The sequence below is a fragment of the Enterobacter sp. R-25 genome, assembly GCF_049913205.1.
In the GTDB taxonomy this organism is placed as follows: Bacteria; Pseudomonadota; Gammaproteobacteria; order Enterobacterales; family Enterobacteriaceae; genus Enterobacter; species Enterobacter ludwigii.
This window is the reverse complement of record NZ_CP183982.1, coordinates 3,559,514-3,616,226: the sequence shown is the minus strand read 5'-3', so window position 1 is coordinate 3,616,226 and position 56,713 is coordinate 3,559,514. Positions and strand designations below refer to the sequence as shown.

Sequence of the window (56,713 nt, the reverse complement as noted above, 5' to 3'; positions counted from 1 at the left end):
CCATTACGCCAGCCCAGGGAAGCAGGCACACCATACTGTTCGCCACCGGTGACGAGCGTAATAGCGGTACCGTCATCCTGTGAACTGAGGGTGCGTCCATCCGGCAGGGTGACCAGTACGCTGTGCTGGAGCACCTGGTTCTCATCGGGATTACTGGTACAACTGATGTTGAGTCCGGTATGCTGCGGGCTGGTGATGATGTATTCGGACATGCCCATGCCGAAGCCTGAATGCCAGATATTGGGAACGGCAAACGCTGTGGGTACAGCACTCAGTATCACAGCGGTGAGTGTAACAGCTAATAATATTTTCATGGTTTCTCCTTAATGATTACCGATGATTTAAATTCGTAATCACAGCATTTAAACCCGGTTTGTTACGCCTTTCTTATCGTGTGCGAAACATGGACATTATATCGACAGAATAAAAATCATTTAATGCCAGCTCTCCCCCCTGAGCAGCATAAACTCTTGCCACCGGGCGTAATAACTTATCGCCAATATCCTTAATTGTCTGACTGTTCTCTGGCGTATTACCGACTTCAGTGACAGGATGTCCCTTTGACTGATAGAGGTTATATTCTATTGTGCCTGTGACCTGTCTGGTTCTTGCCATATCCATTGCTGCTTTATTCACATTTGCAATAAATCCTTTATTACTCTCGTAGCCGGGCTCGCTCTCCGCCCTGTGGGTAATGTCATCAATCCTCTGTTTTAAACGGCTAGTTTCATCATCAGATAACATAGCGGTCAAGCGAACCTTACAGGTTAACGATTTAGCATTCGGATTGCTGTCAATAGTCAGGGGGGTATCCCAGTCTACCGTCACTGCCTTGCCAGTCAGGCCTGACTGACTGTATGGGCGAAATGTTCTGAAGTCGCGTTCATTTACAGCGCTACTGACTATAGCCTCATTAACTGATTTTAATACCTCCTCGTTTTCACACGAGAAATTATCCCCACACCCTGTCAGGGTGAAAACGATAATAATAAATATCGCTGATTTGTACGTTTTCATTTCAGGTTCCTTCGTATTGGTTAATAGATTTTTTAATGTGGTCGGGTGAGCAGACATTTTTCACCTTGTTTTTTAATGCAACGTCAGAGAAATAAACTTATTTATGAATAATTCCGCTGATGTAATTAAAATGAGGAAGCGCACGCATAAACCTCGGATCCTGCATGATGTGGTCGATATGTCTGTTCCGTACAAAACTGCTGACAGTCATCACCACATCGGTAATTGTTGAGAGGGTAAAAACCTGAATGCGATCCTTCGAGACAGCCACCAGATACCACTCTCCGTCGTGGCAAATGAGCCTGTAAGGTGCGACTGATGGCTGTTGGCGTTCCTGATGCAGGAAGTGGATAAGGCGATGACGGATGATGGCCTGAACGATGATCTGAAAACCGCCAAATAATGCAGGGGCCTGTTGCGGAGGATCATTCCAGATGATGCAGGGAGAGTCCTGACCACTATCAAGGAGTACTGAAAGCAGCTTAGGATCAAGAGCCGGAAAATAATGTGCAACGCTGGTTATTCGGGCAAAACGCAGAATATCATTGTTGGTGCGAAAAGGTCCTCGTGCATCACGGAGGCTGACGTTTCCGTCGATATATTCTGTGTCGATATAGCGCAGACGTTCACGCAGGTCTCGCTGTACAGTGCGTTCAGATACGCCAAATTCCTGCGCGAGTTGCCTGACACTGAGCGTTTCGCCCATAAAGAGGCGGCTGACCAGTATGGCGAGACGACTGGCTAACCGGTCATAACGGTGTTCCTGTTCAGGCATGGTAACTGCTCCCTGCAGAAAATAGCCGGACCCGCCATCGGTCGGCCAAAGTGGATTAACGGGAAATATGTTGCTGACGGAGCCAGGCCACGATCATGCATGCGGGTATGGTTACCCGGTAGGCCGGACCGGTAATGTCGGAAATCATCCATGCTGAACTGAGTGCAATGGCAACGGGACCGGCAATGACAGACATAGCCCTTGACGCCACGACCACAGTGCCCCAGGTAGCAATGCCACCCAGTGAGGTAATGATGCCTGCAGACATCACAGTAGCAAGCTCCAGTGCCGCCAGAGAGGAAGTCCGTATCGCTGCCTGTACCGCCATGATGATGAGCTGAGGCGTCGGGTTGGTCAGGTCAAGCTGCATTGTGCGGGAAAAAGCAGACAGCTCTTCCTGCGTCATCTGAGACAGGCTTTTCTCCAGAACCTTCATTAACAGGGCGAGCTCAATGGTTTCAGTAGCGCTTTTCGTGTTGTAGTTAACATCGAGTTTTTTGCAGACATCTTCGAGAATTTCCCGGTAAACCACGCCCTGCCCAAAACGGGCCATACTCATTAAGGTATTCGCGCCATAGCGCTGAAGCTCAGCGGCTATCAGTTGCCAGTAGCGGCGATGGTCCGGTGCCAGCAGACGGTATTCCGGAGAACTGGTCAGGCTTTCTGTCCAGCGGGTGTCGCCGTCGCGTGGGTCAGTGGTCAGGATGGAAATCAGCAATTGCAGCTCTTCATTGCTGCACTGGCCCAGCAAATGTAAATCTGCATCGTTACGGTAGACAGCCATTATCCGCCCTCAGTCAGTGTGATATGAAGTCACACTGTAAAAGGGACTGCTGCACGGATGTGTCACCGGGAATGGTTAATATATGCTCCATGCTAATGAATTCGGACAGCGTGTGTCTTGAAATATACAGTATTACCCCGACTATAATAATTTTGTTGTATCTGGGTATTGTCAGTATAATGAGGGGGGCTTTTGATTTCGGTTATTTTCCTGCTTTGTACTGGTTCATGGTAATTATATATTTATAAAATCTTAATGAGTCCCCCTTGAGTTTTATTGTGTGTTTTTTGGAGAGGTCTGGTAACCCATATCCTTTAGCCTGGTCGTTAACGTAGATTTACATTTCATTGCGATAGTCTATTTGTGATTTTATAAAGGAAATATAAATGCCAGATCTTGCAAAGTAAGATACCAGGCAAGTACCCATCTGGTTTAGGTGGTAAAGCACGTGACGATGTTGCCGTCCGAATTTGTTAAATCTGACTTCTTTATGTTAACAACAGGTCGGTTTTGTCCACTATTTTGCAGAAATAAGGCCGGTCTTAGCTATCTGCATCGGGAGACCCACTCCTGATCCCCGCTTAGCGTCAGAAATGAGGAGATATAACCAAAACCCCATCTTTATCAAGTGGTGGTGCTGTGAAATATGTATTGTAAAATAAAACGCAGGCTTCCTGATTATTCAAGTCAAGACCAAAATAGCGAGCCATATAATCCTCAAGTACGTTTTGGTAATATGCATGAATCAATCTTTCTTTTCGCCTGGCTCGCTCCGTTACGTCTTCGTGCAGCCCGGAAAATATCTCAAGTAAGTTATCTTTATCCCCATTTAACATGGCATGAAAAGCTGCGACTGCAAATAACTCATTTGCAGGGCCAGCTGACAGCCAGTGACTACTTTCAATATGATTAATAGATTCCCTTAAATCCCAGAGCTCCAGGCGCGATGATTCCTCCTTTAAAAGTTTCAATAAAGGTGGATAAGCATAAATATCTGTGCCAAACAGTCTGCGTGGTATACCAGGATCAGCAAATGTCACATTCTTTACAGGAGATAATGCTTCCTGTATTTCAAATGCTCCATATTTCTCTGTGAGTGCTTTCAATAGCGTTGATTCAACAGACAGGGATAAGCCTGCCGCTTTTATGCCGCTGAATGTTCCTCTTGTGTTACAAACAGGCACTGAGTCTTTCATCATTCTGTTAATCAGTGACGGAGCGATAATAATGTTACGTGTGATATTAGCTCCTCCTTTAGAATTAGGATAAATATGGCACAGTTCTAACTCCAGCCAGGGCGTTAAGCGTTTTATTGCCAGCCCCTTTGAGTCAGTCACCCTGCGGCCATTGATCGTGTTATATGCTTTCTGGTGAGCTGCTTTACGCTCGTATAACCTGATAAGTTCAGCGATGTCATCAGGGCAGTTGATACTCCCCAGCCCGAGGGGATTATTCTTCAGCATTGATTCTACGTTAATCCAGTAAGAATGTTTTACCAGACTGACAATGGCATCGTCATCTATAAGTCTTCTGTCTTTGTTACGATGCTCAATACAACAATACCGTTGATTGCGGGTACCAGACAGACTTATACCACAGGGCGGGTACTGGCACGTCAGACCCCACCTTTGGGCTCTTTTAGCTGCATTAGATAGCTTACCCTGATAATGTTTTGGGCATAAGCGCAATTTACGCTCATCTGGTAAATCACCTATTGAGAGATTACAATTATTTCTTTTACAAATAGCCATAATAAGACTCTTATTACATTCAATATTTTTGGATGATAAATAATCAATTGCTCACTAATCATGAGCATAATTGATAGTGTTTCTTAATATATCGTTAGTAATTAAGATGTATTTGTCTCAAATGAGACTGAAATACACTAGCAATTTAATGCATTAATCTAATGCATTGTTAATGCTCTTATTTATGGATGCTAGGCAATATCTGTCGATGATGCCTGATGACGTTTTAACAACCACTCATCCAGTTCCGATTCAAACCAGCCGACAGATTGCATGCCCAGTCTGCGTTGCTTTGGAAAGGTTGCGTCGTAGCGTGGTGACTTCGGATTGATCCAGTCGTAAATGGTTGAACGAGCTATGCCGAGTTTGTTCACAACGGCACGGATGCGTAGTACCTTGAGATTTTGTGCAGCCATGTATGTTTGTCTCTCTTTGTCTCAGTATGGATGCGATCTTACAAGGCAGGAAAAGGGGAGAGTATGTCCGTAGTGAAGGTATTGGAAAAAATCTTTTATTACAATGTGGTAGAGATTTATTTTGGGCGATTTTCACCGTTTTTTGTTGATGTCAGACCTGATTATTTGTGAAAGTTGTAAATACTGGACCAAAAGCTGCCTTGTATCTGGTTCGATGAGTTCAGGGCCGGGGTTTTGGCCCTGAGATATCTACCATGTCAGAGAAGACAATCTGTTTCCGCATGAAAGCTATCATTCAGAATCTGGGAGTTATGAATGGCTGATGTTAAAGAAAACCTTTTATTTGAAGAATTATTAAGCAGATACCGGAAGAAAAAAAAAGCACTATGCTTTCATCTAGGGATCAAACAGAAACATATTGCAAGAACAAGGGTGACAGAAGATGTTGAACTTATTGTGGTGATAAACACAGGGAGGCAAACCAGCTCTAAAGATTTAGCACAGGCACTGGCCTGCCAGCAGGGAGAGAAAAACTGGCGGCGCTACCTTAAAGTATTCAGTCGTTCTGCATGGGTAGAAAAAGGCATCAGGGGCAATCTGGCTGATGCTCAACAAACCTGGGCGCAAGGGAAGGCGATTCTGAAATCGGATCCCGATCATGCGGTGCAATTGATGCAGAATGCCATTGCTCTTCTGGAGTGTGGTCTGAACCGCTGTGCAACTGCAGCAGCTAAAAATCTCAAGGAGCAACATAAACTCAATTCTGCTTTTGGCGGGAAAAGGAAAGCGGCACGTTTTAACGGTATTAAAGAGGAGGTGATAAAATTACTGGGAGCGCGACCCGGGGGATGGAAAACGAAGACGGATGCTATAAGTGACCTCATTAAAGATTTACGTCCCTATATTGAGGATCATGGGTGGCCTTCTGTTAAGGATGAAGACGACTCGCTCGATGAGGCAGAAATCGAGGGGAGGTTGGGTGATTTGTTGCGGGAATGGTCTGTCCCCAGTGGAGATAAGTGTGTCAGTGCAGCGTTTGCAAAAGCAGTAAGAAAACGCTGAGGCAATCAGGGCACCAGTAAGCTATTTTGAATAACAGCTCACCTGTTATAGTTAGTTGTATTAGCTCAAACTTGATCTGGCACTGTTACTGCACAGGGCTTAACCTAAGCTGACAGGCCGCATTGTGCCAGAAGCTGACGTTTGCAATTCGCCATTGAACTCGATAAGCCAGTTTAAGAACAAAGCCTTCAATGTCGTTAGCGACAGGCTATGCCACTTTTCATTCGTCAGAAGTGACCACTTCGTCAACGACGGGGATAAACTGATTGAAGCTGCCGTACAAAATCACTTATTCTTTTCTATTAATAAGGTGCAGGGGATAAGTCATGACCGGTGAAATTCGCGGAAGGGGAAGACCACGAAAAACAGAAAGTACCTATGCAGATACTCGTAATGACCTGATCCGCAGCGGACTTGAACTGCTAACGCAGAATGGTTTTCTTTCGACGGGAGTCGATGCCATTGTCAAAAATGCCAGTGTTCCTAAAGGCTCATTTTATTATTATTTTAAGAGTAAAGAGGAATATGCTCAGACAGTTCTGAATGCCTATGACAGTTTCTTTCAACATAAACTCAAGAAACATCTTTATGAATCATCCTGCTCACCGATGGTACGTCTGGAAAATTTCATAGATGATGCCTGTGATGGGATTAATAAGTATAACTTCACTCGTGGCTGTCTGGTTGGCAATATGATGCAGGAGAGCCCGGGGCTTCCGCCATCCTTTATTAACCAACTACAGAGTATTCTTGAGCGCTGGCAAGCACTTGTTGCGGCCTGTTTGTCCGATGCGTTATCTTCAGGCGAAATATGTTCCGATATGAATGATACGCAACTGGCGGCCATTTTCTGGAGTGGCTGGGAAGGCGCAGTCATGCGCGCCAAACTTTATTGTTCAATCCAACCTGTGTACGATTTCTGGAACTATTTCAAAACTTCTGTACGCTATCAACCATCGCCGGAAGTGGCGGCTGAATAGTAAAAAGAGGGGCCTAAACCGGCCCCTTAATAAGTCAGCATCAATCTCAGGCAGGACCTTCTATCCATCTAATTAGCTACATTGAATCACTGCCCGGCCACGAATTTTGCCATTGAGAAGTTTTTCGGCCACATTGATGGCCTCACTGAGTGGATAAACGGTAGTCAGGCTATCCAGTCTGGACTCTGGTAAATAATTTACCGCCTGCTGCCAGATCGCCGCTCTTTTTTCTTTCGAAAACATAACACTGTCAATCCCTTTAAGCGTGACACCACGCAGGATAAACGGAGCCACGTTCCCCATCAGTTCCATGCCCTGTGCCATGCCGCAGGCTGCAACAATGCTGCCATATCGCACCCCGGCGCAGGCGTTGCAGAGCGTGTGGCTGCCGATTGTATCAATGGCGGCAGCCCAGCGTTCTTTCTGTAACGGTTTTCCTGGTGAGGAAAGCTCGGAGCGATTAATAATCTCTTCTACACCGACCGTTTTATAAAGCCAGGCGGCTTCTTCCGGGCGACCAGTAGACGCGGTGACGCGGTAACCCATTGATGCCAGGATCATGGCTGCAATACTTCCGACACCTCCGCTGGCACCGGTAACAAGTACCGGACCATCTTCAGGCTTAACACCATGATTTAACAGCGCGTCGACACACAGCATCGCGGTAAAACCAGCGGTTCCGATAGCCATTACGTGCTTGCTGTTTGCGCCAGTCGGGAGCAGGGTCAGCCAGTCTCCTTTTACCCGTGCTTTTTCGGACAATCCACCCCAATGTTTTTCCCCTACACCCCAGCCGGTAAGAAGAACCTTATCCCCGGCCTGATATTCCGGATGTGAACTGGCGGACACCGTACCGGCAAAATCAATGCCTGGCACCATTGGAAAGTGCCGGACGATGGGGCCACGGCCCGTAATGGCCAGGGCATCTTTGTAGTTGATGGATGAATAGTCAATAATGACCTCCACATCACCCTGCGGAAGCTCACTTTCAGCAATTTCAGCAAGTTGCGCACTGTAGCGATCATCTGTTTTGTTGATTAATAAAGATTTAAACACTTTCACCTCGTCTGTCTGGTCGTTTACCGTTCAGTTATTAAGTCGTTCATAAATAATATTGACCGATCGTCTAATAATCAACGCAACTATCCCATTGTTTTGTCAGCATTCAAGAATTATTATTCTTTTCATTAGCTTAAAGCTGTTTTTTTTGATCTGTATCAAGCTGGGTTCGTGTTTATCTGGTGAAGAGAGGAAAAGTCAGCGGCCATGGACGATGCACAGTTAAGGCTTCAGGACTCGGCTAATGATGCAATAAAACAGACAGGCTTTGATGAGTTGACCTGCTATTCGCTAATAGCAGGCCTTTGAATCAGTTAGCTTCAGCTATGTGTCAGAAGCGGACATAACCAGTTAGGAATAAGTGACTAGTCGAAGCAACTCCGTAATTCATGTCCAAGAAAGCGGTGATTTAGTCCTTATTGACTGGAAAAGGTTTGGCAAAGCGAGTCCTGCTATCTACAGCTCCGTAGAATTGAAACCTCTTTAACTATATCATCCCGGACGAATCCGGTGAGATCGACGTTATTCCTGGACAATTAAAGTTAACATTCATTACGAATGACTTATCCATGTAAATACTAATATTTGTGACGAATCATAATAAGTGATGTTTTTTTACTCAGAATTAATTACGTCATTGGGTTGCTGTTATTTTTGTCATATTTCAACCTGTCTTCACGAAAGCGATCCGCATTTTCGACAATCCAGGTCCATAGCGGGATCATACGAATAAGCAGTTCCATACCAGTATCAGACAGCTCGTATTCGACTCGTGGCGGAACTTCACTGAAATCATGGCGGATAACAAGACCGTCCCGCTCAAGTTGTCGTAATGTGCGCGTCAGCATGCGCTGAGTCACTCCGTGCATACGTCTGCCAATCTCAGCATGACGTAGTCTTCCATAAACGCCAAGCGTGTTGACAACGCCTAATGACCAGCGACTTCCCGCATGGGCCAACACTTCCCGACGCAAACCATCATCATCATCCCGCAGACCTTTACATACCTCCTGCGAATACTGAAGAATTTCATCCCGCCCCATCCTGCTTCCCCCCGGTATCATGCGTGTACCTTCTTTTTTTGCCTTATATGACTTGTTAGAGTGATGTAGTACATTCTTTTACAGGCCAGATTATGAACAAAATGGATCTTAACACCACTTCTAAAAATATCCTCGTATTGGGTGCCGGTGAACTGGGCCTTCCCGTTTTGCGCAACCTTACCCGTCGGGCAAAAGATGTTGAGGGTGCAAAAATCAGCGTGCTTCTACGTGAGAATACCGTAATGTCTGGCGAACCAGCCAAACAGAATCTTATCGCTGAGATCAGAAATCTTGGGGTTGAGATAGTTACGGGTGATCTGGTGAAAAGCACCATTGAGGAGCTCGCAGTCGTATTTTCTCAGTATGACACGGTAGTCGGTTGTGCAGGTTACGCCGCGGGCATTAATACGCCCATGAAACTGGCACAGGCTGCTCTTCAGGCAGGTATCCCCAGATATTTCCCCTGGCAGTTTGGCGCAGATTTCGACGCCATTGGCCGGGGCAGTCCTCAGGACATTTTCGATGCACAGATTGATGTACGTGATTTACTTCGCAGCCAGCATCAGACTGAGTGGGTCATCATTTCGACAGGCATCTTCATGAGTTACCTCTTCGAACCTGACTTCGGGGTTGTTGATCTCCAAAACAATGTTGTACATGCTCTGGGCAGTCTGGATAACAAGATGACGCTGACGACGCCGGATGATATCGGAATGCTCACTGCCGAGATTGTATTTTACACGCCCCGTATCCGCGATGAGATTGTGTATATTGCCGGTGATACACTCACTTATTCAGAAGTGGCCGACAGACTTCAGTTTGCTCTTGGCCGGCCTTTCAGCCGTTCAGAATGGACTGAACAATTTTTAATGGACAAACTGGCTCGTGACCCTCAGGACATGATGGGTAAATATCGTGCTGTTTTTGCTCAGGGGCGTGGAGTCGCATGGAACAAGAAAGGTACGTTTAACGAGCAACACAACATCCCGGTCACCGACGTGGCAAGCTGGATAAAAGCAAATCTTCTCCCAGGCAACAGAGAATAATATTGATTGAGCTATCGTAGACAGGTTTAGCCTTTCTTTCCCCATTTTACGGATTTCTGAGTTGGGTGAACCATCATCTTTACTCCGCGCCTTATGTTTCGCCAGACTGGTAAAAGAAGTCGAATTCGCTAACTCAGCTATGGGGAAGCTCAAAGTTGAAACAGAGTTTAATCTTGAGGGTTTTCTTTAGCCAACAGTGATAGTTAATGCAAGAGAAGACAGTGAGCATTACGCGAGAGGGTTTTGGAAAAAGTATTTTAATTAAAAAAATTAAAGCACCCTGTTTTTAATGCCGATTAAATTCATTTAACGGAGGAAATTATCTATGTCAATCACGATTCAAACCAACTCAAATTTAACAGCGCTCAGCAATCACCAGCCAAAAGAGAGTTCGCGTACAGCGCAGATCATGGCACAAATCCAGCAGCTAACCGAGAGGCTCGGCAAGATTTCTTCTGAAAAAGGGATGACAACAGAGCAGAAGAAAGAGATGGCTGAACTGATCCAAAAGCAAATTGAAAGCCTGGAAGCCGAACTGGAACAGTTACTAAGGAAGCAGACTGATAATAAGTCGGAGAAAAAAGGAAATGAACATATGGTACAGGCAGATGAAAATCAGACAAAAGATAATAACAACAATATGATTGACATCTATGTCTAATTTTTGGTTTTGCATGGCCCTTTAAGGGCCATTCTTCCTTTTCCTCATTTCAACACTTTCATTGGAAAAAACTTCCACTTCAGACAGGACACTTTCCCGGAAAATTTCTTACATCAGCAGATACTGTAAACAAGTTAGTTCTTCAGGGGATAAATATAAATGCGAGGCATACATTAACGATAAGGACGTCTGCACCAGTACAAACGTCCGCCATGAGATGGATCACTCATTCATTAAGTTAATGCTAAAAACGCTCAGAAAGCCGATCACCGAAAAGCATGATGGCAAGCCCGACGAGCATGACCAGCATTCCGCCCAGCTTGAGTAGCGAAACCGGTCGCCTTATGGCACCCAGCAGGCCAAAATGATCAATCATCTGAGATGAGAGTAACTGTCCGACAATCGCCAGCCCGAGCAGAGCTGAGAAACCGATTTTTGGTGCCAGCACCACATAGCTAAACAATGCACCGGCTCCGATCAGTCCGCCTGCCAGGCTCCACAGTGGCTGGGAAGGAATTGCCGCAAGCGAGGTGAATAATCCCCCGCGCAGCAGCGAGTAGATCCCCAGCGTAAATGCCCCGGCAGAGAAGGAAAACAACGCGGCGGTGACCGAATCGCCTCCCAGGCCTCGTGCAAGCTGACTGTTCAGGGTTGTCTGCAGGGTGATCCCGAGGCCCGCGGCAAAAGCGATTAGGTAATAAATCATGCTCATGCGTTTTATCCCTGTCAGTGCGCCTGTTCCAGAGGCAGGAAGGTTTCTGCAAACATGTCAGGTTTATACCCGGCGGCTGCAAACAGATGTTCACGCGATTCATCAATCGCTGCATGGAGGCGTGCTCTGTCGACGCCCACGACCATGCCGTTCTGTTTAACAATGCGCCCGCCAATCATGACGGTATCAATATTGCTGCGTTCTGTCGCATGTACCACCGTGCCAAAGGCATTCCCGTTAGGATAGAGGTTAATGTCGCCGGCATTGATCAGGATCAGGTCAGCCTGTTTACCTGGCGTCAGGCTGCCGACTTTATCCTGCAGCCCGGCACAGTAAGCGCCATCGACGGTTGCAGCCTTGAGAAGCTGCGCTGCCGGAAGCATTGTCAGCGAATACTCTGTGCCGCGGCAGTGCTGTCGCTTATGCATGCCCATCACACGCTGCAGGTAAAATGCCACGCGCATCTCCATGAACATGTCGGTGCTGTAGGACGTTTCATTATCGACGCTCAGACCCGGCGTGATACCGTGACGTTGTGCTGCCTCAATAGCAAACATGCCGTCTTCAATACCATAGTGCGCATCAGATCGCGGACAGACGTTCACCCGAACACCGGCTTCGCGCAGGATTTTCCATCCTTCGTCAGGGAGCGCAGTGCAATGATTAAAGATATTGTCCGGTCCCAGCAGCCCCTGTTGATGCAGTGACCGAAGTTCAGCCCCCATTTCCGCACCGAAGAATTCAGTGACGATAGGCAGCCCAAGCCGGCGGGCCTCGGCCCACAATTCGGGCTCGAGCTGAGCCATTACCGCAAGAGACACGAGACTTTCAGGGTTATTCCGGAAATACTTCTCCTGCAGCCGCTGCCAGTTACCCGGCCAGTGCGCTCTGTCCCAGTCACCTGACACCGGCGCACCTGAAGCGTGGATGGCGCGAATACCAGCGTCGAGCAATGCCTCCACTGCTGCGTCTGAATGTGCAGCAGTGCGGCTGTTATGGGAGTTATCAATGATTGTCGTGATACCTGCGTCGATAGCACCCAGCGCGGTCAGCAGGTTACCCACATAGATATCGGAGGGGCGATAGTATTTTGCAAACGAGAAGTGCGTGGCGTTGCTGTAGTCGTCCAGACAGGTGGCGTTCGGGTTGATGCGGCGCAGTTGCCCTTCCCATGAGTGGCGATGAGAATCTACCATCCCAGGCATAGCAATCATGTTCGTGGCATCGATGACATGGGCACCCTCTGCGTTCAGGTACTGACCCACGGCGGTAATGGTTGCGCCCGTGATAAGAATATCACCTCGCTCAAAGTTGCCGACATTCTCATCCATGCTCAGTATGGTCGCGCCACGGATCAGCGTCGCCGATGGGGTTACGGTCTGATTATTCATAATGTTTCTGGCGTAATTCGTCATTTAAACAGTCTCTTTCCTGGTCAATAGGAAAACGATACGTCACTCAATTAATACGAAAAAGATGCTTAACGTGTTTTCATAATTCAATATTTACGAATAATAGTAACTACAACAGACAGACCAGAGATGCTCAGGAGCAGTAAAATGGATCGTATTCAGGCAATGCAGATCTTTATGCGGGTGGCTGAGGGCGGCAGTTTTGTGCGGGCGGCGGAAACGCTGTTACTGCCGTCCTCAACGGTAACAAGTTCGATCAAGAGCCTCGAGAACTACCTGCAGGTACGCCTACTCAACCGTACGACCAGACGGGTAAGCCTAACGCCAGAAGGACTCCACTATCTTGCACAATGCCGGGAAATACTCTCATTAATCGAGCATACGGAATCCAGTCTGACGGATTCCGTCAAACGGCCGCAGGGACGGTTACGCGTCGATATGCCCGGTGGTATCGCCAATTTCATCGTCATGCCCAGGCTGAAAGACTTTTACCAACGTTATCCGGATATCTATCTGATGATTGGGGTGAGCGACCGTCAGGTCGATCTTGTTCAGGAGGGGGTTGACTGTGTGATAAGAACGGGTGAGCTGATTAATTCCACGCTTGTTGCTCGCCCGCTGGGACGGTTACGCTGGGTGACATGTGCCTCTCCGGACTATCTGAAGGAATACGGCATTCCCCGGTCTCCTGAAGACTTATCTCAGCATCGTGCAATTCACTATTTTTCTGGACAGCCCCGTCGTAACGACGAATTGCGTTTGATGAAGGGGTCCGAGACGATTTCCGTATCTGTCAGCGGACAAGGGGCCGTTAACGAAACAGGACTGTATATTAAAATGTGTCTTGAGGGGTTCGGGCTGGCTCAGCTTGCCGAGAATATTGTTTCTGAGCATCTGCAGCAAGGCACGCTGGTCGAAGTGATGTCCGACTGGCAACCACCGTCAGTTCCGGTCGCTTTGCTTTATCCTCATCAGCGCTTTCTTTCTCCTGCAGTACGCGCGTTTGCTGACTGGGTATCCGGGCTTTTCCCGAAGTGATGGCAGGAGGACAGGCACGCCGTATCTGAAAGAAGCATTTTGCTGAATGAGATTAGGTACGAACTGTCGGATAACGTTAACATGCGCCTGACCCCGAACGACTATAGCCCGGCCCTGAAAAACGCCGGGCTATATCATTGTTCAGGAAAAGGTTGCTATCAGATGATCGCTGAAGCGGCGGATTTCATTTTCCACATCCGGCGATTTGACCACGTCATTTGTGATAAAGGTTGGGAGTGATCTCATACCGAGGAACTGATTGGCCTTATGAAGATGCAGGTATAATCCGTCCACGCCGACACCCTCAAAAAACTGCTCCGGATCGTTAAAAGCTTCCAGTGGGGCATTCCAGGTCAGGGATAGCATGTATTTTTTGTTCTGAAGAAGACCACCCGAACCGTATTTTTTTGAGCCATCAGAACGCGTACGACCATCACTTTCATACAAAGAACCATGACCTTCGGTAAAGACTTCATCGATCCATTTTTTTACCGTCCATGGCTCACCCATCCACCATCCCGGCATCTGATATATCAGAATATCACTGTTAAGAATCTTAGAGATTTCGTTCTGTGGATCAAAATTACTGTCTGCCCTGGTAACGGATATCGTGTGTCCGAGATGGCTCAGCACCTCATTTGCGGTGTTGACATAAAGTTCGTTTAGCTCACCTCTGGCAAAGTTAAAACTTTTAGCGCCATTGATAATAAGGATGTTACTCATAGAAATACTGCCTTTTAATGATGTTAGATTCTTGATTTAAAGATTTTTCCAACTGAAGCCTGCTCTCAGAGTCAGCCTGCTGAAGTGGCAGGTTTCAGGTAGACGTTTCGACCTGCAGCCAGCCCGGTTAAGGCGCCGGCTACCGTAATTACAGCCGTCATCAGCAGGGGAATGGTCCAGCCACCGGACCAGTCATGGACCTTACCCAGCAAAAGGGGACCCATTGCAGCCATAAGATAGCCCACGCACTGCGCCATGCCTGACAGTGCTGCAGCATCGCTTGCATTTGTTGTACGTAACCCGACAAAGGTCAGACCCAGCATCATGCTGGCACCGCAGCCGAATCCCAGAATGGCAGCCCACAACATCGACAGGCCCGGTGCGTACAGTATTCCTATAAGAGATATTCCCGAAAGCAAACTGACAACAACAGCCGCCATTTTCTGGTCCTTCAGACGACGCAGCGTAGCCGCCAGCATGAGTCCAGGAATTGCGGTAGTGAACTGCAGCATCCCGTGTACGGCTCCGGCTTTTTCAGGTGAAATCCCATTATCCGTCAGAATGGCTGGCAGCCAGCCCACCGCAACATAAAACGGCATTGCATTCAGTCCCATAAACAGCGTGACCTGCCATGCCAGAGCTGATGTCCAGACGGATACCCCCGTGGTTTGAGTTGGACCTGAGAGCGTATGCTTATGGTGATTGCTCAGTTGTGGGAACCAAAAAGCCAGGGCAAGCACAGGCGCTATCACTAGCAGGGCAAGCGCACTGTCCCAGCCCCATTGCTGGGAAAGTGGAATGATAATGGCGGAGCCTACGGCACCTGCGGCTCCCATTGTGATGGAATATGCGCCCGTCAATGATGCGACGTTTCCGGCAAAGTCACGCTTGATAAGGCCAGGCAACAGGACATTCCCCAGCGCGATACCGGTGCCTATGAGCATCGTTCCGATGTATAGCGCCCACATACTGCCTGCTGAACGTAGCAGAATACCTGCAGAAATCACTATCAGCGCGCCGAACAGTGTACGTTCCAGACCAAATTTTCGGGCAATAATCGCACTCACCGGTGAAAACACTGCAAAGGCAAATAACGGTAATGAGTTAAGCCATCCTACGGACGTTACACTCAGTTGAAAGTGTTCCTGAATGATCTTTAACACCGGTGCTATTGAAGTAAAGGGAGCTCGCAGGTTAACGGCGATAAAAAGAATTCCCGTCACAAGGGCGGCAGTGCGCCACTTGTTTGTGATACATGACATATTTCTGACTTTCTCTGAAAAAAGAGAGACTTTAAGATACAGACCGTTTACAAGATATAGATAATCAGACAACATATTTCTAAAATATGCCAAAACATAAAAAAGTAGTTTCGTCGCCCGATGAATTTGACGCTGACATCTTTCTGCAGCCAGCGGTTGCCCTTCACGCTGCACCGGCGCAAGAGTATTCCGGCATAATGCCGCATGCGCACCGGAAGGGTCAGCTTATCCTGTCCTTGCATGGTGCAGTGAGTTGTGAAGTTCAAAATGCTCTGTGGCTTGTCCCTCCCCGACATGCCGTCTGGATACCCGGAAATACGCCTCACCGGTGCCGTGTAACAAATAATGCCCGAACCTGTTTTCTGTTTATAGAACCCGGGGCGGCCGTCATGCCCGAAACATGTTGTACGATTGCCATGACGTCTCTTGTTCGGGAACTTATTCTTTATCTTGCCGAGCAGGAACCCACTTATTCCGCTGGCAGTAAGACGGCCAGGCTGGCTGCTGTGCTCCTTGAACAATTGCCGGACGCACCGGTTGAAGCACTCCACCTTGCAATATCCGACCATCCTAAAATCAGGCAAATGGCTGAAATGCTTTTTGCGGATCCGGGGGACAGGACGACTTTACAGCAGTGGGCTTCCCGCCTTGCAACCAGTGAACGGTCGTTGGCCAGAATGGTGCAGTCAGAGACGGGAATGAGCTTCGGACGCTGGCGGCAACAGTTACATTTGATGATTGCCCTGAATGAGTTGGCTGAAGGCAAATCGGTGCAGAACGTCGCTGGCGCTCTGGGCTATGACTCGGTGAGTGCCTTCATTACCATGTTCAGAAAAGCCTTAGGTAAATCGCCTACACAGTATTTTGCTTCGCTGAATTAAGTTTTACCGTCAGGCTTAAGTTTGACGGTTACGCAATAACTTCGACAAATGAGAAATGATCGTAACTTAATCCATAAGCAGTGAAATTAACCGGAATGTCCGCTCCTCGCTCAAAGCAGACTGTCAGATTTGATTGTGTGCTGCCAGTGAAAATCGTCAGGTCAAGTCTGAGCTAGCACACATAAGGAAACTCTACAGGATCATAGGGTTGCGCTGCAAGATCCGTGATGGCTTGTTCTATTTCTACGGGGTTCATTTGCTAACAACTCTCCATTGGCATGTGACCGTCCTGCTGCTATCGATGTGCAGTGAACTTATGTCATGTCCTAAGTTTTCTTGGAAATTTTTGACAATAAGTTTATCAGAATAGAACTTGGCGCTATAGCGGATTCTGCCCAGTCATCCCACTAAACGTATTCCTTTCATCCCGCCATCAATGATACTTCCACAATCTGCAGCCATTACAAAATCAGCCCACCATTGCATCATTGGGCGACGCTGTTCCAGGTAATCGCTGCGGTTATAAGCACGTCGAACCTCATTCTTATCCACATGAGCAAGTGCTGCCTCAATAACATCAGGCGGAAAGCCTTGTTCATTAAGTGCAGTACTGGCAATTGATCGCAGACCGTGCGATACGAGCACTCCACCAAAACCTGCACGTTTTAGTGATGCGTTAACGGTTTGGCTATTCATGGGCTGGTTGGGCTTGATACGGCTAGGGAATATAAATTCTCGATTTCCACTTAACGGCTTCATCATCTCCAGTATCGCAATTGCTTCATCTGACAATGGAACAGTATGGTCACGGTTCATCTTCATACGTGATGCAGGGATCTTCCATTCTCGCGCTTCCATGTCTACCTCTTCCCAACGGGCTTCGGCCGCTTCGGCAGGGCGGGTTATGGTAAGAAGCTGCCACATGAACAGGCATCGGGTTGAAAGACTAATGCTGGCCGTACGCATCGTCTGCATCAGTTGAGGTAGCTGATCCGGCCGAATACTGGGCATATTTTTCTTCTGTGGTTTCTCAAATGCCTTGCCAATGTTGACACTGGGCACAGCATCTATCAGGCCTGTGTTCTGGGCATATATCATGACCTCATTAATGCGTTGGCACAGGCGACGAACGGTTTCCAGTGCTCCTCTGGCCTGAACCGGTTGGACGGCCTGAACCAGTGTGTGAGCTTTAATCTCTGTAACGCTAACGTCGCCAATTGCAGGAAAGATATCTCTTTCAAGAGAGCGCCAGATATCGTCGGCATAGTCCTTGGTTACGCTGGCTTTCTTCACATTCCACCAACGTTCAGCCACGAGTTGGAAAGTATTGGTTTTGGCTTCCAGCGAACTGCGCAATTGTTCTTGCTGATGTTCCTGCGGATCGATTTGTTTTACCAAGAGAGAGCGAGACTCTGCCCGGTAGTTTCTAGCATCGGCAAGGGTAACTGACGGGTAGGGGCCGATGCTCTTCTTCGCTCGTTTCTTAGTAACAGGGCGAATGTAGCGAAACTGCCAAATTTTACTCCCGCTGGGTTTGATGAGTAGCTCAAGGCCATCACCATCATAGAGAACGTAGTCCGCTTCTTTGGGTTTGGCTGATTCGATCTCTTTAACGGATAGAGGTTTGGTTTGTCTTGCCATTGCCGGGTTTCCATAGTTTTAGGCACCTCAAAAACAATAAAGCTTTATGAGGTGCCTAACAAGGTGCCTAAAAGGTTCGGATTTAATTAGTTGGCATCAGACTTCGCTGGACAAATTCAAGGCACAAAAAAACCCGCAGGGCTTGTGCCATGCGGGCTTTCAGGACTTCATCGGATGACTCTGGTAATCACCGATGGAGAATTTTGGTGGAGCTGGCGGGAGTTGAACCCGCGTCCGAAATTTCTACATCCTCGGTACTACATGCTTAGTTTGTCTTTACATTCGCACGCCAGCTGCGAACAAACACGCCACTAACGTACTAGCCTGATTAGTTTTAACGCTTCAACCCCAGGCAGGGCTTCCACGCGATCTCTTTTGGGTTTGACCTCTCTTGAATCCCCGTCTTAAGAGCGGAAGCTAGGGAGAGAGGGCTCAGAGCAGGTTATTAAGCTGCTAAAGCGTAGTTTTCGTCGTTTGCGACTATTTTTTTGCGGCTTTTTACGAGGCAAACCGCCCCTCGGCATGCACCTTGGGTTTCGCAAATCCCGTCGAATCCAGAATCAGCCCCAATAGTGTTGAACTGAGTATACCAGATTTTAGATCCTGGATACCAGCCCGGAACGCTAACTTATTGAATAGTACAATAAGTGCGCAGAATCAACGTCCTGCGTTTTTCATAATACGTGCTTTGTCGAGCTGCCATTCGCGCTCTTTCAGATCGGTACGTTTGTCGTGCTGTTTTTTACCCTTCGCGACGCCAACTTTCACTTTGCACCAGGCATTTTTCCAGTACAGCGACAGGGCAACCACGGTGAAGCCTTCACGGTTAATGCGCCCATAAAGGGACTCCAGTTCACGCTTGTTCAGCAGCAGCTTACGGGTACGCGTTGGGTCACACACGTAGTGTGACGAGGCGACGGTCAGCGGCGTGAAGTTGGCACCGAACAGGAAGGCTTCGCCATCTTTCAGGATCACATAGCTATCACCGATATTGGCTTTCCCGGCGCGCAGCGATTTTACTTCCCAGCCCTGCAATGCAAGGCCAGCTTCGAATTCTTCTTCAATAAAATACTCGTGGCGAGCACGCTTGTTGAGCGCAATGGTCGCCGAGCCTGGTTTATGTGCTTTTTTCTTCGTCATAAGTATCGTAAAGCCATCGGTAATCTGATTTCAAAAAGTCACCTCATTGCGTCCTGTGAGGTCTAACGCGCTATATTAGCACGAGATGAGGCTTAGCGTTTTTTTAACAGGTGATAAATGTTATTATTTGTCGGTTGTGTGACCATGGGAAATGCTATGCCTCAGATTAGCCGTACTGCGCTTGTTCCATACAGCGCGGAACAAATGTATCAGTTAGTGAACGACGTTCAGTCTTATCCAGAGTTTATTCCGGGATGTACCGGGAGCCGCGTGCTGGAGTCTGGCCCGACGCAGATGACGGCGGCGGTCGATGTCTCCAAAGCGGGGATCAGCAAGACGTTCACCACCCGCAATACGCTGACGAGCAATCAGAGTATTTTGATGCATCTGGTAGATGGTCCGTTTAAAACCCTGATGGGTGGCTGGAAGTTTACCCCCCTCAGCGCTGATGCCTGTCGCATCGAGTTCCAGCTGGACTTTGAGTTTACCAATAAACTGATTGAGCTGGCGTTTGGCCGCATCTTTAAAGAGCTGGCCTCGAATATGGTTCAGGCGTTCACGACCCGCGCCAAAGAGGTTTACAGTGTCGCATAAGATAGCTGTCGAGGTGGTGTATGCGCTGCCGGAGAAGCAATATCTGCAGCGTGTGATGCTGGAAGAAGGTGCGACCGTTGAGTCGGCTATTCGCGCTTCTGGCATCCTTGAGCTTCGTCGTGACATCGACCTGGCGAAAAATAAAGTCGGCATTTACAGCCGTCCGGTCAAACTGGCTGATGTGGTGAATGAGGGTGACAGGGTCGAAATTTATCGCCCGCTGATTGCCGACCCGAAAGAGCTGCGTCGCCAGCGTGCGGAGAAATCGGGTAAGTAGTTCGCTCCTCACCTTAAGCCTGTTCTCAAAGGGGCGAGGGGGATGAAGGAAAACAAAAAAGGTGCTCATTGAGCACCTTTTTGCATCTCTGACACCTGATTATTTGGTCAGGGCAGGCTTGTTGTCGATGTTGGTCAACACACCGGCGCTGCTGAAGGTCAGCGTCAGGGTCTGCTGGGACGCGTCTTCATGGCCCGGCTGCTGACGGAATACATAGAACCAGGTGTTTGTGCCGAACGGATCGGACATCATTGGGGTTCCAAGTGCATAAGCGACCTGCTGTTGTGTCATCCCCACACGGATTTTGGACACATCGTTAGGGGTAAGGTAGTTCCCCTGGTTGATGTCAGGACGGTAAACCACTTTCTCCAGAGTGGAACAGCCTGCGGTCAACATCAGAAGAACCGCTGCGGCAGCGGTCAGCATTTTACAACGCATAGTGATTTGATTCCTTTTCGGGCCCGAGCAGAACGCGGCTCATATGTTATATGCCGATGATAATAGACCTTGCCCCACTTTGAAACCGGTCTGGCGGCGTTTTTGTTGTTCTCTATGACCCTGAGATCCCGAAAAAGTTTATGCCGCCAGCAGTTCTTTCGCGTTCGCGAGCGTATTTCGCGTGACTTCACTGCCGCCCAGCAGGCGTGCCAGCTCCTGCAGACGTGCGCGTTTATCCAGTGGCTTCATGTGCGTTTCCGTCATTTCACCGTCAGTTTCTTTGCTGACGATAAAGTGATGATGACCACACCCGGCCACCTGCGGCAGGTGGGTAACACACATGACCTGCGTTGATTCACCCAACTGGCGCAACAGTTTGCCGACGACCGCCGCCGTAGGGCCGCTGATCCCCACGTCTACTTCATCGAAAATCAGCGCCGGGGTTTCCATTTTACGTGCGGTAATCACCTGAATCGCCAGCGCGATACGCGACAGTTCACCGCCGGAAGCCACTTTAGAGATGGGCTGCAACGGCTGCCCCGGGTTGGTGGTGACGCGGAATTCAATACGGTCCGCACCTTCCGCCGTCAGATGGTTCTCTTCGAAACGGACATCGATGGTGAACACGCCGTGCGGCATCGCCAGCGTGTGCATGCTGTCGGTGATGTGCTGGCTCAGTTCCTGGGCGTAATGTTGACGGATCTCATGCAGCTGTTTCGCCGTCGTCAGCGCCTGTTCATGGTGCAGGTTCACCGCCAGTGACAGGGTTTCCAGCGAGTCAGCCTGATCGTCAAGCTGCTGTTGTTCATCAAGCAGGGACTGATAGTAGCCAGGCAGCTCTTCTGGCGTAACGTGGTGCTTACGCGCCAGCGAGATCTGACGGGAGATGCGTTGCTCCAGCTCAAACAGACGGTTCGGGTCGAGATCCAGACGTTCACAGTAGTGGCGCAGTTCGTCACTGGCTTCTGAAATCTGAATCGCGGCCTCTTCCAGCATATCCAGTACGCCAGAGAGTTTGCTGTCCATGCCGGCCAGCTCGGTGATGAGCTGACGAACATTATACAGCTGGCTCTGCAGGTTCACGTCTTCACCGTCAGCCAGCATGTTAAGGGCATTCTGGCTGGTTGAGAGCAGGTGACCGCTGTTAGCCAGGCGCTTGTACTCTTCGTCGATAAGCTCAAATTCACCCGCCTGCGGGCTAAATTCGTTGAGTTCTTTAAGCTGGTATTCCAGAAGCTCAGCACGGGCGGCACGCTCCTGGCTTTGCTGCTGGTGCTGGGCAAGCTCACGGCAGCTTTGATGCCACTGGCGATAGTGCTCCGCCATTCGCTGAGTAAGTGCGTACTCACCTGCATAGCCATCAAGCAGCGCTTTCTGCTGCTCCGGTTTAATGAGTTGCTGGTGCGCGTGCTGGCCGTGGATCTGAATGAGTAACTGGCCGAGCTCGCGAAGCTGGGAAAGCGGGACTGCAGTGCCGTTGATAAAGCCGCGGGAACGACCATCGCTGCTGATAACGCGACGAAGTAAACACTCACGTCCGTCTTCCAGCTGGTTCTCTTCGAGCCAGCGCAGGGCGGCAGGGGTATCTTTCAGGGAGAAGCGAGCGCAGAGATCGGCACGGTTTGCGCCCCTGCGCACCATGTCACCTTCTGCACGGCCGCCGAGGCACAAGCCGAGGGCATCTATGGCAATGGATTTACCCGCACCGGTTTCCCCGGTGATCGCCGTCATGCCGCTATGGAAATCGATCTCAAGCTCACGAACTATGGCAAAGTTGCTGATGGTCAGTTGTGCCAGCATAATTGTTTTCCTGTATGAAAAACCATGACTGTGTTTTCATACAGTATAAACTGGTTTTATATACAGTAAAGTACTGGATGCAAAATCAGAACAATTTTTTTGACCAGCCAAGCTTCGAGCTTAATGTATTGAAATAGCTGTAATCTTTCGGGTGAATAAGGTTCAGGTGGTAATCACACCGACGAATGAGAACATCTTCACCTTCCTGAATAGGCAGCGCAATCTGGCTGTCGCAGCTGATCTCCAGATCGTTACGGCGGTGCGAGAAACGCAGACGAATGGTGCTGCTGCTGTTGATCACCAGCGGACGCGCCGAGAGCGTGTGCGGGAACATCGGTACCAGGGTGATGGCATCCAGTGAAGGGGTGAGGATCGGGCCACCCGCAGAGAGCGAGTAGGCAGTCGACCCTGTCGGCGTGGAGATAATCAGCCCGTCAGAACGCTGCGAGAAGGCGAAGATTTCGTCGATATAGACTTCGAACTCAATCATGTGCGCCACTTTGCCGGGGTGGAGCACCACTTCATTAATCGCGGTGCTGATGCGCTTCTGGCAGTCCTGCTGACACACCTGCGCTTCCAGCAAAAAGCGTTTTTCGCTGATATAATGACCTTCCAGCACGTCGGCCAGCTGCTGCTGGGCGTTGTCCGGATCGAGGTCGGTCAGAAAGCCGAGATTGCCGCGGTTGATACCGATGACCTTGATGTCATAACGCGCGAGCGTTCGGGCCGCGCCGAGCATATTGCCGTCGCCACCGACCACCACGGCGAGATCCGCCTGCTGGCCAATTTCCGCCAGCGTGCCGGTTTTGACGCTCTTCAGCTGCAGCTCCTGGGCAATCTGCTGTTCGACCATCACTTCATAGCCTTTGCTACACAGCCAGCGATACAACATTTCATGTGTCGTCAATGCGGTAGGGTGACGCGGATGCCCGACGATCCCAATACACCTGAAATGATTATTCATTTTCTGGAGGTCCTTGTGCCTGATGAATGATGACAATCTGTCTTGTTCCCTTGAATCCCGGAAACTGATCCCCATAATAAGCGAAGTTAGCGATATGAATGCAGAAAAACGCGGAGAAATTCATGAGTAGTAAAGAACAGAAAACGCCTGAGGGGCAAGCCCCTGAAGAAATTATCACGGAACAGCACGATGATGTTGAGGCTGTAGAGCCGGACGCATCTGCTGAGCAGGTGGACCCGCGCGATGAAAAAATTGCGAATCTGGAAGCTCAGCTGGTAGAAGCACAGAATCGCGAACGCGACAGTGTTCTGCGCATCAAGGCGGAAATGGAAAACCTGCGCCGTCGTACCGAGCAGGACGTTGAGAAGGCGCATAAATTTGCGCTGGAGAAATTCATCAACGAACTGCTGCCGGTGATTGATAGCCTGGATCGCGCACTGGAAGTGGCTGATAAAGCTAACCCGGACAACACCGCGATGATCGAAGGTATCGAACTGACGCTGAAATCCATGCTGGATGTGGTACGTAAGTTTGGCGTGGAAGTGGTTGGCGATACCAACGTTCCGCTGGATCCAAACGTGCACCAGGCGATTGCGATGGTGGAATCAGAAGACGTTGAAGCCGGTAAAGTGCTTGGCGTGATGCAGAAAGGTTATACCCTGAACGGTCGTACCATTCGTGCTGCAATGGTTACCGTGGCGAAAGCGAAAGCGTAATTTGCCATCTGTAGTGCCGGGTGGCGGCTTGCGCCGTACCCGGCCTACTCTCTACTCAGCAATACTTTCCCGAATCGGTTTTACCGGCAGGACTTTTACCTGCTTAATCATATTGTCCTGCACGTCCAGGATATCTATATCGTACTGCTCAATACGCACCCGCGTGCCCGCCGCCGGGATCTCTTCCAGTGCTTCCAGAATCATCCCGTTTATGGTGCGCGCTTCATCTTCCGGTAAATGCCAGTTAAAGGCTTTATTGAGTTCGCGAATGTTCGCGCTACCGTCGATCAGCACCGAGCCGTCGTTTTGCGGGGTGACTTCTTCCGCAAGGGAAGGGGACATTGAGGTGGTAAAGTCGCCAACAATCTCTTCCAGAATATCTTCAACCGTCACCAGGCCCTGAATATCCCCGTACTCATTGACCACCAGGCCGACCTTCTTCTTGTTACGCTGGAACTTCACCAGTTGGGTGCTGAGCGGCGTTCCTTCCGGCACGTAATAAATTTCGTCGGCGGCGCGGAGCATGACTTCTTTGGTGAACTCTTTTTTCTCGGTCATCAGACGATAAGCTTCGCGCACGCGCAGCATGCTGATGGCATCGTCCAGAGAGTCGCGGTACAGCACGATACGGCCGTGCGGGGAGTGGGTCAGCTGGCGGACGATGGCTTTCCAGTCGTCATTGATATCAATGCCGACGATCTCGTTACGCGGCACCATGATGTCGTTAACGCTGACCTTTTCCAGATCCAGTACCGACAGCAGCATGTCCTGATTACGCCGGGAGATCTGCGAGCGTGATTCATGCACGATGGTGCGCAGCTCTTCTTTGCTGAGCGCGCTGCTGATGGTGACATCTGCTTTGATACCGATCATCCGCATCAGGACACGCGTCACCATGTTCAGTAACCAGACCAGCGGCATCATCAGGATCAGCAGCGGTGCCAGCAGGAAGCTGCTGGGGTAGGCCACTTTTTCCGGGTAGAGCGCGGCGATGGTTTTAGGCAGCACTTCTGCAAACACCAGCACCACAAAGGTCAGCACACCGGTGGCAATGGCGACGCCAGCGTTGCCGTACAGGCGCATCCCAACGATGGTACCGAGCGCAGAGGCAAGAATGTTGACGAGGTTGTTACCGATGAGCACCAGACTGATCAGACGATCCGGTTGACGCAGCAGTTTTTCGACGCGACGGGCGGCACGGTTACCCTGCTTAGCACGATGACGTAACCGGTAGCGGTTTAAGGTCATCATGCCGGTTTCCGAGCCGGAGAAATAGGCGGAGATGACCACCATGACGATCAGCGTAATGATCAGCGTGGTGGTAGAGATGTGTTCCAGGGGGAACTCCTTTGTTACTTAGCCAGCAAATTGCTGTATGAAGCGGCTGCCAAAATAGGCAAGGGTGAGAATGCCCGCGCCCGCGACGTTGAACCAGACCACGCGACGACCGCGCCAGCCTTCATGATAATGGCCCCATAACAGGACAATATAGACAAACCACGCGATGATGGAGAGGACCGCTTTATCGATATTCTCCACGCTGAACAGGTTTTTCATATAAAACAGGCCCGTGCACAGCGTTAACGTCAGCAGCACGACACCGACCTGCGTGATGTGGAACATCTTACGCTCAATCACCATCAGCGGTGGCATCTCATGGTTAAAGGCCAGCTTTTTGTTTTTCAGCTGGTAGTCAATCCAGGCGAGCTGCATGGCATAGAGCGCGGCGATAATCAGCGTTGCGTAAGCGAAGAGTGACAGGCCGATATGCACCAGCATTCCCGGCGTCGCTTCCAGATGCGTAATAAACTCATTGGGCATAAACGTGGCTAAGGCCAGGTTGATTAGCGCGAAGGCATACACAATCGGCAGTAGCAGCCAGCCGCGGTTTTTAGAGGCGACAATGGTCATCACCGTACAGATCATCAGGCTGACCAGCGAGCCGACGTTGAGCACGCTCAGGTTCTGTACGCTGCCATCGCCGGGGATAATGCGCGATTCCAGCGCGAACGCATGGCTTATCAGTGCGATCACCGCCGAAAGAATAGCCATGCGTCGCCAGCCGCTGTTTTTTTGCAGCAGTCCAGGAATGATCAGCGCGAGGCTGACAGAGTAGGCAACAAGGGCGATCAGTGCGAAAACAGGCATATAGGCATCGACAGTTGTCTTAATAAGAAAGAGAAGCAGTATAACGTTACGTGACGCCTGCTCCAACCGTTGCATAACAACAAAGCCGCCTTCATGTTATACTCCGGCAAAATTCTGTGTATGTGTCGCTGCCAGCGACCCAACGTTTCTACTCAGGCGAGAGACAATGTTTGATAATTTAACCGATCGTTTGTCGCGCACGCTGCGCAACATCAGCGGCCGCGGACGCCTTACCGAAGACAACATCAAGGAAACGCTGCGCGAAGTGCGCATGGCGCTGCTGGAAGCAGACGTCGCGTTGCCGGTTGTTCGTGATTTTATCAACCGCGTTAAAGAGAAGGCGGTTGGTCATGAAGTTAACAAGAGCCTGACCCCGGGTCAGGAGTTCGTCAAAATCGTCCGTAACGAACTGGTTTCGGCGATGGGCGAAGAGAACCAGGTGCTTAACCTGGCGGCACAGCCACCGGCCGTCGTGCTGATGGCGGGCCTGCAGGGTGCGGGTAAAACCACCAGCGTGGGTAAGCTGGGTAAATTCCTGCGTGAAAAGCACAAGAAAAAAGTGCTGGTCGTTTCTGCGGACGTCTATCGCCCGGCGGCGATTAAACAGCTGGAAACCCTGGCGCAGCAGGTCAGCGTGGATTTCTTCCCGTCTGACGTTGCCCAGAAGCCTGTCGACATCGTTAACGCGGCGCTGAAAGAGGCGAAGCTGAAATTCTACGACGTGCTGCTGGTGGATACCGCCGGTCGTCTGCACGTTGACGAAGCGATGATGGATGAGATCAAACAGGTGCATGCCGCTATCAATCCGGTAGAGACCCTGTTTGTTGTTGACGCCATGACCGGTCAGGATGCGGCGAACACCGCGAAAGCGTTTAACGAAGCGCTGCCGTTAACCGGCGTAGTGCTGACCAAAGTGGACGGTGACGCCCGCGGCGGTGCGGCGCTTTCGATTCGTCATATCACCGGCAAGCCGATTAAATTCCTCGGTGTGGGTGAGAAAACCGAAGCGCTGGAGCCGTTCCACCCGGACCGTATCGCCTCCCGTATCCTCGGCATGGGCGACGTGCTGTCGCTTATCGAAGATATCGAGAGCAAGGTTGACCGCGCCCAGGCTGAGAAGCTGGCCAGCAAGCTGAAAAAAGGCGACGGCTTTGACCTGACCGATTTCCTTGAGCAGCTGCGTCAGATGAAAAACATGGGCGGCATGGCAAGCCTGATGGGCAAACTGCCGGGCATGGGCCAGATCCCTGACAACGTAAAAGCGCAGATGGATGACAAGGTGCTGGTGCGTATGGAGGCGATCATCAACTCGATGACCCTCAAGGAACGTGCTAACCCGGACATCATCAAAGGGTCCCGCAAACGCCGTATCGCAGCGGGTTGCGGCATGCAGGTGCAGGACGTAAACCGCCTTCTGAAACAGTTCGACGACATGCAGCGCATGATGAAGAAAATGAAGAAAGGCGGCATGGCGAAGATGATGCGTGGCATGAAGGGCATGATGCCGCCAGGATTCCCTGGCCGTTAATCGCCTGGCAGCTGGCTATTTTGATGCCGGGGTGTGCCCGAAAAGCACACCCTGGCCGTGTTTTGCAGCAGAGTTTTAACTGCTGATTGCATTTTCCCCAGAAATCAGTAAAATTTTCGGGCTTTTAATATGACACCCGGGCTCCGTTCCTCGATGGGGCCCGGTTGTTTTATTCACACAAGAGGATGTTATGGTAACTATTCGTTTAGCACGTCACGGCGCTAAAAAGCGTCCGTTCTACCAGGTTGTTGTTACTGACAGCCGTAATGCACGCAACGGTCGCTTCATTGAGCGCGTTGGTTTCTTCAACCCGATCGCTTCTGGTTCTGAAGAAGAAACCCGTCTGGATCTGGATCGTATCGCTCACTGGGTTGGCCAGGGCGCTACTGTTTCCGATCGCGTTGCTACGCTGATCAAAGCAGCAAACAAAGCAGCTTAATCTGTCACGGTGGTCATGATGAGCAATAAAGCACCTGTTGAACCGATTGTATTGGGCAAAATGGGTTCTTGCTACGGTATTCGTGGTTGGCTCAGAGTGTTTTCCTCCACTGAAGACGCTGATAGCATTTTTAATTACCAGCCCTGGTTTATCCAGAAAGCCGGTAAGTGGGAAGAGGTCGAGCTGGAAAGCTGGCGTCACCACAATCAGGACATCATCATCAAGCTGAAAGGCATTGACGATCGTGATGCCGCGAATGCACTGACTAATTGTGAAATTATCGTGGATTCGTCGCAGTTGCCGCAGCTGGAAGAGGGCGACTACTACTGGAAAGACCTTATGGGTTGCCAGGTGGTCACCACTGAAGGTTATAGCCTGGGGAAAGTCATCGACATGATGGAAACCGGGTCAAATGACGTTCTCGTCATTAGGGCAAACCTGAAAGATGCATTTGGCATCAAGGAGCGGTTGGTTCCGTTCCTCGATGGACAGGTTATCAAGAAAGTCGATCTCGCTACTCAAACGATTGAAGTAGATTGGGATCCTGGTTTTTAAATTCTCCGGATAAACGGTAAAAGACGGCGCTATGTGGATTGGCATAATTAGCCTGTTTCCTGAAATGTTCCGCGCGATTACCGATTACGGGGTAACTGGCCGGGCAGTAAAGAATGGCCTGCTGAACATCCAGAGCTGGAGTCCTCGTGACTTTACGCATGACCGGCACCGTACCGTGGACGATCGTCCTTACGGCGGCGGACCGGGGATGTTAATGATGGTGCAACCCTTACGGGACGCCATTCACACAGCAAAAGCCGCGGCAGGTGAAGGCGCGAAGGTGATTTATCTGTCACCTCAGGGACGCAAGCTTGATCAAGCGGGCGTCAGCGAACTGGCGACGAATCAAAAATTGATTCTGGTCTGTGGTCGCTACGAAGGGATAGATGAGCGCGTAATTCAAACCGAGATTGACGAAGAATGGTCTATCGGCGATTACGTACTCAGCGGTGGTGAGTTACCAGCGATGACGCTGATTGACTCCGTTGCCCGGTTCATTCCGGGTGTACTGGGCCATGAAGCTTCGGCAACGGAAGATTCCTTTGCTGATGGATTGCTGGACTGTCCACACTATACTCGTCCTGAAGTGTTAGAAGGGATGGAAGTACCGGCGGTGTTACTGTCAGGAAACCATGCTGAGATACGTCGCTGGCGTTTGAAGCAGTCGCTGGGCCGAACCTGGCTTAGAAGACCTGAACTTCTGGAAAACCTGGCTCTGACTGAAGAGCAAGCAAAGTTGCTGGCCGAGTTCAAAAAAGAACACGCGCAACAGCAGCATGAACATGATGGGAATGCGTAATACGCTCCCGAATATCAGTTTACCCAGGATAAGAGATTAAATTATGAGCAACATTATTAAGCAACTTGAACAAGAGCAGATGAAGCAGGACGTACCTTCCTTCCGTCCAGGTGATACCGTGGAAGTGAAAGTATGGGTTGTTGAAGGTTCCAAAAAACGTCTGCAGGCATTCGAGGGCGTGGTTATCGCTATTCGTAACCGCGGTCTGCACTCTGCATTCACTGTTCGTAAAATTTCCAACGGCGAAGGCGTTGAGCGTGTCTTCCAGACTCACTCTCCGGTAGTTGACAGCATTGCTGTTAAACGTCGTGGTGCTGTACGTAAAGCTAAACTGTACTACCTGCGTGAGCGTACTGGTAAGTCTGCTCGTATTAAAGAGCGTCTGAACTAAGATTCGCTTAAGCGACATCCTGTTAAAAAGGGCTGGCCGAAAGGCTGGCCCTTTTTTATTCCATCGCGCCTCTCGCATTAACCCTTTCGTCATAAATCATTTACAATGCTGGCCTCTTAACGGGAGGGAAAGTGGATAACGTACTGCATCGGCATAACTGGAAACGCGCAGCGGCTTTGACCGCGCTGTTTGCGATCCTGCTGATCGTGGTTGCGCCGCTTATCTCCATCTCGCTGCAAAAAGATCCCATGAGCGCCATGCCGGGAATGCATCATGACATGAGCATGATGTCGATGGATGAGCACCATGGCGATATGCCGCACTCGATGCCCGTCGACCATGCGGAAGCGTGTGGCTACTGTGTACTGTTAGCGCATGTGCCGGGCGTGATGCTGGCGCTGATTGTACTGCTCAGTGTGGTACTGCAAAGGAGTCGCGTTACACCGCCGCAACCGCCGGTCAGCCACTGGCACTTTTTCCCCTGGCTCTTTCCTGATACCCGCGCGCCGCCGCGGCAGTCTGCTTTTTCCCTTTAAAAAAAATCGATAACTTTTTGCCTTAAAAAGGAAAAGTATGACTACCTGCACTCCGCGCGCGGCATGGGGAAACCTGCTGCGTCGACTCCATTTCTATGTCGGGCTGTTTGTTGGCCCGTTTATCTTCTTCGCCGCGCTGACCGGTACGCTGTATGTGGCGACGCCGCAGCTGGAAAACACGCTCTACCGGCACGCGTTGCACACGGATTCGGTGGGAGAGGCACGGCCTCTGGCCGAGCAGATTGCCGTGGCGGAAAAAGCCGTGGGTTCAGATCTGCACCTGCATGCCGTTCGTCCGGGGCTGGTTGACGGTGATACTACCCGCGTGATGTTCGCTGACCCTGCGCTTGGCCCGTCGGAGAACCGCGCTATCTTTGTGGATCCCGTGAGCCTTGAGGTGCGGGGCGATATGACGGTGTACGGCACGAGTGGCATTCTGCCGTTGCGCCAGACCATCGATTATCTGCACACCTCGTTGATGCTTGGCGATGTCGGGCGTCTGTATAGCGAGCTGGCCGCCTCCTGGATGTGGGTTGCCGCGCTGGGTGGAATCGCCCTGTGGTTTTACACCCGACCAAAACGTCGGATGAACAACCGTTTCCAGAACCGCCGTCGTGTGCATGTGGCACTGGGCTGGGTGTTGCTGGGGGGAATGTTATTGTTCTCAGCGACAGGCCTGACGTGGTCTCAGTGGGCGGGCGGTAACGTGGATACACTGCGTGCCCGGATGAACTGGCTTACGCCGCAGGTCAATACTACGCTCTCCGGTGTGCCTGCCATCATGGACGAGCACGCTGAGCACCGGGGCCATCATAGCGGGATGATGATGCCCGCGATGGTGATGGATCCGACGCTTTTTAATGACGTCCTGCATGCCGCCCGCACGGCGGGTATAGATGCCAGCAAGCTCGAAATCCGCCCGGCGAAAACGGCTGAACAGGCCTGGACCGTGACGGAAATCGATCGCAGCTGGCCGACTCAGGTCGACGCGGTGGCGGTCGATCCGCACTCCCTGCACATTCTGGACAGAACCCGGTTTGAAGATTTCCCGTTAATGGCAAAACTGACCCGCTGGGGTGTGGATTTCCACATGGGGATCTTGTTTGGGCTGGCCAATCAGCTGTTGCTGATCGCGTTCGGTATTGCCCTGTGCGTGCTGATCGTCTGGGGATACCGGATGTGGTGGATGCGTCGTCCGGCGCAATCGGTCGTGAACCCGGTTCAGACGCTCTGTCAGAGCTGGCTGGCGCTATCGGGATGGGGAAGAGCCGTCACGGCGATGGTGAGTGTCCTGCTGGGGCTGGCGATGCCGGTGATGGGTGTGAGTCTGGCCCTGTTTGTGCTGGTCGACTGGCTGCGCTGGCGAGCGGCAACAGGCGTGTCGCTCGCAGAATCATCGGTTAAATAACCTTATGGCGTGCTGATAACCACCGCAACCCGGCGGTTTTCAGCGCGCCCTTTTGCAGTACTGTTGCTCGCAACAGGGTATTTTTTGCCTAACCCCTGCGTGGTGAGGTTGCTGCGCGGGATATTGGCTCCCTTCGCCCAGGCGTCGGCTACCGCATTTGCACGTTTCAATGACAGCGCTTCGTTGTAGCGCTCTTCGCCGTAGTTGTCCGTGTGACCGTCCATACGCGCGTGGTTCAGGCCGGTTGCCGCGAGGCGAGAGGCCATAGTCTTGATCTGCGTTTCACTTTCCGCACGCAGCCTGGCGTCATTTTTATCAAACAGGATGGTATCTGACAGGCCAAGAGACCAGTCGCCGTTCAGTTCGTTAAAACCGTAAGACTTCATCGCCGCAATTTGCTCAGGAGTGAACTTGCCTTGCGGCGGTGACTGGCAACCTGCCAGCACGACTGAGGCTAATAACAACGGCGCGAAGTATCGCTTTAACATATCGTTTCCCTTCTAATTTATCGTTTTTGTACGCTGGTTTTTAACCAGGTACATATTGCGGTCGGCTTTCTCCAGTAATGCTTCCACAGAACCATTTTCCCACGCCAGAGCAAAGCCAATACTGAGTGACATTGATGCTTTTTGCCCGTTATGCAATTCGAACGGGCGGATAAACTGCTGCGATAAGGCAGCACAAAGATATTGAACCTCAGGCTCTGAATGGACGCCGTACAGCACCATGGCAAACTCGTCGCCGCCAAGGCGGTATGACTGATGGCGCTTATCACCGAACTCGACCATTCTTCTGGCGATTTCAATCAGCACACAGTCTCCTGCCGCGTGTCCCCAGGTGTCATTAATAAACTTAAAATTATCACCGTCGAGGAAGAGCAGGGCCGAGTTTGTTTTTGCTGAGGGGTCATTCATTAATGCCGCGATGCTGTTACGAAACGCCGCACGGTTGGCAAGACCCGTCAGCGGGTCGTGCATGGCGGTGCGTAATAGCTGGGCGTTTTTCGCCTGCAGTTTAAGCTGCCACTCCTCCATTTCATCCAGAAGGCTGTTGAAGTCCTCGCCAAACTGGTGAAATTCTTCAATGCGCCCGTCTTTCACCCGTCGGGAGAAGTTACGGTTAGTGCGTACGTCATGAACGACGTCAGTAATGTTTTGCAGCGCTGTAACCATGCCGTGATGCAAGGATTGCGTAATGGTCAGTGCGACCACCGTCGCAAACAGAATACAGCCGGTGAGAACGGCAAACGACATCCAGATGAAGTGGCTTATCAGGCTGTCACGCGCGGTAAGGCGTATTTCGCCAATCGTTGAGCCGTTATGGAATACGGGCTGGGAAATCGGCTCGGGGAAAAGCCAGCGGCTGACCAGTGCGCCCAGAGTGTCGTTGTTATCCGCCGGGTTCCACGACCAGTACGCAAAGCGTTTTTTGTGCACGTTGAGGACTTCAGCCACGGCAAACTGGCCCTGTTTGCCAAGGGCGGCAAGCGTTTCATTGGCTGCCACTGAATCGTTGAACACCAGGGAGGCTTCAAGGCTGTGGCTCATGGTGGCGCCGGTTAATTCGAGATTCTTTTGTGCGTATTGCTTTAATGTCACGACGGAGGCAAAACAGAGGAGCAGCCATATTAATGTCATCGTGATGATGACGCTTATCATGCTGATTCGTCTGAGTGTTCTTTTAAACGTCGGACGTGGCGCTGAAGTGAAATCTTTATCCATGCTGCTTATTCCGTGCGAGCATTAATACATCCGGATTGACTCTCACGCCACTGCGAGTCAGCGCATCCAGATTGACGGAAAACCGGACATGGTTGCGATCAATTATCAGGCAAAAGGCGCTGCCAATAATACATTCCGGATTTTGCTCTGAGATTAATAGCAATGCTCTGCCCTGATACTGACTTATTAATTCACGTTGTTTTACGGGGGATTCCGCCCCGAAATAAATAGCATCACACGTAGCGGACAGGGCTTCCTGATCGTTACGCACAATAACGGGGGTATAAGGTAATTCGCTTTGCCCGTCCTTGCTGGTGAGTGCATGCGTGTAGTGAGAAGAAGCATAAACACAGAGTTTTGGCTGGCCGGAAAGTGACGGCCATCGGGTGTAGCTCACAATACCTGAAACGATCGAACGTACCGATTTATCGGTTTCGGTGAACGTGCCTGCCGCCGCTGCGCCCACCATAAGGAACAGCATTAGCACCAGAGTGAGTCGGAAAAAAGAGATCAAGGATAAATTTCTCACCAGAATCCGCCACTTCGCTCCGGAAATAGATGTCCTTAAGAGTTGTGGGCAGAATACCATTGTTTACCAAAGCCGTCATTATGTCAGAATTTTCCCTGCCTCGACCTAAGCTAAATCCTACACTTTGTTATATTCCGGTGAATAAAAAGAGGCTTAATTAAGTCTGCTGGAGCGCATGCTTTCATCCATGCCTTTTTGCCATGACTCGTGCAGTTTTGCTGCATTTTCAGCAGTATCGCAGCTGGCAGGAAAAGATTTTCCCGCTAATCCCCAGGCGTGGAGAAAACCTTCTTCACACACTTTCTTCTGTCCGTCTGCATATCCCCGGAGATATTCACTACGATCAACTTGTGGATCATTAAAATTATCGGCCAGCGTCTGGTTATCTTTAACCGGCAGACCATTCATGGCGTCTTCTTTACCCGCATCAAACCAGCTGGGGCTGGTCCAGTCCGGGTGGAAGGTATAAGGATTGATTTGGCAACCCGATAAAATGAGCGACAACAGCACCAGAGCAATTGAACGCATAGCCATTCTCCTTTTTTCTTCAGCATAGCCTGGTAACGGAAAGTAAGGTGTGTAATTTAAAGTTTACGGCTATGGCGGCTGATTTTTGCAATAAATTGGCATTCGTAAAGAAAAGTGTACGTATTTTGGATTGAAATCTTTACTTGTTATGGTATCGTTGTTTCACCTCTTCGAGGAAAACAATTATCGCAAACGAGCTTTACAGGATCGCAATCATGCAAAAAGACGCGCTGAACAACGTACATATCACTGACGAACAGATTTTGATTACTCCGGATCAACTGAAAGCGGAATTCCCGCTGAGCGTCGCGCAGGAGGCTCAAATTGAGCACTCGCGTCAGACCATTTCAGACATTATCGCTGGCCGCGATCCGCGCCTGCTGGTGGTATGTGGTCCTTGTTCTATTCACGATCCTGAAGCCGCCATTGAGTACGCTCGTCGATTTAAAACATTAGCGGAGGAGGTCAGCGATAGCCTCTATCTGGTAATGCGCGTCTATTTTGAGAAGCCACGTACCACCGTTGGCTGGAAAGGGTTGATTAACGATCCTCACATGGATGGCTCGTTTGATGTGGAAGCAGGGCTGAAAATTGCGCGTCGCCTGCTGGTGGAGCTGGTCAGCATGGGGCTGCCGCTGGCCACTGAAGCGCTGGATCCGAACAGCCCGCAGTACCTGGGCGACCTGTTTAGCTGGTCTGCCATTGGGGCACGCACCACAGAATCACAAACCCACCGCGAGATGGCGTCTGGTCTGTCGATGCCGGTTGGTTTTAAAAACGGTACTGATGGCAGCCTGGCCACCGCGATTAACGCCATGCGTGCCGCTGCAATGCCACACCGTTTTGTCGGCATTAACCAGGCGGGGCAGGTTTGCCTCCTGCAAACGCAGGGTAACCCGGATGGTCACGTGATCCTGCGCGGTGGTAAAGCACCGAACTACAGCCCGGCAGATGTGGCACAGTGTGAAAAAGAGATGGAGCAGGCGGGACTGCGCCCGGCACTGATGGTAGATTGCAGTCATGGTAATTCGAATAAAGATTACCGTCGTCAGCCTGCGGTTGCGGAATCTGTGGTGGCACAGATAAAAGACGGCAACCGTTCTATTATCGGTCTGATGATTGAGAGCAATATTCATGAAGGCAATCAGTCATCTGAACAACCGCGCAGCGCAATGAAGCACGGCGTATCCGTCACGGATGCCTGCATCAGCTGGGAAACCACCGACGCGCTGCTGCGTGAGATCCATAAAGATGTAAGCGGCCAGCTGGCGACGCGTCTGGCTTAAGAGGGTAGTTATGGTTGCTGAATTGACCGCGTTACGCGATCAAATTGATGAAGTGGATAAGGCGTTGCTGGACCTGCTGGCGCGCCGTATGGCTCTGGTTGCCGAAGTGGGTGAGGTAAAAAGCAAATACGGCCTGCCGATTTACGTCCCGGAGCGTGAGGCATCCATGCTGGCCTCGCGGCGCAAAGAGGCCCAGGCGCTGGGCGTCTCGCCGGATCTGATTGAAGATGTCTTGCGTCGCGTAATGCGGGAATCCTATTCCAGCGAAAACGATAAGGGCTTCAAAACCCTCTGTCCGTCCCTGCGCCCGGTGGTTATTGTGGGTGGTGCGGGCCAGATGGGGCGTCTGTTTGAAAAAATGCTGACGCTTTCTGGTTATCAGGTTCGCATTCTGGAAAAAGAGGACTGGGAACACGCGCCAGCGCTGGTGGCCGATGCGGGGATGGTTATCGTCAGCGTGCCTATCCACGTGACGGAGCAGATCATCGGCAAGCTTCCACCGTTGCCGAAAGATTGCATCCTGGTTGACCTTGCATCGGTCAAAAATGGCCCCCTGCAGGCGATGCTGGCGGCGCATACTGGCCCGGTGCTTGGCCTGCACCCGATGTTTGGTCCGGACAGTGGCAGCCTGGCGAAGCAGGTTGTGGTGTACTGCGATGGTCGTCAGCCGGAGGCCTATCAGTGGTTCCTGGAACAGATCCAGGTATGGGGTGCCAGGTTGCACCGGATCAGCGCGGTAGAGCACGATCAGAACATGGCGTTCATTCAGGCGCTGCGCCACTTTGCGACCTTTGCCTACGGTTTGCATCTGGCGGAAGAGAATGTGCAGCTTGAACAGCTGCTGGCGCTCTCTTCACCGATCTATCGCCTGGAGCTGGCGATGGTCGGGCGTTTGTTCGCTCAGGATCCACAGCTTTACGCCGACATTATTATGTCCTCTGAGAACAACCTGGCGCTTATCAAACGTTATTACCAGCGGTTTGGTGAAGCGATCACCTTGCTGGAGCATGGCGATAAGCAGGCGTTTATCGACAGCTTCCGTAAAGTCGAGCACTGGTTTGGCGATTATGCGCAACGTTTTCAGAGTGAGAGCCGCACGCTTTTGCGTCAGGCAAATGACAGTCGCCAGTAATGCGATGATGTATATACTAAAAGCCAGCAATGCTGGCTTTTTTCATTTTGGGGAACTGTTATGGCCGAACCGCAGCCGCTGTTGAATTACACCGGGCATCTGCCCGAATGTCCGACGTGGAGTGCCGAAGAGCATGCGCTCTACTGGGCAGATATTCTGGAGGGGGAGATCCACCGTTATCATCTGCCCACCGCGGAACACACGGTACTCTCTTTCCATGAAGAAGTAGGCTGTTTCGCTCTGCGTGAGCGTGGCGGCTTTATCGTCGCGATGCGCAATGGCATCTGGCTTGCTGACAAGCACGGCCTGCTTCAGCGCAAGGTGTGTGATAATCCCTCTAACCCGCAACTGGCGCGTTTTAATGATGGCGGTACCGATCATCATGGACGGTTCTATGCGGGAACCTTCTGGGGGCCGGGGGATTACAACGGCGCCATGCTGATGCGTATCGATAATGACCTGACGCCGAAAGTGATCCAGTGTGATATTCACGGGCACAACGGTCTGGCATTCAGCCCGGACAAACAGTGGATGTTCACCTCTGACACGCCAAATGGCGTTATCTACCGCACGCCGCTTGATGAGCAAGGTGAGCCGGGGAAACGCGAGATATTCCGCCGCTTTAAAGAGGGGGAGGGCATACCCGACGGTGCTGCGATGGATGAAGAAGGCTGCTACTGGAGCGCAATGTTTGATGGCTGGCGTATCGCGCGCTTTTCACCGCAGGGGGAACAACTGGAAGAGCATCGCATGCCGGTTCGTTGTCCGACGATGGTCTGCTTTGGCGGCGAGGATATGAAAACCCTGTTTATCACGACCACGCGGGAAAATATGGATGCGGATGAAGTGGCACAGTATCCGCTCTCCGGCGCCATCTTCACCCTGCCCGTCAGCGTGGCAGGGATGAAGAAAAGCCGCTTTATCGAACGTTAAGCCGGGTCAACCGGCACGACGTTTTCGCTCGGATAGCAGCCCAGCACTTTCATTGAGCGGGTGATTTCTCCCAGTTCACGCAGGGCTTTCTGCATGGATGCAGATTCCAGGTTGGCCTGGATATCCAGATAAAACATCTCTTCCCACGGATTACCATGAATCGGGCGAGATTCCAGCTTCGTCATGATAAGGTTGTGGTTACGCAGTACCAGCAGGGCCTCAACCAGCGCACCCGCCTGCTGCCCGGTCGCCATCAGCAGCGTCGTTTTAGCCGGAACCTGCTCAGAGACATTGATGGCTTTACGGGCCAGTACCACGAAGCGGGTGATATTTTGCGTCTGGTTCGCCAGGTTGCGTTCCAGTACCTGCAGGCCATACAGCGCTCCGCCCGCCTCGCTGCCAAGCGCGGCCACCGCCGGGGAATTGGCCTGCATCACTTTTTCCATCGCCGCAGAAGTGCTTTCGGTGTACTCAATTTTCCAGTTCGGATAACGGTTGAGGAATTGACTGCACTGCTGGAACGGTTGTGGGTGACTGTACACCGTCTCGATTTGGCTCAGGTCGGTTGAGCCAGAGACCAGTACGCAGTGATCGATAGGGATGGTCATCTCGCCAACCAGCGACAGCGTAGTGTGCTGCAGAAGATCGTACACGTCGTTAATGGCGCCTGAGCTGGTGTTTTCAATCGGTACGACGGCGTAATCCGCCTGTCCGGTTTCGACCTGATTGAAAATATCAGCAAATTTTGCGCAGCCGCTTTCAATAAACTCTTCGAAATGACGTGCTGCGTACTGGCGCGCGGCAAGGTGAGAATAAGAGCCTTTAGGGCCGAGGAAGGCGACACGTGCAGAGTGCGGGTTCGTTTTATTCAGATGCTGCTGGAGTAGCGCTTGCTGGGTCAGAACGGAGTCTTCGATGATGAGCTGGAACAAACGGGTGATGTAATGGGCGTCGAGGTGGTGCGCTTTGCCAAGCTGAATCAGGTGTTCCAGCAGGTCGCGTTCACGGTCGATATCACGCACCGGCCGATGGGAGTCCAGCTTGGCTTTTCCCACTTCGATGGCGAGTGTGCGACGTTCTGCTAGCAGGGCCAGTAATTTTTCGTCCAGTGCGCTGATTTTCACTCGCAGGTCCAGTAACGGGTTTTCCGGTGTCATAGTGTTGCCTGTCTCGTTTATCGTTATTAATAAAAAAGGCCTCCCGGTGTGGGAGGCCTTGTTGTTCGTCTTCGCATTCTTTATCACACGACGAAACGCCTCCCAATCAGGGGAAGGTAAAAAAGAATGCGAAGAAAAACGGTGTGTGTTTCATGAAATCATCCTGTCGTTGATACCGTTAAAGTACCCGTACTGTTTTCACGCTGTCAATAAAAAACGCGCCCGAAGGCGCGTTGGCGGTAAACTCAATTTAAAGGATTACTCTTCTTCAACTTCTTCCGCGAAGCTGGCGTCTTTCACCGACGTTGCGGCGCGACGGGCTTCACCTTTGTGTTGCACTTTATTGAGCTGCCGTTCCAGCTTGTTGATCAAATCGTTAATAGCGGTGTACATATCCTCATGTTTTGCGCTGGCGACCAGATGGCCGTTTGGAGTATTGATAGTTGCGTCAGCGATGAAACCTTGCGGCTCCTTGGACAGGATGATATGTGGGTTAATCAAATGTGTTTGCCATTTATCCAGTTTGGCGAGACGGTCTGCGACGTGTTGGCGGATTGCCGGAGTAATTTCCATTTGTTTACTGGTAATGTTCATTGTCATAAATTTTACCTCTTGTCTTTCCGTCTTGGTGATTCCAGCATACCTGTCCTAATGTCAAAATGTGTGATTTAGATCACGTTATTTTGTCGGTTTTTGTCAGGGAATGTTTTTTGTGAGGCAGGGCAGGAAGAGGTGATATTTACCTTGTGGAAGGCCCGATTTGCGGTCATAGTTGATAGGATGTGTTGAGGCTAAACCGCTTCAGCTGATCTCTGAACGCATAAAAAAAACGGCAGCCCGAAGGCTGCCGTTTTGCATTGAGGCAATATCAGGTGTTGCTGCTGTTCGCGGCGATGATTTTCGCCACTTTGTCAGCCTGTGCGGTCATCTGCATCTGACGGTAAGCATTTTCCATCAGCTTCAGGCCATCACGCGTTGCCTGTGTATCCGGGTAATCACGCAGCATACCTTCTACACGATTAACCACGGCAACCCATGCGCCACGGCGGGTATAGTATTCCGCAACGGAGTATTCGTATTTCGCCAGACGATCTTTCAGGAACACCAGACGTTTGGTCGCGTCAGTGACGTACTGGCTGTTCGGGTAGCCGCGCACCAGTTTGGAGAAGTCGTTGAAAGCATCACGCGCATGCTGCGGGTCACGGTCAGAACGATCCACACCGAAGAAACCTTGCAGGGCACTGTCGTCCAGCGCCATGTTGGTAAGACCGCGCATGTACATGACGTAATCGATGTTAGGATGAGTCGGGTTCAGACGCATGAAACGATCGATGGTTGCCTGAGCCAGCGGCAGATCGGCATTTTTATAGTAGGCATAGATGAGATCTAACTGTACCTGCTGCGAATACGGACCAAATGGATAGCGATTATCCAACGCTTCCAGTTGCGTTATCGCCTGTTTCCAGTTACCGTCCTGCAACTTTTGTTGTGCAGTCGCATAGATTTCATTCGGCGGATTGTCAGGGACCTGTTCATTTGAACCGGAGCAGCCCACCAAAGCCAGGCTCAACGTGGCCGCTGCCACCAGATATTTCATGCGCGTCATGACGTTTTGACTTTCCTCAAATGTTTGTCCGGGAGAAACTCTGTTCCTGCTCCCGATTAAGACCAGCTACAATAGCACACTATATTAAACGGCAAAGCCGTAAAACCCAACGTTAAACGAAGAAGCAGTTTATGGCACAACGAGTAGAACTCACCGCAACAGTCTCCGAAAATCAGCTCGGTCAACGCTTAGATCAGGCTTTGGCCGAATTGTTCCCTGATTATTCGCGTTCACGCATAAAAGAATGGATCCTTGACCAGCGCGTGCTGGTAAACGGCAAGATCTGGGACAAACCAAAAGAGAAAGTGTTAGGTGGGGAAGCCGTCGCCATCAATGCTGAAATCGAAGAGGATATCCGCTTCGAGCCGCAGGATATCCCGCTGAACATCGTCTATGAAGATGATGACATCCTGGTGATCAACAAGCCACGTGACCTGGTTGTTCATCCGGGCGCGGGGAACCCTGATGGCACAGTGCTTAACGCACTTCTCCATTATTACCCGCCTATCGTGGATGTTCCGCGCGCCGGCATCGTTCACCGTCTGGATAAAGACACCACGGGTCTGATGGTGGTGGCAAAGACCGTTCCAGCTCAGACACGTCTGGTGGAATCTCTGCAGCTGCGTGAAATCACCCGCGAATATGAAGCGGTGGCCATTGGTCATATGACCGCTGGCGGCACGGTGGAAGAACCTATCAGCCGTCACCCAACCAAACGTACCCATATGTCGGTGCACCCGATGGGTAAGCCAGCGGTGACGCACTACCGCATTATGGAACATTTCCGCATTCATACGCGTCTGCGTCTGCGTCTGGAAACCGGTCGTACTCACCAGATCCGTGTTCATATGGCGCACATTACCCATCCGCTGGTGGGCGATCAGGTCTACGGTGGTCGTCCGCGTCCGCCAAAAGGTGCATCGGATGAGTTCATTAGCGTACTGCGTAAGTTTGATCGCCAGGCGCTGCACGCAACGATGCTGCGTCTTTACCATCCTATCACCGGTATTCAGATGGAATGGCACGCGCCGATCCCACAGGATATGGTCGACCTTATTGACGCCATGCGTGTTGATTTTGAAGAACATAAAGATCAAGTGGACTGGTTATGACCAAACTGATTGTCCCGGAGTGGCCACTGCCTGAGGGCGTGGCTGCCTGCAGTTCAACCCGTATCGGCGGTGTGAGCCAGGGCGCGTGGGAATCTTTGAATCTCGGCGCACACTGTGGTGACAACCTGGAGCACGTTGAAGAAAACCGCAAACGCCTGTTTGCTGCCGGGAATTTACCGTCGAAACCGGTCTGGCTGGAACAGGTTCACGGTAAAACGGTACTGCCGTTAACGGGCGAACCCTATGCGTCTAAACGGGCCGATGCGTCTTACAGTGATACCCCGGGAACGGTATGTGCGGTAATGACTGCCGATTGCCTGCCGGTTCTGTTCTGTAACCGTGCCGGTACCGAGGTGGCAGCAGCGCATGCGGGCTGGCGTGGTCTGTGTGAAGGTGTGCTCGAAGAGACCGTCGCCTGCTTTAAAGATGATCCTGCGAATATCATGGCCTGGCTCGGCCCGGCCATTGGTCCTCGTGCGTTTGAAGTGGGACCCGAGGTCCGAGAAGCCTTTATGGAGAAAGATCTGCAAGCCGCGGATGCTTTCCTTCCTGCCGGTGAAAAATATCTGGCCGATATTTACCTGTTGGCCCGCCAGCGCCTGAATAATGTCGGCGTGACGCAGATCTTCGGCGGCGATCGCTGTACCTTCACCGAAAAGGGTGATTTTTTCTCTTATCGCCGCGACAAGACGACAGGTCGTATGGCAAGTTTTATTTGGCTGATATAACCTAAAGAATCAAGACGATCCGGAACGTGCCGTTTTCTTTTCACATAATTCAGGTCATTAACCTTGAATAATTGAGGGATGACCTCATTTAATCTCCAGTAGCAAATTTGACCTGTTATGGGAGGAGTTATGCGTCTGGATCGTCTTACTAATAAATTCCAGCTTGCTCTCGCCGATGCCCAGTCCCTTGCACTGGGGCACGACAACCAATTCATCGAACCTCTTCATTTAATGAGCGCCTTGTTGAATCAGGAAGGGGGAGCGGTACGTCCGTTATTAACGTCTGCCGGCATTAATGCTGGCCAGTTACGCACCGCCATCGATCAGGCTCTGAGCCGTTTACCCCAGGTAGAAGGTACCGGTGGCGACGTTCAGCCGTCTCAGGATCTGGTGCGTGTGCTGAATCTTTGCGACAAGCTGGCGCAAAAACGTGGGGACAACTTTATTTCGTCAGAACTTTTCGTTCTGGCGGCGCTTGAATCACGCGGTACCTTGACCGACCTGCTGAAATCTGCCGGCGCAACCACCGCCAATGTGACTCAGGCGATTGAGAAAATGCGCGGAGGTGAAAGCGTGAACGATCAGGGAGCCGAAGACCAACGTCAGGCTTTGAAAAAATTTACGGTCGACCTGACCGAGCGTGCCGAGCAGGGCAAGCTTGACCCGGTGATCGGCCGTGATGAAGAGATTCGCCGTACTATCCAGGTACTGCAGCGTCGTACCAAAAACAACCCGGTGCTGATTGGTGAGCCGGGGGTCGGTAAAACCGCCATCGTCGAAGGTCTGGCGCAGCGCATTGTGAACGGTGAAGTGCCGGAAGGGCTGAAAGGTCGTCGTGTACTGGCGCTCGACATGGGTGCGCTGGTGGCCGGGGCGAAATACCGCGGTGAGTTCGAAGAGCGTCTGAAAGGCGTGCTTAACGACCTGGCGAAACAGGAAGGTAACGTCATTCTGTTTATTGACGAACTGCACACCATGGTCGGAGCAGGTAAAGCGGACGGCGCGATGGATGCCGGTAACATGCTGAAACCAGCCCTGGCACGTGGGGAACTTCACTGCGTAGGGGCTACCACGCTGGATGAGTACCGTCAGTACATCGAAAAAGATGCTGCGCTGGAGCGTCGTTTCCAGAAAGTGTTTGTTGCTGAGCCAAGCGTTGAAGATACCATCGCGATTTTGCGTGGGCTGAAAGAACGTTATGAACTGCACCACCATGTGCAGATTACTGACCCGGCGATTGTTGCAGCGGCCACGCTTTCGCATCGTTATATCGCTGACCGTCAATTGCCCGATAAAGCAATCGACCTTATTGATGAAGCGGCCTCGAGCATTCGTATGCAGATTGACTCGAAACCGGAAGAGCTGGACAGGCTCGACCGTCGCATCATCCAGCTTAAACTGGAACAGCAGGCACTGAAGAAAGAGTCTGATGAAGCCAGTAAGAAACGGCTGGATATGCTCAACGAAGAACTGGACGATAAAGAACGTCAGTACTCTGAGCTGGAAGAAGAGTGGAAAGCGGAGAAAGCATCACTCTCGGGTACTCAGACAATTAAAGCTGAACTGGAACAGGCGAAAATTGCCATTGAGCAAGCGCGTCGTGTGGGTGACCTGGCGCGAATGTCTGAACTGCAGTACGGCAAAATTCCTGAGCTTGAAAAACAGCTTGAGATCGCCACGCAGTCGGAAGGCAAAACGATGCGTCTGTTACGAAACAAAGTAACGGATGAGGAGATCGCTGAAGTGCTGGCTCGCTGGACCGGTATTCCGGTTGCGCGCATGATGGAAAGCGAACGCGACAAACTGCTGCGTATGGAGCAGGATCTGCATCAGCGCGTGATTGGTCAGAACGAGGCGGTTGAAGCGGTCTCTAATGCCATTCGCCGTAGCCGTGCAGGGTTGTCTGACCCTAATCGTCCAATCGGTTCGTTCCTGTTCCTGGGGCCTACGGGGGTCGGTAAAACCGAACTGTGTAAGGCGCTGGCTAACTTCATGTTTGACAGCGATGATGCGATGGTGCGTATCGATATGTCCGAGTTTATGGAGAAACACTCCGTTTCGCGACTGGTTGGTGCGCCTCCAGGATATGTGGGTTATGAAGAAGGTGGCTACCTGACAGAAGCGGTGCGCCGTCGTCCTTATTCCGTCATCCTGCTGGATGAAGTGGAAAAAGCGCATCCGGATGTGTTCAACATTCTGCTGCAGGTTCTTGACGATGGACGGCTGACTGACGGACAGGGGAGAACGGTCGACTTCCGTAACACGGTAGTGATCATGACCTCGAACCTGGGTTCCGATTTGATTCAGGAACGTTTCGGTGAACTGGACTACGGCCATATGAAGGATCTGGTGATGGGCGTGGTAAGCCATAGCTTCCGTCCAGAGTTCATTAACCGTATTGATGAAGTGGTAGTGTTCCATCCTCTGGGTGAGAAACATATTGCGTCGATTGCGCAGATTCAGCTGCAGCGTCTGTATAAACGTCTTGAAGAGCGTGGATATGAAATTCACATCTCCGATGATGCGCTGAAGCTCTTGAGCGCAAATGGGTACGATCCGGTTTATGGGGCGCGTCCGCTGAAACGCGCAATCCAGCAACAGATCGAAAACCCACTGGCGCAGCAGATACTCTCCGGGGAGCTGATTCCGGGCAAAGTTATCCGTCTGGAAGCCAACGACGACAAAATTGTGGCAGTGCAGTAAGTCACAAAACGCAAAAACGGGCCGCTTGCGGCTCGTTTTTGTTTAAAAACCAGGCCAGAATTGAGGTCTGGGATGCAAATTGCCTGGAAAGTGAGCAGTTAGTAAATAATTTTCACTTTATCCTTGCAGCTTCAGAATTACCCCCTATAATGCGCCTCCACTGACACGGAACAACGGCACACACGCCGCCGGGTCAGCAGAGATGAGCGAAAATAAATGCTTGACTCTGAAGCGGGAAAGCGTAATATGCACACCCCGCGCCGCAGCGAAAACGAAGCGGCACTGCTCTTTAACAATTTATCAGACAATCTGTGTGGGCACTCAAAGTGACATGGATTCTTAATGTCTTCGGACACTAAATGAATACCAAGTCTCTGAGTGAACATACGTAATTCATTACGAAGTTTAATTCACGAGCATCAAACTTAAATTGAAGAGTTTGATCATGGCTCAGATTGAACGCTGGCGGCAGGCCTAACACATGCAAGTCGAACGGTAGCACAGAGAGCTTGCTCTCGGGTGACGAGTGGCGGACGGGTGAGTAATGTCTGGGAAACTGCCTGATGGAGGGGGATAACTACTGGAAACGGTAGCTAATACCGCATAACGTCGCAAGACCAAAGAGGGGGACCTTCGGGCCTCTTGCCATCAGATGTGCCCAGATGGGATTAGCTAGTAGGTGGGGTAACGGCTCACCTAGGCGACGATCCCTAGCTGGTCTGAGAGGATGACCAGCCACACTGGAACTGAGACACGGTCCAGACTCCTACGGGAGGCAGCAGTGGGGAATATTGCACAATGGGCGCAAGCCTGATGCAGCCATGCCGCGTGTATGAAGAAGGCCTTCGGGTTGTAAAGTACTTTCAGCGGGGAGGAAGGTGTTGTGGTTAATAACCGCAGCAATTGACGTTACCCGCAGAAGAAGCACCGGCTAACTCCGTGCCAGCAGCCGCGGTAATACGGAGGGTGCAAGCGTTAATCGGAATTACTGGGCGTAAAGCGCACGCAGGCGGTCTGTCAAGTCGGATGTGAAATCCCCGGGCTCAACCTGGGAACTGCATTCGAAACTGGCAGGCTAGAGTCTTGTAGAGGGGGGTAGAATTCCAGGTGTAGCGGTGAAATGCGTAGAGATCTGGAGGAATACCGGTGGCGAAGGCGGCCCCCTGGACAAAGACTGACGCTCAGGTGCGAAAGCGTGGGGAGCAAACAGGATTAGATACCCTGGTAGTCCACGCCGTAAACGATGTCGACTTGGAGGTTGTGCCCTTGAGGCGTGGCTTCCGGAGCTAACGCGTTAAGTCGACCGCCTGGGGAGTACGGCCGCAAGGTTAAAACTCAAATGAATTGACGGGGGCCCGCACAAGCGGTGGAGCATGTGGTTTAATTCGATGCAACGCGAAGAACCTTACCTACTCTTGACATCCAGAGAACTTAGCAGAGATGCTTTGGTGCCTTCGGGAACTCTGAGACAGGTGCTGCATGGCTGTCGTCAGCTCGTGTTGTGAAATGTTGGGTTAAGTCCCGCAACGAGCGCAACCCTTATCCTTTGTTGCCAGCGGTCCGGCCGGGAACTCAAAGGAGACTGCCAGTGATAAACTGGAGGAAGGTGGGGATGACGTCAAGTCATCATGGCCCTTACGAGTAGGGCTACACACGTGCTACAATGGCGCATACAAAGAGAAGCGAACTCGCGAGAGCAAGCGGACCTCATAAAGTGCGTCGTAGTCCGGATTGGAGTCTGCAACTCGACTCCATGAAGTCGGAATCGCTAGTAATCGTAGATCAGAATGCTACGGTGAATACGTTCCCGGGCCTTGTACACACCGCCCGTCACACCATGGGAGTGGGTTGCAAAAGAAGTAGGTAGCTTAACCTTCGGGAGGGCGCTTACCACTTTGTGATTCATGACTGGGGTGAAGTCGTAACAAGGTAACCGTAGGGGAACCTGCGGTTGGATCACCTCCTTACCTTAAAGAACCTGCCTTTGTAGTGTCCACACAGATTGTCTGATGAAAAGTAAATAGCAAGGCGTCTTGCGATTGAGACTTCAGTGTCCCCTTCGTCTAGAGGCCCAGGACACCGCCCTTTCACGGCGGTAACAGGGGTTCGAATCCCCTAGGGGACGCCACTTGCTGGTTCGTGAGTGAAAGTCACCTGCCGACATATCTCAAAACTCATCTTCGGGTGACGTTTGAGATATTTGCTCTTTAAAAATCTGGATCAAGCTGAAAATTGAAACGACACACATGTTATGTGTGTTCGAGTCTCTCAAATTTTCGCAAACCGGTGATGAATCGAAAGAAACATCTTCGGGTTGTGAGGTTAAGCGACTAAGCGTACACGGTGGATGCCCTGGCAGTCAGAGGCGATGAAGGACGTGCTAATCTGCGAAAAGCGCCGGCGAGGTGATATGAACCTTTGACCCGGCGATGTCCGAATGGGGAAACCCAGTGTGATTCGTCACACTATCGTTAACTGAATACATAGGTTAACGAGGCGAACCGGGGGAACTGAAACATCTAAGTACCCCGAGGAAAAGAAATCAACCGAGATTCCCCCAGTAGCGGCGAGCGAACGGGGAGCAGCCCAGAGTCTGAATCAGCTTGTGTGTTAGTGGAAGCGTCTGGAAAGTCGCACGGTACAGGGTGACAGTCCCGTACACGAAAGCACACAGGCTGTGAACTCGAAGAGTAGGGCGGGACACGTGGTATCCTGTCTGAATATGGGGGGACCATCCTCCAAGGCTAAATACTCCTGACTGACCGATAGTGAACCAGTACCGTGAGGGAAAGGCGAAAAGAACCCCGGCGAGGGGAGTGAAAAAGAACCTGAAACCGTGTACGTACAAGCAGTGGGAGCCTCTTTTATGGGGTGACTGCGTACCTTTTGTATAATGGGTCAGCGACTTATATTCTGTAGCAAGGTTAACCGTATAGGGGAGCCGAAGGGAAACCGAGTCTTAACTGGGCGTTAAGTTGCAGGGTATAGACCCGAAACCCGGTGATCTAGCCATGGGCAGGTTGAAGGTTGGGTAACACTAACTGGAGGACCGAACCGACTAATGTTGAAAAATTAGCGGATGACTTGTGGCTGGGGGTGAAAGGCCAATCAAACCGGGAGATAGCTGGTTCTCCCCGAAAGCTATTTAGGTAGCGCCTCGTGAACTCATCTTCGGGGGTAGAGCACTGTTTCGGCTAGGGGGCCATCCCGGCTTACCAACCCGATGCAAACTACGAATACCGAAGAATGTTATCACGGGAGACACACGGCGGGTGCTAACGTCCGTCGTGAAGAGGGAAACAACCCAGACCGCCAGCTAAGGTCCCAAAGTCATGGTTAAGTGGGAAACGATGTGGGAAGGCACAGACAGCCAGGATGTTGGCTTAGAAGCAGCCATCATTTAAAGAAAGCGTAATAGCTCACTGGTCGAGTCGGCCTGCGCGGAAGATGTAACGGGGCTAAACCATGCACCGAAGCTGCGGCAGCGACACTATGTGTTGTTGGGTAGGGGAGCGTTCTGTAAGCCGTTGAAGGTGTCCTGTGAGGGGTGCTGGAGGTATCAGAAGTGCGAATGCTGACATAAGTAACGATAAAGCGGGTGAAAAGCCCGCTCGCCGGAAGACCAAGGGTTCCTGTCCAACGTTAATCGGGGCAGGGTGAGTCGACCCCTAAGGCGAGGCCGAAAGGCGTAGTCGATGGGAAACAGGTTAATATTCCTGTACTTGGTGTTACTGCGAAGGGGGGACGGAGAAGGCTATGTTAGCCGGGCGACGGTTGTCCCGGTTTAAGCATGTAGGCGGAGGTTCCAGGTAAATCCGGTTCCTTGTTAACGCTGAGGTGTGATGACGAGGCACTACGGTGCTGAAGTAACAAATGCCCTGCTTCCAGGAAAAGCCTCTAAGCATCAGGTAACATCAAATCGTACCCCAAACCGACACAGGTGGTCAGGTAGAGAATACCAAGGCGCTTGAGAGAACTCGGGTGAAGGAACTAGGCAAAATGGTGCCGTAACTTCGGGAGAAGGCACGCTGATATGTAGGTGAAGCCCCTGCGGGTGGAGCTGAAATCAGTCGAAGATACCAGCTGGCTGCAACTGTTTATTAAAAACACAGCACTGTGCAAACACGAAAGTGGACGTATACGGTGTGACGCCTGCCCGGTGCCGGAAGGTTAATTGATGGGGTTAGCGGCAACGCGAAGCTCTTGATCGAAGCCCCGGTAAACGGCGGCCGTAACTATAACGGTCCTAAGGTAGCGAAATTCCTTGTCGGGTAAGTTCCGACCTGCACGAATGGCGTAATGATGGCCAGGCTGTCTCCACCCGAGACTCAGTGAAATTGAACTCGCTGTGAAGATGCAGTGTACCCGCGGCAAGACGGAAAGACCCCGTGAACCTTTACTATAGCTTGACACTGAACACTGGTCCTTGATGTGTAGGATAGGTGGGAGGCTTTGAAGCGTGGACGCCAGTCTGCGTGGAGCCAACCTTGAAATACCACCCTTTAATGGCTGGTGTTCTAACGTGGACCCGTGATCCGGGTTGCGGACAGTGTCTGGTGGGTAGTTTGACTGGGGCGGTCTCCTCCCAAAGAGTAACGGAGGAGCACGAAGGTTAGCTAATCCTGGTCGGACATCAGGAGGTTAGTGCAATGGCATAAGCTAGCTTGACTGCGAGAGTGACGGCTCGAGCAGGTGCGAAAGCAGGTCATAGTGATCCGGTGGTTCTGAATGGAAGGGCCATCGCTCAACGGATAAAAGGTACTCCGGGGATAACAGGCTGATACCGCCCAAGAGTTCATATCGACGGCGGTGTTTGGCACCTCGATGTCGGCTCATCACATCCTGGGGCTGAAGTAGGTCCCAAGGGTATGGCTGTTCGCCATTTAAAGTGGTACGCGAGCTGGGTTTAGAACGTCGTGAGACAGTTCGGTCCCTATCTGCCGTGGGCGCTGGAGAATTGAGGGGGGCTGCTCCTAGTACGAGAGGACCGGAGTGGACGCATCACTGGTGTTCGGGTTGTCATGCCAATGGCACTGCCCGGTAGCTAAATGCGGAAGAGATAAGTGCTGAAAGCATCTAAGCACGAAACTTGCCCCGAGATGAGTTCTCCCTGAGACTTTAAGTCTCCTGAAGGAACGTTGAAGACTACGACGTTGATAGGTCGGGTGTGTAAGCGCAGCGATGCGTTGAGCTAACCGATACTAATGAACCGTGAGGCTTAACCTTACAACGCCGAAGGTGTTTTGGCGATGAGAGACGATTTTCAGCTGATACAGATTACAGAATTTGCCTGGCGGCTTTAGCGCGGTGGTCCCACCTGACCCCATGCCGAACTCAGAAGTGAAACGCCGTAGCGCCGATGGTAGTGTGGGGTCTCCCCATGCGAGAGTAGGGAACTGCCAGGCATCAATTAAAAGAACCCCGTACCGTATGGTGCGGGGTTTTTTGCTTTGGTTCTTTCCCGCCGCCGGAGACGGCATCAGACTGTACACCGCCACACCAGCCAACGACCCTTAGTCTTTATCCTATAACTTACCTTGCTAATAGAAAATGTGATCTTACTCTCAATGTTATTTATAACAAAATAATAACATTTGCTTTACAAGATCGTGAGTTCTCAGGATTCAGCATGCCGTTTTTATGGCAGGAGCATAATCACAATGACAGAAAGCATAACATCGAACGGGACGCTGGCTGCCAGTGATTCCCGTAGAAGGGTATGGGCAATCGTCAGTGCCTCTTCAGGGAACCTGGTGGAATGGTTCGACTTTTACGTCTACTCATTCTGTTCACTTTACTTCGCACATATCTTCTTCCCGTCCGGCAACACCACCACACAGCTTCTGCAAACGGCTGGCGTATTTGCTGCGGGCTTCTTAATGCGCCCCATTGGTGGATGGTTGTTTGGACGGATCGCAGACCGTCGAGGACGTAAGGCATCCATGCTGATTTCGGTCTGCATGATGTGCTTTGGCTCGCTGGTGATCGCCTGTCTCCCCGGTTATGATGCTATCGGGACATGGGCGCCGGCTCTTTTGCTACTGGCTCGTCTGTTCCAGGGACTTTCTGTTGGAGGAGAATACGGTACCAGCGCCACTTACATGAGTGAAATTGCCCTCGAGGGCCGGAAAGGATTTTACGCCTCTTTCCAGTACGTCACGCTTATTGGTGGCCAGCTTCTGGCCATTCTGGTGGTGGTTATTCTGCAGCAGGTCCTTACCGACAGCCAGCTTCATGAGTGGGGATGGCGAATTCCTTTCGCGATGGGCGCTGTACTGGCGGTCGTCGCACTCTGGTTGCGTCGTCAGTTGGATGAAACCTCGCAAAAAGAGGTCCGGGCGCTGAAGGAGGCGGGATCGTTTAAAGGGCTGTGGCGTAACCGCAAAGCTTTCCTGATGGTTCTCGGGTTCACCGCGGGCGGTTCTCTCAGCTTTTACACCTTCACCACCTACATGCAAAAATATCTGGTGAACACCACGGGCATGCACGCCAACGTCGCCAGCGCTATCATGACCGCCGCGTTGTTCGTCTTTATGCTGATTCAGCCACTTATTGGCGCGCTCTCCGATAAAATAGGGCGTCGCACGTCAATGCTGATTTTTGGCGGCATGTCCGCGTTATGTACTGTTCCTATTTTAACTGCGCTTCAGCACGTTTCCTCACCGTATGCCGCCTTTGGTCTGGTCATGCTGGCGATGGTCATTGTCAGTTTTTACACATCGATCAGTGGGATCCTGAAGGCTGAGATGTTCCCGGCACAGGTACGCGCTTTGGGGGTAGGACTTTCTTATGCGGTCGCCAATGCGCTGTTCGGTGGCTCTGCGGAGTACGTCGCGCTGTCGCTTAAATCATGGGGAACGGAAACAACCTTCTTCTGGTACGTGACGGTGATGGGGGCACTGGCCTTTATTGTCTCCCTGATGCTGCATCGAAAGGGTAAAGGTATTCGTCTCTAATAGCGTGCCATCTGCCATACGGCATAGCCGGTCGTGGCACCGGCTACGTCCCAGGCAAAGTCTTTCCAGCTCCAGCCGCTCCCCGCGGAGCGGCTATCCCACAGTTCTTTTGAAGCCCCAAGGCTTACAGAGAACATCAGGCCGATTGCCGCACTACGATCCCGACTGTACCCCTGATGTTGTGCATACTCATTACCGGCAGCGGACAACATCGCGGAGGCGAGAAAGTGTTGCGCTTTATCCTGCCCGGACCAGCTATCGTTAGCCATGTGGCTACAGCCACTGAGAAAGAGAGCACTCAGCAAGAGAAGAATACGCATTAGCGGACTCCAAAAAAAAGCCCTGTTGCTGACAGGGCCTGGACATCACAGAATACGGCTGATAAGTCTGTCAATACGGATTCGACGCAGGCGACGAATAAGCTTGCGGACTTTCACCGGGTAATCGGCAATGCTCTGCAGTTCGCGGTAATGCTGAACCACAGTGGTATGCGTGCGAATAAGCTCAAGCTCACGTTCACGACTGGTCGCTAACTCATGTTTCGGGTCATGGATCAGGATGGCATTTTCGAGATCCAGACGCCAGGCGCGAGGGTTGAGGTTATTGCCCGTAAGCAGCATCCATTCATCATCGACCCACATCCCTTTCAGATGATAACTGTTGTCTTCATCTTTCCACAGACGCACGACCAGCTGGTCAGTGTTAACGTAATACTGTAAACGGCTCAGGAAACGGCGCAGGTTAATCTCATAGAGATAAGGGAGGGCACCGATAATCTTGAACGGTTGATCTTCAGGAATAAAGAAGTCGTTAGCCGTTTTGTCACCGACGATAATTTCAACTTTTTTACCATCACGCAGCAGCTGAATGATATTACGCACCAGCACGGCGGGAAGGTTGAAGTAAGGGGTGCAGATGATGAGTTTCTGCTCCGCACACGGCATCAGGTGGAAAATCGTTTTGTTCAGCAGGCTTGATTTGCCTAACCCCACCAACGGTGTAACGGATAGCTCTTCGTTATTGGCATCGCCCTGGAAATGGTAGACCGCATCACGCAGTTCCTGGCGGAACGCGCGGATATCATTTTTAATTTCCGGGCTTTTAGGACGGTGTGGATCGTCAAGACGATTTACGCCGCGACCCTGTACTAAGTTCTTATCAACCCAGTTAAACATGATATCCGCCATCTGCGGATTACGAACCAGATGGTAACGGTCATATCGATATTTATCGAGCTGATGGAGGTAAACATCATTCAGGCTCGCGCCGCTGTACAGCACGCTGTCATCAATGATGAACCCTTTGAAATGAAGGACGCCGAGCGCTTCTCGGGTATTTACAGGTACGCCGTAAACGGGCACATCGACGCCAGGATTTTCCTGCGCCGTGCGGCAATACCAGTCAGCATTGGTGTTTGAAGCAGCAGCGCCTATACGGCCACGCTGAGCGCGGTGCCAGTCGACCAGCACGCGAACATCCAGTTCCGGACGTTGACGCTTGGCTTCATAGAGCGCATTTAAGATCGCGCGCCCACCTTCATCTTGTTCAAGATACAGGGCCACAATGCAAATGCGACGCGTAGCGCCGGCAATCTTTTCCAGAAGCGTCTCCCGAAAATGGGCGGGAGCGTAAAAGAACTCTACATCATCAACTGACTGAGAAATCTTCGGTAGTTGAGCAAGGTGTTGTTGATGTTTATTACGCTTAAATTTTGACAACATCACAGTGCGTTTCTTCTCTGTTCATTGAAGGGTTGTCTGTACCATGCAAACAACATAAGCGGACAATGATACCACCAGTCCCGTCCAAAGTGGGTAACATTTCCAGTAGCTTACTCGGCTTTATCCGCTGATATCAGGCTCAGGGATAAGGCCACAATACCTTCGTCCAGCTGAATATCAACGTCAAATCCAAGTTTTCGCGCCAGGGTCACCATACCGCGATTGTTAGGCATAGTAATGCCATTGAGGCGTAACAATCCGTGATCTCGCGTATAACTGATGAGTTTTTCCAGCAGCCGTCGCCCCAGACCCAACCCTTTCAGATCGGAGCGCACCAGCACAGCAAACTCCGCATCAACATTATCCGGGTCGGAAATAGCACGCGTAACGCCGAGGATCTCATCGCCCTTATCGGAACGACGAACGGCGACAAATGCCATTTCTCGATCGTAGTCGATCTGGGTCATATTGGCTAAATCATCGTGGGTAAATTCGTTGATTTCGCTAAAATAGCGATAGTAAAGATCCTCTTTCGTTACCTGAGAGATGAACGTGCGCAGCTGCGGTTCATCTTCCGGCAGGATAGGGCGGAACAACGCGCGCTCTCCGTTTTTCATCTCCACCCACTCCTCCAGCTGCAGAGGATACGGGCGGATCGCAAGGCGGCTCTCTCTGTCACCCTCGAAAGGCGCGATATCCAGCGTGACGTCCAGGGCCGTAAACTCACTGCCGGAGGCGAGCAGCGGGTGGATGTCCAGCCGCTGGATCTCCGCGCAATCAACAATCAGGTTAGACACCTGCACCAGGAACTGACTCAACCCGGCAATATCAAGAGGGCGCAGCGCGCTTCGGCCCCGGATTTTTTTGCTTTTGATGGCCTGGATGATCAGATAGCGTGCCAGGTTCATGTTCAGTGGTGGCAAAGCCACGACCGCCTGCTCCTCAGGACGCCACTCGACGCCGCCTTCCCCCAGCATGATAAGCGGGCCAAAGACAGGATCGTATTCAACCACCACGCGCAGCTCCTGAGCGCCCGCGCGATTAGCCATGCTTTGCACCAGCAACCCGTGGATCCGCGCCTGAGGCCAGGCCATTTTGACCCGGTCGAATATGGCATCAGCGGCTTGCTGTACCTCGGTCGCAGTCCGCAGATATAACATCACCCCCTGGACATCAGACTTATGCGGGATGTCCGGTGAGCGAAGCTTGAGGGCAACGGGATAGCCAATCTGTTCGGCAATATGCACGGCTTCGGCGCTGTCGCCGGCAATCCAGGTGGGCAGGGTTTGCATCCCGTAGCTGCCCAGAATCGGCTGCACTTCGTGCGTATCAAGCGAGGTGGCTCCCTCTTCGATAGCCTGCTGTAAAAGCCGGTGAACATCGGCGGTGTTCGCCGTCAGGTTACCCGGTAAAGCCGGGGTTTCACGGAGCTGCTTCTGGTTGCGGCGATACTCCACCATATGCATAAACGCCGTAATCGTGCCTTCCGGAGTGCGGTAGGTGGGCAGACCGGCTTCACTGAACAGGCGTCGTGCCTCCTGGGAAGAGAACTCACCGCACCAGTTGGTCAGCAGAGTGACATATTTACCACGAGGATGGTTCCGGACGGCGTCAATCAGTGCGCGCGCGCTTTCACTCCCGGGAGCGACTGCGCTGGGGGAGTGAATAATCATCAGCGCGTCGAAATCCTGGCTATCCAGTAAAAGGGAGATCGCCCTGATATAGTGATCGCTACTGGCGTCATCGCGCAAATCGAGGGGATTGCCTGGGCTAACGCTTGCCGGCAGCGCCTCTTTCAGGCGTTGAAGCGTCTCCTCACCCAGGGTGGCCAGCTTGCCATTGCGCAGCCACAGTTCATCCAGTGCAAGTGCGGCAGGAGCCGCGCCATTACTGACAATCATTAACTTCTCACCGCGTAATGGACGCATATGGCTTAACGTCTCGACGGCGGAAAAAAGCTCGTGTGTATCCTGAACCCGCAGCAAACCCGCGCGTTGAATCGCGGCATCCCAGGCGGGATCCATGCCGGAATGCGACTGCAGCAGACGCTGGGCGGCGGGGCTACGCCCGCTTTTAATCACCAGAATCGGCTTGTTACGGGACGCGCTACGGGAAGCCGACACAAAACGACGGGCGTCGCTCAGGTGCTCAAGATAAAGAAGAATAGCGCTGGTTTTGCTGTCGCGAGCCAGAAAATCGAGCAGTTCATCAACGTCGATGTCCAGGCTGTCACCCAGAGCAATGAAGTAGGAAAACCCCATCTCACGCTGTTGCGCCCAGTCGAGGATCGTGTTCGATACCGCAGCCGATTGCGAAATAAATGCGAGTTTGCCTTTGCGGATAGGGACCGGGGAGAAGCTGGCATTCAGCCCTTGCCACGGGGCGAGCAGGCCCAGACTGTTTGGCCCAAGAATGCGCATCTGGTAGCGACTGGCGCATGCCAGAAGCTCCGGCTGCTGTTCGGGCGGAGACGAGAGAATAATGCAGGTTTTACATCCTTTCCTGCCGAGCGACTCCAGCAGGGCTGAATTACGTTTCGCATTTGTACACAGGATGGCAAGGTCCGGTATGAAAGGCAGGCTCTGCACGTCCGGCCATGCCAGCA

At 51.5% G+C, this 56,713-nt stretch carries 53 protein-coding genes, 1 tRNA gene, 3 rRNA genes, 1 other RNA gene and 1 other annotated feature (2 of these 59 cut by a window edge); of the genes, 27 read left to right on the top strand and 31 right to left on the bottom strand.

Annotated elements, in window-relative coordinates:
* The 6 genes from ACN9MQ_RS17180 to ACN9MQ_RS17155 all read right to left on the bottom strand — a co-directional run.
* Positions 1-314, bottom strand: partial view of a hypothetical protein gene (locus ACN9MQ_RS17180; RefSeq protein ID WP_032938022.1) — the 5' portion only. The gene continues 160 nt to the left of window position 1, outside the view; only the first 314 of its 474 coding nucleotides appear in the window; it begins with the start codon at positions 312-314; its stop codon lies off the left edge, out of view.
* Positions 315-387: 73 nt separating this feature from the next.
* A complete protein-coding gene (locus ACN9MQ_RS17175; RefSeq protein WP_032938019.1) occupies positions 388-1,017 on the bottom strand; it encodes a hypothetical protein in 630 nt (209 codons plus the stop codon).
* A 97-nt stretch (positions 1,018-1,114) separates the two neighbouring features.
* The gene (locus ACN9MQ_RS17170; protein ID WP_032938016.1) at positions 1,115-1,792 is read right to left on the bottom strand and encodes a helix-turn-helix transcriptional regulator; all 678 of its coding nucleotides are present in this window, start codon (positions 1,790-1,792) and stop codon (positions 1,115-1,117) included.
* Between the two features lie 55 nt (positions 1,793-1,847).
* Positions 1,848-2,576, bottom strand: a complete 729-nt coding sequence (locus tag ACN9MQ_RS17165; protein WP_032938014.1) for a DUF3944 domain-containing protein — start codon at positions 2,574-2,576, stop codon at positions 1,848-1,850.
* A 587-nt stretch (positions 2,577-3,163) separates the two neighbouring features.
* Positions 3,164-4,327, bottom strand: a complete 1,164-nt coding sequence (locus ACN9MQ_RS17160) for a hypothetical protein (RefSeq protein ID WP_224232184.1) — start codon at positions 4,325-4,327, stop codon at positions 3,164-3,166.
* Between the two features lie 191 nt (positions 4,328-4,518).
* Positions 4,519-4,743 (bottom strand): helix-turn-helix transcriptional regulator, encoded by a 225-nt coding sequence (locus tag ACN9MQ_RS17155; RefSeq protein WP_032938002.1) that lies wholly within the window; start codon positions 4,741-4,743, stop codon positions 4,519-4,521.
* Positions 4,744-5,058: 315 nt separating this feature from the next.
* Between ACN9MQ_RS17155 and ACN9MQ_RS17150 the strand changes: the two genes are divergently transcribed.
* Positions 5,059-5,805 carry a hypothetical protein gene (locus ACN9MQ_RS17150; RefSeq protein ID WP_032938000.1) on the top strand — a complete coding sequence of 249 codons (747 nt, stop codon included), beginning with the start codon at positions 5,059-5,061 and terminating at the stop codon, positions 5,803-5,805.
* Positions 5,806-6,131: 326 nt separating this feature from the next.
* Positions 6,132-6,785 (top strand): TetR/AcrR family transcriptional regulator, encoded by a 654-nt coding sequence (locus ACN9MQ_RS17145; RefSeq protein ID WP_032937998.1) that lies wholly within the window; start codon positions 6,132-6,134, stop codon positions 6,783-6,785.
* A gap of 72 nt (positions 6,786-6,857) precedes the next feature.
* On the opposite strand, the gene ACN9MQ_RS17140 is transcribed toward ACN9MQ_RS17145, so the two are convergent.
* A complete protein-coding gene (locus ACN9MQ_RS17140; RefSeq protein ID WP_426262732.1) occupies positions 6,858-7,841 on the bottom strand; it encodes an MDR family oxidoreductase in 984 nt (327 codons plus the stop codon).
* Between the two features lie 632 nt (positions 7,842-8,473).
* Positions 8,474-8,908, bottom strand: a complete 435-nt coding sequence (locus ACN9MQ_RS17135; RefSeq protein ID WP_200005245.1) for a winged helix-turn-helix transcriptional regulator — start codon at positions 8,906-8,908, stop codon at positions 8,474-8,476.
* A 71-nt stretch (positions 8,909-8,979) separates the two neighbouring features.
* Here ACN9MQ_RS17135 and ACN9MQ_RS17130 point away from each other — a divergent pair, with 71 nt between their 5' ends.
* Positions 8,980-9,933: an aromatic alcohol reductase gene (locus ACN9MQ_RS17130; RefSeq protein WP_048260107.1), complete on the top strand. Its 954-nt coding sequence runs from the start codon at positions 8,980-8,982 to the stop codon at positions 9,931-9,933.
* 325 nt (positions 9,934-10,258) lie between these two features.
* Positions 10,259-10,594: a FlxA-like family protein gene (locus ACN9MQ_RS17125; RefSeq protein ID WP_032937991.1), complete on the top strand. Its 336-nt coding sequence runs from the start codon at positions 10,259-10,261 to the stop codon at positions 10,592-10,594.
* A gap of 244 nt (positions 10,595-10,838) precedes the next feature.
* On the opposite strand, the gene ACN9MQ_RS17120 is transcribed toward ACN9MQ_RS17125, so the two are convergent.
* Positions 10,839-11,306, bottom strand: coding sequence for a DMT family transporter (locus ACN9MQ_RS17120; RefSeq protein ID WP_032937984.1), 468 nt, complete (start codon positions 11,304-11,306; stop codon positions 10,839-10,841).
* A gap of 14 nt (positions 11,307-11,320) precedes the next feature.
* Positions 11,321-12,721, bottom strand: coding sequence for an amidohydrolase family protein (locus tag ACN9MQ_RS17115; protein ID WP_032937983.1), 1,401 nt, complete (start codon positions 12,719-12,721; stop codon positions 11,321-11,323).
* A 144-nt stretch (positions 12,722-12,865) separates the two neighbouring features.
* Between ACN9MQ_RS17115 and ACN9MQ_RS17110 the strand changes: the two genes are divergently transcribed.
* On the top strand, positions 12,866-13,756 hold the full coding sequence (locus ACN9MQ_RS17110; protein ID WP_032937982.1) for a LysR family transcriptional regulator: 891 nt from the start codon (positions 12,866-12,868) through the stop codon (positions 13,754-13,756).
* A gap of 141 nt (positions 13,757-13,897) precedes the next feature.
* Here ACN9MQ_RS17110 and ACN9MQ_RS17105 read toward each other — a convergent pair whose 3' ends face one another.
* Together ACN9MQ_RS17105 and ACN9MQ_RS17100 are read right to left on the bottom strand one after the other, a co-directional pair.
* Entirely contained in the window at positions 13,898-14,479 is a 582-nt protein-coding gene (locus tag ACN9MQ_RS17105) for an NAD(P)H-dependent oxidoreductase (RefSeq protein WP_032937979.1), read from the bottom strand.
* Between the two features lie 71 nt (positions 14,480-14,550).
* The gene (locus tag ACN9MQ_RS17100) at positions 14,551-15,741 is read right to left on the bottom strand and encodes an MFS transporter (protein ID WP_426262660.1); all 1,191 of its coding nucleotides are present in this window, start codon (positions 15,739-15,741) and stop codon (positions 14,551-14,553) included.
* A gap of 86 nt (positions 15,742-15,827) precedes the next feature.
* On the opposite strand from ACN9MQ_RS17100, the gene ACN9MQ_RS17095 reads away from it, so the two are divergent.
* Positions 15,828-16,622 (top strand): AraC family transcriptional regulator, encoded by a 795-nt coding sequence (locus ACN9MQ_RS17095; RefSeq protein ID WP_032937977.1) that lies wholly within the window; start codon positions 15,828-15,830, stop codon positions 16,620-16,622.
* Between the two features lie 399 nt (positions 16,623-17,021).
* On the opposite strand, the gene ACN9MQ_RS17090 is transcribed toward ACN9MQ_RS17095, so the two are convergent.
* The 3 genes from ACN9MQ_RS17090 to smpB form a co-directional block, all read right to left on the bottom strand.
* Entirely contained in the window at positions 17,022-18,263 is a 1,242-nt protein-coding gene (locus tag ACN9MQ_RS17090) for an integrase (RefSeq protein ID WP_426262659.1), read from the bottom strand.
* A gap of 204 nt (positions 18,264-18,467) precedes the next feature.
* Positions 18,468-18,831, bottom strand: a transfer-messenger RNA (tmRNA) gene (ssrA, locus tag ACN9MQ_RS17085).
* Positions 18,832-18,920: 89 nt separating this feature from the next.
* Positions 18,921-19,403 carry an SsrA-binding protein SmpB gene (smpB, locus tag ACN9MQ_RS17080; protein WP_008502505.1) on the bottom strand — a complete coding sequence of 161 codons (483 nt, stop codon included), beginning with the start codon at positions 19,401-19,403 and terminating at the stop codon, positions 18,921-18,923.
* A gap of 156 nt (positions 19,404-19,559) precedes the next feature.
* On the opposite strand from smpB, the gene ACN9MQ_RS17075 reads away from it, so the two are divergent.
* Together ACN9MQ_RS17075 and ACN9MQ_RS17070 are read left to right on the top strand one after the other, a co-directional pair.
* Positions 19,560-19,997: a type II toxin-antitoxin system RatA family toxin gene (locus tag ACN9MQ_RS17075; RefSeq protein WP_024908332.1), complete on the top strand. Its 438-nt coding sequence runs from the start codon at positions 19,560-19,562 to the stop codon at positions 19,995-19,997.
* Positions 19,987-20,274, top strand: a complete 288-nt coding sequence (locus ACN9MQ_RS17070; protein ID WP_032678718.1) for an RnfH family protein — start codon at positions 19,987-19,989, stop codon at positions 20,272-20,274. Before ACN9MQ_RS17075 ends, ACN9MQ_RS17070 begins: the two co-directional genes overlap by 11 nt.
* Positions 20,275-20,373: 99 nt before the next feature.
* Here the strand turns inward: ACN9MQ_RS17070 and bamE are convergent, their stop codons facing one another.
* The 3 genes from bamE to nadK all read right to left on the bottom strand — a co-directional run bounded on the left by bamE (position 20,374) and on the right by nadK (position 23,476).
* Complete coding sequence (gene bamE / locus ACN9MQ_RS17065) at positions 20,374-20,712, bottom strand: outer membrane protein assembly factor BamE (protein WP_014171256.1); 339 nt, start codon at positions 20,710-20,712, stop codon at positions 20,374-20,376.
* Positions 20,713-20,850: 138 nt separating this feature from the next.
* Positions 20,851-22,512 carry a DNA repair protein RecN gene (recN, locus tag ACN9MQ_RS17060; protein WP_020883908.1) on the bottom strand — a complete coding sequence of 554 codons (1,662 nt, stop codon included), beginning with the start codon at positions 22,510-22,512 and terminating at the stop codon, positions 20,851-20,853.
* An 85-nt stretch (positions 22,513-22,597) separates the two neighbouring features.
* Complete coding sequence (nadK, locus tag ACN9MQ_RS17055; RefSeq protein ID WP_020883909.1) at positions 22,598-23,476, bottom strand: NAD(+) kinase; 879 nt, start codon at positions 23,474-23,476, stop codon at positions 22,598-22,600.
* Between the two features lie 122 nt (positions 23,477-23,598).
* Here nadK and grpE point away from each other — a divergent pair, with 122 nt between their 5' ends.
* A complete protein-coding gene (gene grpE, locus ACN9MQ_RS17050; protein ID WP_020883911.1) occupies positions 23,599-24,192 on the top strand; it encodes a nucleotide exchange factor GrpE in 594 nt (197 codons plus the stop codon).
* Positions 24,193-24,243: 51 nt separating this feature from the next.
* Here grpE and ACN9MQ_RS17045 read toward each other — a convergent pair whose 3' ends face one another.
* Positions 24,244-25,530, bottom strand: a complete 1,287-nt coding sequence (locus ACN9MQ_RS17045) for an HlyC/CorC family transporter (protein WP_032670206.1) — start codon at positions 25,528-25,530, stop codon at positions 24,244-24,246.
* Between the two features lie 18 nt (positions 25,531-25,548).
* Positions 25,549-26,340 carry a cytochrome C assembly family protein gene (locus tag ACN9MQ_RS17040; protein ID WP_003863130.1) on the bottom strand — a complete coding sequence of 264 codons (792 nt, stop codon included), beginning with the start codon at positions 26,338-26,340 and terminating at the stop codon, positions 25,549-25,551.
* Positions 26,341-26,506: 166 nt separating this feature from the next.
* Between ACN9MQ_RS17040 and ffh the strand changes: the two genes are divergently transcribed.
* From ffh to ACN9MQ_RS17005, 7 genes are all read left to right on the top strand, one after another.
* Positions 26,507-27,868 (top strand): signal recognition particle protein, encoded by a 1,362-nt coding sequence (gene ffh / locus ACN9MQ_RS17035; RefSeq protein ID WP_014171250.1) that lies wholly within the window; start codon positions 26,507-26,509, stop codon positions 27,866-27,868.
* Positions 27,869-28,058: 190 nt separating this feature from the next.
* Positions 28,059-28,307: a 30S ribosomal protein S16 gene (gene rpsP, locus ACN9MQ_RS17030; protein WP_014171249.1), complete on the top strand. Its 249-nt coding sequence runs from the start codon at positions 28,059-28,061 to the stop codon at positions 28,305-28,307.
* A 15-nt stretch (positions 28,308-28,322) separates the two neighbouring features.
* The gene (rimM, locus tag ACN9MQ_RS17025; protein WP_032670210.1) at positions 28,323-28,862 is read left to right on the top strand and encodes a ribosome maturation factor RimM; all 540 of its coding nucleotides are present in this window, start codon (positions 28,323-28,325) and stop codon (positions 28,860-28,862) included.
* A gap of 31 nt (positions 28,863-28,893) precedes the next feature.
* Positions 28,894-29,661 (top strand): tRNA (guanosine(37)-N1)-methyltransferase TrmD, encoded by a 768-nt coding sequence (trmD, locus tag ACN9MQ_RS17020; protein WP_014171247.1) that lies wholly within the window; start codon positions 28,894-28,896, stop codon positions 29,659-29,661.
* Positions 29,662-29,704: 43 nt separating this feature from the next.
* Positions 29,705-30,052 carry a 50S ribosomal protein L19 gene (gene rplS / locus ACN9MQ_RS17015; RefSeq protein ID WP_002914145.1) on the top strand — a complete coding sequence of 116 codons (348 nt, stop codon included), beginning with the start codon at positions 29,705-29,707 and terminating at the stop codon, positions 30,050-30,052.
* A 131-nt stretch (positions 30,053-30,183) separates the two neighbouring features.
* A complete protein-coding gene (locus tag ACN9MQ_RS17010; RefSeq protein WP_025203431.1) occupies positions 30,184-30,588 on the top strand; it encodes a DUF2946 domain-containing protein in 405 nt (134 codons plus the stop codon).
* A gap of 37 nt (positions 30,589-30,625) precedes the next feature.
* A complete protein-coding gene (locus tag ACN9MQ_RS17005) occupies positions 30,626-31,996 on the top strand; it encodes a PepSY-associated TM helix domain-containing protein (protein ID WP_426021205.1) in 1,371 nt (456 codons plus the stop codon).
* A gap of 2 nt (positions 31,997-31,998) precedes the next feature.
* Here ACN9MQ_RS17005 and ACN9MQ_RS17000 read toward each other — a convergent pair whose 3' ends face one another.
* The 4 genes from ACN9MQ_RS17000 to ACN9MQ_RS16985 form a co-directional block, all read right to left on the bottom strand.
* The gene (locus ACN9MQ_RS17000) at positions 31,999-32,484 is read right to left on the bottom strand and encodes an OmpA family protein (protein WP_014171244.1); all 486 of its coding nucleotides are present in this window, start codon (positions 32,482-32,484) and stop codon (positions 31,999-32,001) included.
* A 12-nt stretch (positions 32,485-32,496) separates the two neighbouring features.
* Entirely contained in the window at positions 32,497-33,717 is a 1,221-nt protein-coding gene (gene dgcN, locus ACN9MQ_RS16995; protein ID WP_426021206.1) for a diguanylate cyclase DgcN, read from the bottom strand.
* Entirely contained in the window at positions 33,710-34,198 is a 489-nt protein-coding gene (locus ACN9MQ_RS16990; RefSeq protein WP_020883918.1) for a YfiR family protein, read from the bottom strand. Before ACN9MQ_RS16990 ends, dgcN begins: the two co-directional genes overlap by 8 nt.
* 201 nt (positions 34,199-34,399) lie before the next feature.
* Positions 34,400-34,774, bottom strand: coding sequence for a DUF2799 domain-containing protein (locus ACN9MQ_RS16985; protein ID WP_032680468.1), 375 nt, complete (start codon positions 34,772-34,774; stop codon positions 34,400-34,402).
* A gap of 215 nt (positions 34,775-34,989) precedes the next feature.
* Here ACN9MQ_RS16985 and aroF point away from each other — a divergent pair, with 215 nt between their 5' ends.
* From aroF to ACN9MQ_RS16970, 3 genes are read left to right on the top strand one after another with little or no spacing between them, the layout of a single operon-like run.
* Positions 34,990-36,060 carry a 3-deoxy-7-phosphoheptulonate synthase AroF gene (gene aroF / locus ACN9MQ_RS16980; protein WP_032680469.1) on the top strand — a complete coding sequence of 357 codons (1,071 nt, stop codon included), beginning with the start codon at positions 34,990-34,992 and terminating at the stop codon, positions 36,058-36,060.
* Positions 36,061-36,070: 10 nt separating this feature from the next.
* Positions 36,071-37,192 (top strand): bifunctional chorismate mutase/prephenate dehydrogenase, encoded by a 1,122-nt coding sequence (gene tyrA / locus ACN9MQ_RS16975; RefSeq protein WP_138014089.1) that lies wholly within the window; start codon positions 36,071-36,073, stop codon positions 37,190-37,192.
* 60 nt (positions 37,193-37,252) lie between these two features.
* Positions 37,253-38,125 carry an SMP-30/gluconolactonase/LRE family protein gene (locus ACN9MQ_RS16970; RefSeq protein WP_014171237.1) on the top strand — a complete coding sequence of 291 codons (873 nt, stop codon included), beginning with the start codon at positions 37,253-37,255 and terminating at the stop codon, positions 38,123-38,125.
* Here the strand turns inward: ACN9MQ_RS16970 and pheA are convergent.
* The 4 genes from pheA to bamD all read right to left on the bottom strand — a co-directional run bounded on the left by pheA (position 38,122) and on the right by bamD (position 40,888).
* Positions 38,122-39,282 carry a bifunctional chorismate mutase/prephenate dehydratase gene (gene pheA, locus ACN9MQ_RS16965; protein ID WP_032680473.1) on the bottom strand — a complete coding sequence of 387 codons (1,161 nt, stop codon included), beginning with the start codon at positions 39,280-39,282 and terminating at the stop codon, positions 38,122-38,124. The two genes, ACN9MQ_RS16970 and pheA, sit on opposite strands and share 4 nt — an antisense overlap.
* Positions 39,283-39,311: 29 nt before the next feature.
* Positions 39,312-39,437, bottom strand: a sequence feature (Phe leader region).
* Positions 39,389-39,436, bottom strand: coding sequence for a pheA operon leader peptide PheL (gene pheL, locus ACN9MQ_RS16960; protein WP_001386991.1), 48 nt, complete (start codon positions 39,434-39,436; stop codon positions 39,389-39,391). (Overlaps the previous feature by 48 nt.)
* Before the next feature lie 103 nt (positions 39,438-39,540).
* On the bottom strand, positions 39,541-39,882 hold the full coding sequence (gene raiA, locus ACN9MQ_RS16955; protein ID WP_003863162.1) for a ribosome-associated translation inhibitor RaiA: 342 nt from the start codon (positions 39,880-39,882) through the stop codon (positions 39,541-39,543).
* A gap of 268 nt (positions 39,883-40,150) precedes the next feature.
* Positions 40,151-40,888, bottom strand: coding sequence for an outer membrane protein assembly factor BamD (gene bamD / locus ACN9MQ_RS16950; RefSeq protein WP_013098339.1), 738 nt, complete (start codon positions 40,886-40,888; stop codon positions 40,151-40,153).
* Between the two features lie 131 nt (positions 40,889-41,019).
* Here bamD and rluD point away from each other — a divergent pair, with 131 nt between their 5' ends.
* The 8 genes from rluD (at position 41,020) to ACN9MQ_RS16910 (ending at position 52,387) form a co-directional block, all read left to right on the top strand.
* The gene (rluD, locus tag ACN9MQ_RS16945) at positions 41,020-42,000 is read left to right on the top strand and encodes a 23S rRNA pseudouridine(1911/1915/1917) synthase RluD (RefSeq protein ID WP_014171235.1); all 981 of its coding nucleotides are present in this window, start codon (positions 41,020-41,022) and stop codon (positions 41,998-42,000) included.
* Entirely contained in the window at positions 41,997-42,728 is a 732-nt protein-coding gene (yfiH, locus tag ACN9MQ_RS16940; protein WP_020883923.1) for a purine nucleoside phosphorylase YfiH, read from the top strand. Before rluD ends, yfiH begins: the two co-directional genes overlap by 4 nt.
* A 129-nt stretch (positions 42,729-42,857) precedes the next feature.
* Positions 42,858-45,431 (top strand): ATP-dependent chaperone ClpB, encoded by a 2,574-nt coding sequence (gene clpB, locus ACN9MQ_RS16935; RefSeq protein WP_426021207.1) that lies wholly within the window; start codon positions 42,858-42,860, stop codon positions 45,429-45,431.
* Between the two features lie 427 nt (positions 45,432-45,858).
* Positions 45,859-47,398: ribosomal RNA gene (locus ACN9MQ_RS16930) — 16S ribosomal RNA — on the top strand.
* Positions 47,399-47,483: 85 nt separating this feature from the next.
* A tRNA-Glu gene (locus tag ACN9MQ_RS16925) sits at positions 47,484-47,559 on the top strand.
* 192 nt (positions 47,560-47,751) lie between these two features.
* Positions 47,752-50,657 (top strand): 23S ribosomal RNA (locus tag ACN9MQ_RS16920).
* 63 nt (positions 50,658-50,720) lie between these two features.
* Positions 50,721-50,836, top strand: a 5S ribosomal RNA gene (rrf, locus tag ACN9MQ_RS16915).
* The 16S, 23S and 5S rRNA genes sit together here with 1 tRNA gene alongside, the layout of an rRNA operon.
* Before the next feature lie 255 nt (positions 50,837-51,091).
* Positions 51,092-52,387: an MFS transporter gene (locus ACN9MQ_RS16910; protein WP_025203439.1), complete on the top strand. Its 1,296-nt coding sequence runs from the start codon at positions 51,092-51,094 to the stop codon at positions 52,385-52,387.
* Here the strand turns inward: ACN9MQ_RS16910 and ACN9MQ_RS16905 are convergent.
* The 3 genes from ACN9MQ_RS16905 to ACN9MQ_RS16895 form a co-directional block, all read right to left on the bottom strand.
* Positions 52,384-52,707, bottom strand: coding sequence for a YfiM family lipoprotein (locus ACN9MQ_RS16905; RefSeq protein ID WP_251884901.1), 324 nt, complete (start codon positions 52,705-52,707; stop codon positions 52,384-52,386). The two genes, ACN9MQ_RS16910 and ACN9MQ_RS16905, sit on opposite strands and share 4 nt — an antisense overlap.
* Before the next feature lie 45 nt (positions 52,708-52,752).
* On the bottom strand, positions 52,753-54,108 hold the full coding sequence (gene pssA, locus ACN9MQ_RS16900; RefSeq protein ID WP_020882993.1) for a CDP-diacylglycerol--serine O-phosphatidyltransferase: 1,356 nt from the start codon (positions 54,106-54,108) through the stop codon (positions 52,753-52,755).
* Between the two features lie 110 nt (positions 54,109-54,218).
* On the bottom strand, positions 54,219-56,713 hold the 3' portion of the coding sequence (locus ACN9MQ_RS16895) for a bifunctional acetate--CoA ligase family protein/GNAT family N-acetyltransferase (RefSeq protein ID WP_426262658.1). Its footprint extends 169 nt past the window's final position; only the last 2,495 of its 2,664 coding nucleotides appear in the window; the start codon falls outside the window, past its right edge; it ends in the stop codon at positions 54,219-54,221.

Coding starts and splice junctions, on each gene's coding strand:
- ACN9MQ_RS17175 (WP_032938019.1), bottom strand. CDS start 1,017: ATGAAAACGTACAAATCAGCGATATTTATTATTATCGTTTTCACCCTG.
- ACN9MQ_RS17170 (WP_032938016.1), bottom strand. CDS start 1,792: ATGCCTGAACAGGAACACCGTTATGACCGGTTAGCCAGTCGTCTCGCC.
- ACN9MQ_RS17165 (WP_032938014.1), bottom strand. CDS start 2,576: ATGGCTGTCTACCGTAACGATGCAGATTTACATTTGCTGGGCCAGTGC.
- ACN9MQ_RS17160 (WP_224232184.1), bottom strand. CDS start 4,327: ATGGCTATTTGTAAAAGAAATAATTGTAATCTCTCAATAGGTGATTTA.
- ACN9MQ_RS17155 (WP_032938002.1), bottom strand. CDS start 4,743: ATGGCTGCACAAAATCTCAAGGTACTACGCATCCGTGCCGTTGTGAAC.
- ACN9MQ_RS17150 (WP_032938000.1), top strand. CDS start 5,059: ATGGCTGATGTTAAAGAAAACCTTTTATTTGAAGAATTATTAAGCAGA.
- ACN9MQ_RS17145 (WP_032937998.1), top strand. CDS start 6,132: ATGACCGGTGAAATTCGCGGAAGGGGAAGACCACGAAAAACAGAAAGT.
- ACN9MQ_RS17135 (WP_200005245.1), bottom strand. CDS start 8,908: ATGATACCGGGGGGAAGCAGGATGGGGCGGGATGAAATTCTTCAGTAT.
- ACN9MQ_RS17130 (WP_048260107.1), top strand. CDS start 8,980: ATGAACAAAATGGATCTTAACACCACTTCTAAAAATATCCTCGTATTG.
- ACN9MQ_RS17125 (WP_032937991.1), top strand. CDS start 10,259: ATGTCAATCACGATTCAAACCAACTCAAATTTAACAGCGCTCAGCAAT.
- ACN9MQ_RS17120 (WP_032937984.1), bottom strand. CDS start 11,306: ATGAGCATGATTTATTACCTAATCGCTTTTGCCGCGGGCCTCGGGATC.
- ACN9MQ_RS17115 (WP_032937983.1), bottom strand. CDS start 12,721: ATGACGAATTACGCCAGAAACATTATGAATAATCAGACCGTAACCCCA.
- ACN9MQ_RS17110 (WP_032937982.1), top strand. CDS start 12,866: ATGGATCGTATTCAGGCAATGCAGATCTTTATGCGGGTGGCTGAGGGC.
- ACN9MQ_RS17105 (WP_032937979.1), bottom strand. CDS start 14,479: ATGAGTAACATCCTTATTATCAATGGCGCTAAAAGTTTTAACTTTGCC.
- ACN9MQ_RS17100 (WP_426262660.1), bottom strand. CDS start 15,741: ATGTCATGTATCACAAACAAGTGGCGCACTGCCGCCCTTGTGACGGGA.
- ACN9MQ_RS17095 (WP_032937977.1), top strand. CDS start 15,828: ATGCCAAAACATAAAAAAGTAGTTTCGTCGCCCGATGAATTTGACGCT.
- ACN9MQ_RS17090 (WP_426262659.1), bottom strand. CDS start 18,263: ATGGCAAGACAAACCAAACCTCTATCCGTTAAAGAGATCGAATCAGCC.
- smpB (WP_008502505.1), bottom strand. CDS start 19,403: ATGACGAAGAAAAAAGCACATAAACCAGGCTCGGCGACCATTGCGCTC.
- ACN9MQ_RS17075 (WP_024908332.1), top strand. CDS start 19,560: ATGCCTCAGATTAGCCGTACTGCGCTTGTTCCATACAGCGCGGAACAA.
- bamE (WP_014171256.1), bottom strand. CDS start 20,712: ATGCGTTGTAAAATGCTGACCGCTGCCGCAGCGGTTCTTCTGATGTTG.
- recN (WP_020883908.1), bottom strand. CDS start 22,512: ATGCTGGCACAACTGACCATCAGCAACTTTGCCATAGTTCGTGAGCTT.
- nadK (WP_020883909.1), bottom strand. CDS start 23,476: ATGAATAATCATTTCAGGTGTATTGGGATCGTCGGGCATCCGCGTCAC.
- grpE (WP_020883911.1), top strand. CDS start 23,599: ATGAGTAGTAAAGAACAGAAAACGCCTGAGGGGCAAGCCCCTGAAGAA.
- ACN9MQ_RS17040 (WP_003863130.1), bottom strand. CDS start 26,340: ATGCCTGTTTTCGCACTGATCGCCCTTGTTGCCTACTCTGTCAGCCTC.
- ffh (WP_014171250.1), top strand. CDS start 26,507: ATGTTTGATAATTTAACCGATCGTTTGTCGCGCACGCTGCGCAACATC.
- rpsP (WP_014171249.1), top strand. CDS start 28,059: ATGGTAACTATTCGTTTAGCACGTCACGGCGCTAAAAAGCGTCCGTTC.
- rimM (WP_032670210.1), top strand. CDS start 28,323: ATGATGAGCAATAAAGCACCTGTTGAACCGATTGTATTGGGCAAAATG.
- trmD (WP_014171247.1), top strand. CDS start 28,894: ATGTGGATTGGCATAATTAGCCTGTTTCCTGAAATGTTCCGCGCGATT.
- rplS (WP_002914145.1), top strand. CDS start 29,705: ATGAGCAACATTATTAAGCAACTTGAACAAGAGCAGATGAAGCAGGAC.
- ACN9MQ_RS17005 (WP_426021205.1), top strand. CDS start 30,626: ATGACTACCTGCACTCCGCGCGCGGCATGGGGAAACCTGCTGCGTCGA.
- ACN9MQ_RS17000 (WP_014171244.1), bottom strand. CDS start 32,484: ATGTTAAAGCGATACTTCGCGCCGTTGTTATTAGCCTCAGTCGTGCTG.
- dgcN (WP_426021206.1), bottom strand. CDS start 33,717: ATGGATAAAGATTTCACTTCAGCGCCACGTCCGACGTTTAAAAGAACA.
- ACN9MQ_RS16990 (WP_020883918.1), bottom strand. CDS start 34,198: ATGCTGTTCCTTATGGTGGGCGCAGCGGCGGCAGGCACGTTCACCGAA.
- ACN9MQ_RS16985 (WP_032680468.1), bottom strand. CDS start 34,774: ATGCGTTCAATTGCTCTGGTGCTGTTGTCGCTCATTTTATCGGGTTGC.
- aroF (WP_032680469.1), top strand. CDS start 34,990: ATGCAAAAAGACGCGCTGAACAACGTACATATCACTGACGAACAGATT.
- tyrA (WP_138014089.1), top strand. CDS start 36,071: ATGGTTGCTGAATTGACCGCGTTACGCGATCAAATTGATGAAGTGGAT.
- ACN9MQ_RS16970 (WP_014171237.1), top strand. CDS start 37,253: ATGGCCGAACCGCAGCCGCTGTTGAATTACACCGGGCATCTGCCCGAA.
- pheA (WP_032680473.1), bottom strand. CDS start 39,282: ATGACACCGGAAAACCCGTTACTGGACCTGCGAGTGAAAATCAGCGCA.
- raiA (WP_003863162.1), bottom strand. CDS start 39,882: ATGACAATGAACATTACCAGTAAACAAATGGAAATTACTCCGGCAATC.
- bamD (WP_013098339.1), bottom strand. CDS start 40,888: ATGACGCGCATGAAATATCTGGTGGCAGCGGCCACGTTGAGCCTGGCT.
- rluD (WP_014171235.1), top strand. CDS start 41,020: ATGGCACAACGAGTAGAACTCACCGCAACAGTCTCCGAAAATCAGCTC.
- yfiH (WP_020883923.1), top strand. CDS start 41,997: ATGACCAAACTGATTGTCCCGGAGTGGCCACTGCCTGAGGGCGTGGCT.
- clpB (WP_426021207.1), top strand. CDS start 42,858: ATGCGTCTGGATCGTCTTACTAATAAATTCCAGCTTGCTCTCGCCGAT.
- ACN9MQ_RS16910 (WP_025203439.1), top strand. CDS start 51,092: ATGACAGAAAGCATAACATCGAACGGGACGCTGGCTGCCAGTGATTCC.
- ACN9MQ_RS16905 (WP_251884901.1), bottom strand. CDS start 52,707: ATGCGTATTCTTCTCTTGCTGAGTGCTCTCTTTCTCAGTGGCTGTAGC.
- pssA (WP_020882993.1), bottom strand. CDS start 54,108: ATGTTGTCAAAATTTAAGCGTAATAAACATCAACAACACCTTGCTCAA.